This window comes from Clostridium sardiniense (assembly GCF_019753795.1).
GTDB classification, from domain to species: domain Bacteria; phylum Bacillota; class Clostridia; order Clostridiales; family Clostridiaceae; genus Clostridium; species Clostridium sardiniense.
In genome coordinates, this window is record NZ_JAIKTU010000010.1 from 1 (window position 1) to 57,671 (window position 57,671).

Annotated in this window: 64 protein-coding genes and 1 CRISPR repeat array; of the genes, 3 read left to right on the top strand and 61 right to left on the bottom strand. The window is 25.1% G+C overall.

Features of this window, described 5'->3' with window-relative positions; genetic code table 11:
- Nucleotides 1-513 precede the first annotated feature (513 nt).
- The 8 genes from K5V21_RS12580 to K5V21_RS12615 form a co-directional block, all read right to left on the bottom strand.
- The gene (locus tag K5V21_RS12580) at nucleotides 514-912 is read right to left on the bottom strand and encodes a hypothetical protein (RefSeq protein ID WP_221861546.1); all 399 of its coding nucleotides are present in this window, start codon (nucleotides 910-912) and stop codon (nucleotides 514-516) included.
- A gap of 103 nt (nucleotides 913-1,015) precedes the next feature.
- Complete coding sequence (locus tag K5V21_RS19650) at nucleotides 1,016-2,428, bottom strand: ImmA/IrrE family metallo-endopeptidase (protein WP_221861547.1); 1,413 nt, start codon at nucleotides 2,426-2,428, stop codon at nucleotides 1,016-1,018.
- Nucleotides 2,429-2,444: 16 nt separating this feature from the next.
- Nucleotides 2,445-2,678, bottom strand: coding sequence for a hypothetical protein (locus tag K5V21_RS12590; protein ID WP_221861548.1), 234 nt, complete (start codon nucleotides 2,676-2,678; stop codon nucleotides 2,445-2,447).
- 83 nt (nucleotides 2,679-2,761) lie between these two features.
- Complete coding sequence (locus K5V21_RS12595) at nucleotides 2,762-3,043, bottom strand: hypothetical protein (protein ID WP_221861549.1); 282 nt, start codon at nucleotides 3,041-3,043, stop codon at nucleotides 2,762-2,764.
- A gap of 39 nt (nucleotides 3,044-3,082) precedes the next feature.
- The gene (gene mobP2, locus K5V21_RS12600; protein ID WP_221861550.1) at nucleotides 3,083-4,741 is read right to left on the bottom strand and encodes a MobP2 family relaxase; all 1,659 of its coding nucleotides are present in this window, start codon (nucleotides 4,739-4,741) and stop codon (nucleotides 3,083-3,085) included.
- A gap of 2 nt (nucleotides 4,742-4,743) precedes the next feature.
- On the bottom strand, nucleotides 4,744-5,151 hold the full coding sequence (locus K5V21_RS12605; RefSeq protein WP_221861551.1) for a hypothetical protein: 408 nt from the start codon (nucleotides 5,149-5,151) through the stop codon (nucleotides 4,744-4,746).
- A gap of 12 nt (nucleotides 5,152-5,163) precedes the next feature.
- A complete protein-coding gene (locus K5V21_RS12610; RefSeq protein ID WP_221861552.1) occupies nucleotides 5,164-5,442 on the bottom strand; it encodes a hypothetical protein in 279 nt (92 codons plus the stop codon).
- Nucleotides 5,443-5,770: 328 nt separating this feature from the next.
- Nucleotides 5,771-6,619 carry a hypothetical protein gene (locus tag K5V21_RS12615; protein ID WP_221861553.1) on the bottom strand — a complete coding sequence of 283 codons (849 nt, stop codon included), beginning with the start codon at nucleotides 6,617-6,619 and terminating at the stop codon, nucleotides 5,771-5,773.
- Between the two features lie 361 nt (nucleotides 6,620-6,980).
- Between K5V21_RS12615 and K5V21_RS12620 the strand changes: the two genes are divergently transcribed.
- Complete coding sequence (locus tag K5V21_RS12620) at nucleotides 6,981-7,862, top strand: hypothetical protein (RefSeq protein ID WP_221861554.1); 882 nt, start codon at nucleotides 6,981-6,983, stop codon at nucleotides 7,860-7,862.
- Nucleotides 7,863-8,004: 142 nt separating this feature from the next.
- On the opposite strand, the gene K5V21_RS12625 is transcribed toward K5V21_RS12620, so the two are convergent.
- The 32 genes from K5V21_RS12625 to K5V21_RS12775 all read right to left on the bottom strand — a co-directional run bounded on the left by K5V21_RS12625 (nucleotide 8,005) and on the right by K5V21_RS12775 (nucleotide 36,337).
- Complete coding sequence (locus tag K5V21_RS12625) at nucleotides 8,005-9,144, bottom strand: C40 family peptidase (RefSeq protein WP_221861555.1); 1,140 nt, start codon at nucleotides 9,142-9,144, stop codon at nucleotides 8,005-8,007.
- Between the two features lie 72 nt (nucleotides 9,145-9,216).
- Nucleotides 9,217-9,867, bottom strand: coding sequence for a hypothetical protein (locus K5V21_RS12630; RefSeq protein ID WP_245000717.1), 651 nt, complete (start codon nucleotides 9,865-9,867; stop codon nucleotides 9,217-9,219).
- Nucleotides 9,868-9,870: 3 nt separating this feature from the next.
- Nucleotides 9,871-11,757 carry a VirB4 family type IV secretion system protein gene (locus K5V21_RS12635; RefSeq protein ID WP_221861556.1) on the bottom strand — a complete coding sequence of 629 codons (1,887 nt, stop codon included), beginning with the start codon at nucleotides 11,755-11,757 and terminating at the stop codon, nucleotides 9,871-9,873.
- A gap of 140 nt (nucleotides 11,758-11,897) precedes the next feature.
- A complete protein-coding gene (locus K5V21_RS12640) occupies nucleotides 11,898-12,542 on the bottom strand; it encodes a hypothetical protein (protein WP_221861557.1) in 645 nt (214 codons plus the stop codon).
- Between the two features lies 1 nt (nucleotide 12,543).
- The gene (locus K5V21_RS12645) at nucleotides 12,544-12,711 is read right to left on the bottom strand and encodes a hypothetical protein (protein WP_221861558.1); all 168 of its coding nucleotides are present in this window, start codon (nucleotides 12,709-12,711) and stop codon (nucleotides 12,544-12,546) included.
- Between the two features lie 42 nt (nucleotides 12,712-12,753).
- On the bottom strand, nucleotides 12,754-13,029 hold the full coding sequence (locus tag K5V21_RS12650) for a DUF5592 family protein (protein ID WP_221861559.1): 276 nt from the start codon (nucleotides 13,027-13,029) through the stop codon (nucleotides 12,754-12,756).
- Nucleotides 13,030-14,895 (bottom strand): pLS20_p028 family conjugation system transmembrane protein, encoded by a 1,866-nt coding sequence (locus K5V21_RS12655; protein WP_221861560.1) that lies wholly within the window; start codon nucleotides 14,893-14,895, stop codon nucleotides 13,030-13,032.
- The gene (locus K5V21_RS12660) at nucleotides 14,896-17,388 is read right to left on the bottom strand and encodes a VirD4-like conjugal transfer protein, CD1115 family (RefSeq protein WP_307495444.1); all 2,493 of its coding nucleotides are present in this window, start codon (nucleotides 17,386-17,388) and stop codon (nucleotides 14,896-14,898) included. It abuts the gene before it with no gap.
- 57 nt (nucleotides 17,389-17,445) lie between these two features.
- Nucleotides 17,446-17,715 (bottom strand): hypothetical protein, encoded by a 270-nt coding sequence (locus K5V21_RS12665; protein ID WP_221861561.1) that lies wholly within the window; start codon nucleotides 17,713-17,715, stop codon nucleotides 17,446-17,448.
- An 18-nt stretch (nucleotides 17,716-17,733) separates the two neighbouring features.
- Nucleotides 17,734-17,907 carry a hypothetical protein gene (locus tag K5V21_RS12670; protein ID WP_221861562.1) on the bottom strand — a complete coding sequence of 58 codons (174 nt, stop codon included), beginning with the start codon at nucleotides 17,905-17,907 and terminating at the stop codon, nucleotides 17,734-17,736.
- 111 nt (nucleotides 17,908-18,018) lie between these two features.
- The gene (locus K5V21_RS12675) at nucleotides 18,019-20,271 is read right to left on the bottom strand and encodes a pentapeptide repeat-containing protein (RefSeq protein ID WP_221861563.1); all 2,253 of its coding nucleotides are present in this window, start codon (nucleotides 20,269-20,271) and stop codon (nucleotides 18,019-18,021) included.
- Nucleotides 20,272-20,406: 135 nt separating this feature from the next.
- Nucleotides 20,407-20,601, bottom strand: a complete 195-nt coding sequence (locus K5V21_RS12680) for a hypothetical protein (RefSeq protein WP_221861564.1) — start codon at nucleotides 20,599-20,601, stop codon at nucleotides 20,407-20,409.
- 151 nt (nucleotides 20,602-20,752) lie between these two features.
- Nucleotides 20,753-21,109 (bottom strand): hypothetical protein, encoded by a 357-nt coding sequence (locus K5V21_RS12685; RefSeq protein WP_221861565.1) that lies wholly within the window; start codon nucleotides 21,107-21,109, stop codon nucleotides 20,753-20,755.
- Between the two features lie 122 nt (nucleotides 21,110-21,231).
- Nucleotides 21,232-21,687, bottom strand: a complete 456-nt coding sequence (locus tag K5V21_RS12690; RefSeq protein WP_221861566.1) for a hypothetical protein — start codon at nucleotides 21,685-21,687, stop codon at nucleotides 21,232-21,234.
- 14 nt (nucleotides 21,688-21,701) lie between these two features.
- Entirely contained in the window at nucleotides 21,702-22,334 is a 633-nt protein-coding gene (locus tag K5V21_RS12695; protein ID WP_221861567.1) for a hypothetical protein, read from the bottom strand.
- A 156-nt stretch (nucleotides 22,335-22,490) separates the two neighbouring features.
- Nucleotides 22,491-22,862 (bottom strand): hypothetical protein, encoded by a 372-nt coding sequence (locus K5V21_RS12700; RefSeq protein ID WP_221861568.1) that lies wholly within the window; start codon nucleotides 22,860-22,862, stop codon nucleotides 22,491-22,493.
- 25 nt (nucleotides 22,863-22,887) lie between these two features.
- Nucleotides 22,888-24,222, bottom strand: coding sequence for a PcfJ domain-containing protein (locus K5V21_RS12705; RefSeq protein ID WP_221861569.1), 1,335 nt, complete (start codon nucleotides 24,220-24,222; stop codon nucleotides 22,888-22,890).
- Nucleotides 24,223-24,309: 87 nt separating this feature from the next.
- Nucleotides 24,310-24,558: a hypothetical protein gene (locus K5V21_RS12710; RefSeq protein ID WP_221861570.1), complete on the bottom strand. Its 249-nt coding sequence runs from the start codon at nucleotides 24,556-24,558 to the stop codon at nucleotides 24,310-24,312.
- A gap of 47 nt (nucleotides 24,559-24,605) precedes the next feature.
- Nucleotides 24,606-24,827, bottom strand: a complete 222-nt coding sequence (locus K5V21_RS12715; protein WP_245000718.1) for a hypothetical protein — start codon at nucleotides 24,825-24,827, stop codon at nucleotides 24,606-24,608.
- The gene (locus K5V21_RS19385) at nucleotides 24,827-25,063 is read right to left on the bottom strand and encodes a helix-turn-helix domain-containing protein (protein WP_307495446.1); all 237 of its coding nucleotides are present in this window, start codon (nucleotides 25,061-25,063) and stop codon (nucleotides 24,827-24,829) included. Before K5V21_RS19385 ends, K5V21_RS12715 begins: the two co-directional genes overlap by 1 nt.
- A 153-nt stretch (nucleotides 25,064-25,216) precedes the next feature.
- Nucleotides 25,217-25,432 carry a helix-turn-helix transcriptional regulator gene (locus K5V21_RS12725; protein ID WP_221861571.1) on the bottom strand — a complete coding sequence of 72 codons (216 nt, stop codon included), beginning with the start codon at nucleotides 25,430-25,432 and terminating at the stop codon, nucleotides 25,217-25,219.
- Nucleotides 25,433-25,656: 224 nt separating this feature from the next.
- Nucleotides 25,657-25,797 (bottom strand): hypothetical protein, encoded by a 141-nt coding sequence (locus tag K5V21_RS12730; RefSeq protein WP_221861572.1) that lies wholly within the window; start codon nucleotides 25,795-25,797, stop codon nucleotides 25,657-25,659.
- Between the two features lie 267 nt (nucleotides 25,798-26,064).
- A complete protein-coding gene (locus K5V21_RS12735; protein WP_245000719.1) occupies nucleotides 26,065-26,871 on the bottom strand; it encodes a class C sortase in 807 nt (268 codons plus the stop codon).
- Nucleotides 26,872-26,881: 10 nt separating this feature from the next.
- Nucleotides 26,882-28,720 carry an isopeptide-forming domain-containing fimbrial protein gene (locus K5V21_RS12740; protein WP_245000720.1) on the bottom strand — a complete coding sequence of 613 codons (1,839 nt, stop codon included), beginning with the start codon at nucleotides 28,718-28,720 and terminating at the stop codon, nucleotides 26,882-26,884.
- 4 nt (nucleotides 28,721-28,724) lie between these two features.
- A complete protein-coding gene (locus K5V21_RS12745) occupies nucleotides 28,725-31,277 on the bottom strand; it encodes a SpaA isopeptide-forming pilin-related protein (RefSeq protein ID WP_221861573.1) in 2,553 nt (850 codons plus the stop codon).
- 188 nt (nucleotides 31,278-31,465) lie between these two features.
- Nucleotides 31,466-31,591: a hypothetical protein gene (locus K5V21_RS19540; RefSeq protein WP_280637800.1), complete on the bottom strand. Its 126-nt coding sequence runs from the start codon at nucleotides 31,589-31,591 to the stop codon at nucleotides 31,466-31,468.
- 173 nt (nucleotides 31,592-31,764) lie between these two features.
- Nucleotides 31,765-32,658: a hypothetical protein gene (locus K5V21_RS12750; protein ID WP_221861574.1), complete on the bottom strand. Its 894-nt coding sequence runs from the start codon at nucleotides 32,656-32,658 to the stop codon at nucleotides 31,765-31,767.
- Between the two features lie 103 nt (nucleotides 32,659-32,761).
- Entirely contained in the window at nucleotides 32,762-33,142 is a 381-nt protein-coding gene (locus K5V21_RS12755) for a type II toxin-antitoxin system PemK/MazF family toxin (protein ID WP_221861575.1), read from the bottom strand.
- Nucleotides 33,109-33,873: a hypothetical protein gene (locus tag K5V21_RS12760; protein WP_221861576.1), complete on the bottom strand. Its 765-nt coding sequence runs from the start codon at nucleotides 33,871-33,873 to the stop codon at nucleotides 33,109-33,111. The genes K5V21_RS12755 and K5V21_RS12760 overlap by 34 nt, the downstream gene beginning before the upstream one ends.
- An 11-nt stretch (nucleotides 33,874-33,884) precedes the next feature.
- A complete protein-coding gene (locus tag K5V21_RS12765; RefSeq protein ID WP_221861577.1) occupies nucleotides 33,885-34,253 on the bottom strand; it encodes a helix-turn-helix domain-containing protein in 369 nt (122 codons plus the stop codon).
- A 269-nt stretch (nucleotides 34,254-34,522) separates the two neighbouring features.
- The gene (locus tag K5V21_RS12770) at nucleotides 34,523-34,918 is read right to left on the bottom strand and encodes a hypothetical protein (protein WP_221861578.1); all 396 of its coding nucleotides are present in this window, start codon (nucleotides 34,916-34,918) and stop codon (nucleotides 34,523-34,525) included.
- 60 nt (nucleotides 34,919-34,978) lie between these two features.
- Entirely contained in the window at nucleotides 34,979-36,337 is a 1,359-nt protein-coding gene (locus tag K5V21_RS12775) for a DUF2268 domain-containing putative Zn-dependent protease (RefSeq protein ID WP_221861579.1), read from the bottom strand.
- A 398-nt stretch (nucleotides 36,338-36,735) separates the two neighbouring features.
- On the opposite strand from K5V21_RS12775, the gene K5V21_RS12780 reads away from it, so the two are divergent.
- On the top strand, nucleotides 36,736-36,963 hold the full coding sequence (locus K5V21_RS12780; RefSeq protein WP_204593536.1) for a hypothetical protein: 228 nt from the start codon (nucleotides 36,736-36,738) through the stop codon (nucleotides 36,961-36,963).
- 85 nt (nucleotides 36,964-37,048) lie between these two features.
- On the opposite strand, the gene K5V21_RS12785 is transcribed toward K5V21_RS12780, so the two are convergent.
- A complete protein-coding gene (locus K5V21_RS12785) occupies nucleotides 37,049-37,216 on the bottom strand; it encodes a hypothetical protein (protein ID WP_221861580.1) in 168 nt (55 codons plus the stop codon).
- A 291-nt stretch (nucleotides 37,217-37,507) separates the two neighbouring features.
- Here K5V21_RS12785 and K5V21_RS12790 point away from each other — a divergent pair, with 291 nt between their 5' ends.
- The gene (locus K5V21_RS12790; protein WP_221861581.1) at nucleotides 37,508-37,798 is read left to right on the top strand and encodes a hypothetical protein; all 291 of its coding nucleotides are present in this window, start codon (nucleotides 37,508-37,510) and stop codon (nucleotides 37,796-37,798) included.
- 107 nt (nucleotides 37,799-37,905) lie between these two features.
- Here the strand turns inward: K5V21_RS12790 and K5V21_RS12795 are convergent, their stop codons facing one another.
- From K5V21_RS12795 to K5V21_RS12890, 20 genes are all read right to left on the bottom strand, one after another.
- The gene (locus K5V21_RS12795) at nucleotides 37,906-38,649 is read right to left on the bottom strand and encodes a TIGR03943 family putative permease subunit (protein WP_221861582.1); all 744 of its coding nucleotides are present in this window, start codon (nucleotides 38,647-38,649) and stop codon (nucleotides 37,906-37,908) included.
- 3 nt (nucleotides 38,650-38,652) lie between these two features.
- Nucleotides 38,653-39,558: a permease gene (locus K5V21_RS12800; RefSeq protein WP_221861583.1), complete on the bottom strand. Its 906-nt coding sequence runs from the start codon at nucleotides 39,556-39,558 to the stop codon at nucleotides 38,653-38,655.
- Nucleotides 39,548-40,189, bottom strand: coding sequence for a GTP-binding protein (locus tag K5V21_RS12805; protein WP_221861584.1), 642 nt, complete (start codon nucleotides 40,187-40,189; stop codon nucleotides 39,548-39,550). The genes K5V21_RS12800 and K5V21_RS12805 overlap by 11 nt, the downstream gene beginning before the upstream one ends.
- Nucleotides 40,190-40,205: 16 nt before the next feature.
- Nucleotides 40,206-41,207: a CobW family GTP-binding protein gene (locus tag K5V21_RS12810; protein ID WP_221861585.1), complete on the bottom strand. Its 1,002-nt coding sequence runs from the start codon at nucleotides 41,205-41,207 to the stop codon at nucleotides 40,206-40,208.
- Between the two features lie 148 nt (nucleotides 41,208-41,355).
- Nucleotides 41,356-42,753: a CRISPR direct-repeat array (repeat unit 30 nt; unit sequence ATTTAAATACATCTAATGTTAAGGTTAATC).
- Between the two features lie 175 nt (nucleotides 42,754-42,928).
- Nucleotides 42,929-43,219 (bottom strand): CRISPR-associated endonuclease Cas2, encoded by a 291-nt coding sequence (gene cas2, locus K5V21_RS12815; RefSeq protein ID WP_221861586.1) that lies wholly within the window; start codon nucleotides 43,217-43,219, stop codon nucleotides 42,929-42,931.
- A 1-nt stretch (nucleotide 43,220) separates the two neighbouring features.
- The gene (gene cas1b / locus K5V21_RS12820; RefSeq protein ID WP_221861587.1) at nucleotides 43,221-44,219 is read right to left on the bottom strand and encodes a type I-B CRISPR-associated endonuclease Cas1b; all 999 of its coding nucleotides are present in this window, start codon (nucleotides 44,217-44,219) and stop codon (nucleotides 43,221-43,223) included.
- A gap of 12 nt (nucleotides 44,220-44,231) precedes the next feature.
- Nucleotides 44,232-44,726: a CRISPR-associated protein Cas4 gene (locus K5V21_RS12825; protein WP_221861588.1), complete on the bottom strand. Its 495-nt coding sequence runs from the start codon at nucleotides 44,724-44,726 to the stop codon at nucleotides 44,232-44,234.
- 8 nt (nucleotides 44,727-44,734) lie between these two features.
- Complete coding sequence (cas3, locus tag K5V21_RS12830) at nucleotides 44,735-47,257, bottom strand: CRISPR-associated helicase Cas3' (RefSeq protein ID WP_221861589.1); 2,523 nt, start codon at nucleotides 47,255-47,257, stop codon at nucleotides 44,735-44,737.
- Between the two features lie 57 nt (nucleotides 47,258-47,314).
- Nucleotides 47,315-48,070: a type I-B CRISPR-associated protein Cas5b gene (cas5b, locus tag K5V21_RS12835; protein ID WP_221861590.1), complete on the bottom strand. Its 756-nt coding sequence runs from the start codon at nucleotides 48,068-48,070 to the stop codon at nucleotides 47,315-47,317.
- Nucleotides 48,071-48,072: 2 nt separating this feature from the next.
- Entirely contained in the window at nucleotides 48,073-49,023 is a 951-nt protein-coding gene (locus K5V21_RS12840; RefSeq protein ID WP_221861591.1) for a type I CRISPR-associated protein Cas7, read from the bottom strand.
- Nucleotides 49,024-49,042: 19 nt separating this feature from the next.
- Nucleotides 49,043-50,776, bottom strand: coding sequence for a type I-B CRISPR-associated protein Cas8b/Csh1 (gene cas8b / locus K5V21_RS12845; RefSeq protein WP_307495449.1), 1,734 nt, complete (start codon nucleotides 50,774-50,776; stop codon nucleotides 49,043-49,045).
- A gap of 12 nt (nucleotides 50,777-50,788) precedes the next feature.
- Nucleotides 50,789-51,481 carry a CRISPR-associated endoribonuclease Cas6 gene (locus K5V21_RS12850; RefSeq protein WP_221861592.1) on the bottom strand — a complete coding sequence of 231 codons (693 nt, stop codon included), beginning with the start codon at nucleotides 51,479-51,481 and terminating at the stop codon, nucleotides 50,789-50,791.
- Nucleotides 51,482-51,751: 270 nt separating this feature from the next.
- Entirely contained in the window at nucleotides 51,752-51,937 is a 186-nt protein-coding gene (locus K5V21_RS12855) for a hypothetical protein (RefSeq protein ID WP_221861593.1), read from the bottom strand.
- A 37-nt stretch (nucleotides 51,938-51,974) separates the two neighbouring features.
- Entirely contained in the window at nucleotides 51,975-52,379 is a 405-nt protein-coding gene (locus K5V21_RS12860; protein WP_221861594.1) for a hypothetical protein, read from the bottom strand.
- Nucleotides 52,380-52,439: 60 nt separating this feature from the next.
- The gene (locus tag K5V21_RS12865; RefSeq protein WP_221861595.1) at nucleotides 52,440-52,910 is read right to left on the bottom strand and encodes a hypothetical protein; all 471 of its coding nucleotides are present in this window, start codon (nucleotides 52,908-52,910) and stop codon (nucleotides 52,440-52,442) included.
- Between the two features lie 22 nt (nucleotides 52,911-52,932).
- Entirely contained in the window at nucleotides 52,933-53,391 is a 459-nt protein-coding gene (locus tag K5V21_RS12870) for a hypothetical protein (protein WP_221861596.1), read from the bottom strand.
- Nucleotides 53,392-53,669: 278 nt separating this feature from the next.
- Nucleotides 53,670-54,722, bottom strand: coding sequence for a YdcF family protein (locus K5V21_RS12875; protein ID WP_221861597.1), 1,053 nt, complete (start codon nucleotides 54,720-54,722; stop codon nucleotides 53,670-53,672).
- Between the two features lie 338 nt (nucleotides 54,723-55,060).
- Nucleotides 55,061-55,603 carry a ferritin family protein gene (locus K5V21_RS12880; RefSeq protein WP_204593521.1) on the bottom strand — a complete coding sequence of 181 codons (543 nt, stop codon included), beginning with the start codon at nucleotides 55,601-55,603 and terminating at the stop codon, nucleotides 55,061-55,063.
- A 459-nt stretch (nucleotides 55,604-56,062) separates the two neighbouring features.
- The gene (locus K5V21_RS12885) at nucleotides 56,063-56,425 is read right to left on the bottom strand and encodes a YccF domain-containing protein (RefSeq protein WP_221861598.1); all 363 of its coding nucleotides are present in this window, start codon (nucleotides 56,423-56,425) and stop codon (nucleotides 56,063-56,065) included.
- Nucleotides 56,426-56,753: 328 nt separating this feature from the next.
- A complete protein-coding gene (locus tag K5V21_RS12890; protein WP_221861599.1) occupies nucleotides 56,754-57,296 on the bottom strand; it encodes an NADH peroxidase in 543 nt (180 codons plus the stop codon).
- Nucleotides 57,297-57,671: the final 375 nt, after the last annotated feature.

The following is a 57,671-nucleotide window of genomic DNA, read 5'->3' on the forward strand; positions in this document are numbered from 1 at the left end:
ATATAACAACACCTCATCTACTTTATTATTTACATATTAATTATACCATATTTTGTTATATTTTTTATTATAATTGTTCTTTAAAACTAATATATTTCCCCATATTCACTTAATTTTAATCAAATGTCAACCCTTTTTATTAACTATTTTTATAACGAAGTTATTCTTTAACTTTGTTCGTGAATACCCCCCTCTATGGAAAATTTAAAAATAAAATTTTGCATAAAGGAAGATAAATTATATTATCTCGCAATAAAATTGCTATGTATATCAATCTCGCTTAGGTCTGGTTTTATCAAGCATACTACCACATAACTCTATACATACCCCTAGAAGTAAATATAAAACTTCACCAGGACAGGCACTCCACTTCTAACTCTATTAAAAGCTTGTCTAAGTAATATTTATCTCCTTCTAACGGATATATTATCGATGGTAAGTCGATTAGTTTTTTATAAAGTGTTATTCCTTTAACCACCTGCCTAAATTATAGGACTTTTTATATTTTAATTTTTAATGTATACAACTATCTTTTTCATCTAATGCTTCTTTTAATTTATTTCTATACTCTTTTGTATTTTCATAAGTCTGTGCTTTTTCTTTATAAATATCTTTTTTCTCATCTATAACACTTTCAAAACACTTCTCTTTTACTACTCTTTCAAATTCTTTTTTTGCATATATCATTTCTTGATATGCTCTTTTAGTTTTCATTGAATATTCTTCGTATAAAGTTGGTTTAAAATTTAATACTAATTTTTCTAATTTATTTTTTTGTTTTTCTATATCGTAAATCTCATTTTTATAATTACTTTGTATTGTAGTTCCATTTAACATTTTTAAAAACTTTTCAACTTCTTCCGAAAATTTATATATTTCTTCTTTCGGAATTTTATTTACATTTATTCCCATAAAATTCACCACCTATTTTTTTACATTTGATTCTAGGCTAATTTTTTAGCCTAGTTAAAATAAAAAAGTGTCCCCGAGGAACACCTTTTTATCTATTTTCTACTTATATTTCTTGTTCATACGTATTATCTTTTGCTTTTTCTTTACTTTTATTTTTATTTGTTTTTAATATTTTATTTGCTTCTTTATTCAATATTTCTTCTTCTTTTATTTGTGTATTTATAATTTCTAATTCTTTAGCTCCCATTTTTACACCTTTTATATTAGAACCTAAAAATTCTGTATTATCTATTTTACTTCCTTCAAAATTTGCTCCTTTTAAATTTGCAAAAATAGCACTATCCTTTATTACTGTATTTTTGAAGTTTGCATTTTCTAGGTCAACATTTAATAATCTTATTCCTTTCAACTCTTTTCCTTCTAAATCTAATCTTCTCCCCCTTTCTCCTTTTGTGTTAATCCATTCCTCATGCTCTTTAACCATTTTTTCTATTTCTTTTTGTGTTGTTTCTTTACTCATTATATTTTCATCTCCCTTAGTATTAAAAAAAGAATTATCAGTCTTATTCATCTCAACTGATAATTCCTCTTTTAATGTTTCTTCTATTATCTCTATAAATTCTTTTGATGTTTCCTTAACATCTCTTAACAATCTTTTCTTATCATCTAAACTAATATTTTCACTCCAATTTTTAATATACCTTAAAGAGTTATCTTCTCTATCTATATTAAAATAACTTGTTACTGCATATGCCGTCATCTCGGCTTGATATTCTCTTTCGGCTCTTGTATGTTCATCTAAATTATCCATTCTATGTAATTTAGAATGAGCTAATTCGTGTATAAGCGTTTTTATATTTTCAACTTCACTATTTCTAGGGTTTAATGCAACTTCTTTAGTTACTTTATAACTAACGCCCTTGGCTACACCAAGTTCTAATTTGGGTTCTATTATCTTTGTTCCAATTTTATCTGCAATATTTTCTAATGCTTTATAAAAAATATTATAATCTTCAATCTTTCCATCTAAAAATTTATTGGGAAAAATTTTAGGTAAATCTTTTTCTGTAGCGTTAGTTTGAGATATTTCAAAAACATATCCTTTTTGATATGTTAATGCACCTTTAAACACTTCTATTTTAGCTTTCTTTATAAGTTCTTTTTCTTCTCTTGTTGCTTTATTAACAGAAACTATTTGTCCATTTTTATTTTTGAAATAATCACTTAATTTTACTGGAACTAAAATACCTATCCCCCTTTCTCCTTTATTTACTGTGAAACCTTTTTCTTTCCAAAAAGCATATGAGCCAACTGCTATTGCTCCCCTAAATTGTTGTTGAATTAGAATTGAATTTCTAAAAGAATAATTATAAAACTTTGCCATAAAAGAAAGATATTCCTTTATATCATTAGGTGTATTAAAAATATTTTCTATTTTTTTATTAGCTTTATCTATTAATACTTCTACTTCCTTTTGTTTTTCTTCTTCACTTTTTCTTTTATAGAATTTTGACACACTTCTTACCTCCTTTTTATTGTCTAAATTCTTCTATTTCATAATCCTCTAAAATTTCTTTTTTAGATATTATTTTGTTTTCTATATCATATTGAACTATTACACTTTCCTCTCTTTCAAACAAATCACTTAATCCTACGATATATCCTTTTGCACCATTTAAAATAGTTGTTTCTTTTGTATCTAGTGTATAAGCTTTAATTTCTGTATCCCTGACTATTTCTAATACTAAAGCTAGTCCATCAAACATATAAATTCTCTCCTTAATTTTTTATATTATAAAAAGGTGTCCCCGAGGAACACCTTTTACTCTAAATCTATTCAATCTTTTGCTTAATTTATAATATATTTATTATTTAAAATATATGGCTCACTTAATTTACAATCTAGCATTTTTAAAATCTTATTTATATAAAAGTAATTTTTACCACCATCTATACTCGCTACAATTTTAGAATTAATCGGAACTTTTCTTTTTTTAAATAATTCTTTTGAGAACATTTCATTGTCGCTTATATAATTTAATGCATCTTCACAATCACTCCATATTATATAAATAGTTTTTCTTTCATTATAGAATTTAAATACTGATAACTTTCTTTTTTTTCGTTTCAATAAATCACCACCTTTAAAGATGTCCCCCCAAGGACACTTTTACATTTCATATTCATATACATTATTTTTAGAATTTGAATTTTCTATTTCACCTTGTAATTTTTCAAATTCAATTTGATTCTTTATACTATTAAAATCTTTTTTTAAATTTTTCTTTAAAGTATTTAATGCTTTTTGTGTAATAATAGGTTGTCTTTTTTTAAATTTATTTTCTTCTTTATATTTTATATTACCATCAAATTTAATATTTTTTAATCCATCTTTTATTTTTTTTAAATCTTTTTCAGTTGCATTAGTTTGTGATATATCATAAACTTCACCAATAATAAACTTTACTTTACCTTCTGTAATTTGTATTTTCCCCGTCTCTATTAACTTCTTTTCTTTCTCTGTAGCTTCATTAATATTTGTTTTAAATCCATCTTTATTTATAAAATAAAATTGTTTTTCTGGAATGAAAATTTCAATTCCATTTTCACCTTCTTTAATTTTTAATCCTTGTTTTTTCCAAAAAGATTTACTTGCAACAACCGTTGCTTTCGGAAATTTATTTTTTATCAATTCTCTATTTTTTTCAGAATACTTATAAAGATTGCTAAATTCTTTATCATTAAAATTCTCTTTCATATTTTTATATTCAAAACTTTCATCATTTTTATTTGTATTTTTTTCTTTACTTGAATTACCTTTTGAAAAATTTTTCTCTCTATAATTTTTATTTGTATATAATTCTTTTATTTGTTTTAAAGTTGCATTTCCCATTCTTGTATAAAACTCTTTTATTTTTGTTTCTTTATAATTTTTATAATATTCATTCTTTCCTTCACCGTATAAATTTCTTAATCTTTCCTCATGCTCATCTAGCAACTTATTTAATTCTTTAAATTCTTCTTTTAAGTTTCCTTCAATAAATTTATCTGTTACTCTATCTATTAAAGGTCTTACTTCATGTAATGTATTATATTTATAATGCCATTGCTTTTTATCTTTTGGTAATAACATCATTATTTTTTTAATATCATTTTTCATTTCCTTATCATTTTTAAAGTCATAATTTCTTGCATTATAAACTAACTTTTCTCTTATAACTTCATTTATTTTTTGATATTCTTTATTAAAATCCACCAGTGAATTAGCAAAACTACTTTTCATTGCATTAATTGCACTTAGCTTCCTCTTTCCCCTTCTATCAATTTTATCTAATTGAACACTTCCTATATGAATGTGAATATTTCCTGTATTATAATGAATACTTGATGACCAAAAATATTTTTTACCACTCTTTTTTTCTAATGTACCCATAGCATTTCTTACTGCTATTTGTATTTTTTCTTCATCTAAAACTTTTGTTTTACTATCATATAGTCCTTGTTTCTCTAACCACTCATTATCAAAAGAAAAAACATCTTGCCATAAATTACTCTTTTTATCTTGAGCTTCTTTATATATTTTTTTTACCTTTTTAATTTCTTTTTTAGTTAATCCATTTTTTTCTTTAGTAAATAATGAACCATTTTTATTGGGATTTCCCATATAATCCGTATACCCATCATAATTTTCAAGTGGATTTTCTTTTCTTGCTTCTTCTCTATTCATATAATCTACATAATCATCAAATGATTCAACTTCACCTGACTTTTCATTAACTGAATCATATTGAACAAAGTGAGACATAAAATTTATTGCTGGTCTACTCATAATTAATACTCCTTATATAATTTTTTCTTCATCTGATTATTTATTTTATCTTCTACAAAATTTCTAGCAATATTTAATCCTTTTGATAATTCTTCTCTGCTAGTAAAAATATCTCCTATATCATCTTTTATAAATAATCCATTTAGCATTTCTAAAATTATTTGTGTATTTTTATCAGTTGAATTTGAAGCTAACCTTATCTTCTTTAATTCATTTTTAAATTCATTTGAAATTTCTTCTGCTAAAAACTTTGCTAATCCTTTATAAATAAAATCTGTATTTTCTCTATGCTCTCTTATAATTAAATCTAAAGCTTCACTAGGATACTTTAAATTTTTTTCTTCTTTTACTGTTTGAATATATTTTAAATTTTCTTCTGAAAACATATAATCCTTTCGTATTCTTTTCATAAATTCACCTTCTTACTCTTCTTTATTATTTAAAATCTCATTAATATTTTCTGATAAAATTTCTTTCGCTAATAATTCCATTAAAGCAGAATTATGTTCAATTATTTTTCCTAATCTATTAATCAAATAGCTATAATTATCTTCCATATTTTTTAATGGCTCTAATGAAATCATTAACTCTAATTGTTTGTTTAAATATTCATTTCTACTTTTATAATTTTGTTTTTTCCAATCTTCATCTATCTTTGAAATGATATGTTTAGGTACATTTCTTATTTTTATTTCACTCAACTTTAACTTTACCTCCTTAAAAGGGCTTTACCCTCACTACCGTTTCACCCACAAGCTTTGAAAAAGTTTGACAAAAATTAATTAATTTCTTTGATTGGAAATAAAATCGTAGAAATTAATTAAGAGCATAAGGAAAAACTGTCCCCAAAGTATTGGGAGAGCTAGGCAAAGCCTAGCGTTTTTCTGGGGGCAAAGTTACTTCCAAAAGCACATACTCTGCGTATATTCTCCGTATTAAATCCGTATAAAAACCACATACTCTGCGTATATTTTAAAAATAAAAAAAGTGTCCCTAGGAAACACCTTTTTATAATTTACACTTCATTTTCTAACTATATTTTTGCAAATCATTTTTCTTTTCTTCTAATTTTTTTATTCTATTTTTATTTTCTTCTAATGACTTAATTAATTCTTCTATTTCTATTTTTGTTGTATCTATAATAGTATTATTTTGATTTATTTTACTCTCTGTTTCTTTTATTTCTTCTTCAGTTTGATATTTTTCATTTTCTTTCTGTTTCTCATTATCTTCTAAAATGTTCATTATTAATTTCTTTTTATTATCTAATTCTGAATTTATCTTTTTAATATTTTCATTTAAATTATTTATTTGTAAATCTATAAATTTTATTTTATATCCACTTTCATTTTCTGCTTTTAAATTATTATTTTCTTTTGTATCTTTTCTATCAGCATATATTTTTAATATTTCTCTTTTATTATCCTCTAAATTATTTTCTTCTGTTAATCCAACTCTAACAGAAACTGCTGACCAATCTACTGGTAATCGTGCATAAACTACATATTCCTCATCAGATACTTTTATTAATTTACTTTCAATTTTTTCTTTTAAATGTTCCTTTTCAAGAATTGATATTTCAATAGGATTTTCATTTAAAAGATTTGAATTGTCTACATTCAATAACATTTCAAAAACCCCAGTAGATGTATTATACTCTCTATCTAAAACTTTTAATGATATATCTCCTATATAGTTTTCTTCATTTAAAGCTGTACTTTCAACTAAAAAATCTCTATTAAAAAATCTATTTGACGTTAAAAAAAATACCATTCCTAAAATTATTATTAATGTTGCTCCATAATAAAAGAATGATTGATTTTTTCTATTTCTAATATTACTAACTTTTTTTTGAAACTCCAATATCTTATCTTTCAATATTTTTCTCCTTTCATTTATTAAATAAATTTTTTTATTTTAATTATCTTTATAAATGTTTATTTAAATAATCTAAATCATTCTTACTTAAATCTTCTTTAGCAAGTATTTTATTATATAAATTGTTATTATCTTTTAAAATTTCATTGGAATTTATATACCCCAATGTTATATAATAATAAAAAAACTTTTTATATTTTTTATTATTAAGTGGCTGAATTTTTTTAATTAAAATACTATTTATTGTATCATCAATAAGAAAATATATATTTATTAATAAAATTATTATAAATATTATTGTAATAAAAATTTCTACCATTTTATCACCTACCTATATTTTATTTTGAAAGGATGTTTTTATATGGAATTTATAGAATCACATAAAGATGTATTTTTATTTTTTGTTTCTTTTATTACATTATTATTTTCCATTTATACTTTTTTTAAAAATTTCAACGAAAATAAGATTTCAAAGAAATTAGATATAATTCAATCTATTTTACATAATTTTTGTTTTCCAATATTAATTAATCATAATAATAAAAATGAAATTTTAATAACTGACGGCATAAAAGATTTTTTCTATAAAAATTCTATTTTATTTGATGAGAACATATCCCTACTTTGCCTTGAATTAATACACCTTGAGAATGACATATCCAATACTCTCTTAAATAAATGTACTAGAAAAAAATATGAAGAAATCTCAAACCACTTTATTGTTTGTATATCTAATTTTTATAATGATTACTCTAAATTATATAGAAATCAAATATTTAATATAAATTTAAAATACTTTTTCCCATATATTCTTAGAATAATATTTTCTGTTTTAGATTTTTTAACTATTATTCTTGTAGGCTTTTTTGTTTTAATACTATTTTATGCCAATAGATATTTTTTATATTCTTTTATTTTTATACTATTCTTCATATCAAGTATATGGATGATCCAAAGATATGGAATATTAAATGGAATAAAAAATTATAATTATAACAATTATTCATTAAGTAAGCCTCTTAATAAATATGGTTATTTCTTTTATAACCAAGTTTCTCAATTTGATGGAATTTATAAAACTTTTTTTTTAAATAAAAAATTCCTTATATATAAAGGAATTCCTATTATTCAAAAAGTTAAATCTAAAAATAATAAAATAAGAAAGTCTATTAACTTTCTTGCTATCTACAAATTACATAAAAAAATAGTCATAACCACCAGTGAAATGGATGACTTTCACTAAGACTATAAGCGTGAAAATAAATAGATTCGTTTTTCATTAAAACTATCTATTTATTTTCAACTTACTTTTAACTACCTTTAAAAATTAAATACTATTTTTCAAATATTCTTAATGCTATAACACTCTCATAACATGTTGTTTCTTAATTTATTATTCGCCTTACCTTTCCATTAAATGTAGAAGCATAATATGAATTACTTAACTCTGAAACTGTAACCCCTTTTGATGAACTGTCGTGCATAAACTTTCCATCACCTAAGTACAAACCAACGTGAGTATCGCTTCCTGTTGTATCAAAGAAGATGATGTCTCCTCGTTTCATATCTTTCCTATCCACTGACTTTCCTTTTTCTAATAAAGTCCAAGTTGTTACACCTGATACATCTCCTAGTTGTATTCCAGCATTTGCATAACAATAATGAACGAATGAACTACAATCAAATCTACCAGCTTTTATATCACTTTCATTACGACCACCACCCCAAACATAAGGTGATTTTCCTACCCACTTCATACCAGCATTTATTGCTTTTTCTATTGTTTCATTATCACCTTTTTGCATTCCATTATCTCTAAATTCAATTGCATATCCATATACTTTATTAGGATAATCATTCTGTGCTTTATCTAAATCTACAGTCATTCCATAACCTTGTCCACCATTATAACAAGCAAAAGTTCTTCTTAGAATTTCTCTAAACTCTTTATCATCAGGCTTAGAATTCCACTTTATAAGCTTCATATTTTCAACATTATTTAAATTCATACTATCTGTCATCCCCTTTTTAAATAAAACATAATTTGCATAATATAATGTTTCATATGCACCAGCTATTATTTGTGCACGAGGATCTTTTAGATACTTATTCCACATATCATCAGCACTTGAAAATTTATATCCAGCCTTTTTGTAAAACTCTCCTAGTCCATAATCCATATAATATTTCCAAATATCAGAACCATCAAAATCATTTTTTTGTATTTGCATAATCCCATATGCTCCACCATATTCGCAGTTAGGATTAAAATCACTTTCTTGTTTTGCTATACCACAAAACACCCAATTAGGTATGCCAGTTAATTCAGAAGCTTCATTAAAATATGGTATATATTCAGTAGGAACACCAACCAAAGTACTATCAAATGAAATATTATTATTCTTATTCTGTTCTTCAATTATCCCAAATAGTCCAGCTATAAAAATAATTATTAATAAAAATCCAAGAAAATTTGATATTCCAATAGTAAATATTATCTTTTTTATTATTTTCTTTTTATCCATATTTTTATCCTTTCTTACTATTTTGGAGTATAAAAAAAGAACTAACTTTCATTAGTTCTTAGAGTTTTATTTCTAATATGTTTTATAACTTACAATTTTATATTTACCATCTATTTTTAATAATCTTAATTCATATGATGTATTCTCTTTAATTTTCTGATTATAATTATCTATAACATTATAGCCTACCCCAACTACTATATACACATAAGCTTGATTTTCTCTATCCTTATGAATATCACAAGATTCCTGTGTATCTATATCTGTAACAACTATTTCTTTTATCCCTTTATCTTTACTTGCAGTCATAAAGTAACCTTCAACTTCTTTGTATATATCATTAGATACTAAAGATAATGCTTCTTTTTCATTTTTTTTCGGATTATTTGAATCATATTCTGTAATATCTTTTACAAATGTTTTAGCAACTTCTGAAGCTTCAACCTTATCTTGAACAGAAATATTTTTAATATCTTTATCTAAAAGATATTTTTTATTTAACTGTTCATCAGTTAGCCCCTTATTTTCATCTATTGTTTTTTGATTTATTTTTTCACTAGCTTCCTTTTCTGCTTTCTCTCTTTGTTCAATCATTTTTCTATTTGCTTCGGCTAATTGCTTTTCTTTATATTTCTTTGAAATATATATTGTAACTCCACCAACTACAACTGCTGTAATAATTGCTCCAACTATGAATTTTTTATTTTTTAGAATTTCTTTCACCTTTTATGCTCCTCCCTCAAATAGTTTTTCTTCTTCTTTAGATAATTTAACATTAAATAAAATGTTCTCCATTCCATTTATAAGTAAAATAACATCACCTTTTTGGAAATAAGGTATTATGTCTATTTCACTTGAATTCAACTGACCATTAAATATATCTTCAAGTGCTTCTTTTGTATTATTATCCTGTTGCATTATAAACTTATATTGTGTCAATTCAAATAGTGTTCTTATTTTTTCTAAAACATGATTCTCTTTATTTTTTGGAACCATATCATTAATACTTTGAGTTGCTAATATTAATCCAGCAAAGTACTTTCTATCTTCTCTTATAAAGTTTATAAAGAAATCAACTGCTAATTCATTATTTGAATTTACATACTTATGTGCTTCATCAACATATAATATATATTTTATAGCTTCCTCTATACTTATTTGCCCAGAATCATATAATTTCTTTTGCTTTATTCCTTGTTTAAGTGCTTCATTCCATAACATAGTTAATATACTAAATATTTGAGCGTTAAAAACATTACTAGCAAATTGTGATAAATTTCTAACTTCAAAACTTAATACCTGTATAGAAGATATATCTTCTATACTTGAATGTCCGTTAAACAAATTTCCGTAACTATTTATTACATTACTTATAGTAAGGATTATTTTTTCTAGTCTTGCTTTCCTATATTCAGTTATATTATCTCTAAGTTTTGTTCCTTCTACATCATTATACAGTAGACCTTTTAGGAATTTCAAGAAATCTTCCATTATTGGATATTCTTCTACTTTAAAGGTTGTGCAATTACTTTTATCTATTCCATTTTCTCTATAAAACTCATTTACACAGTTTTCAAATTCTAATAATTCATCACTATTGCAATCTTTAGATAAATAATTATATTGCATAGATAACTTGTTAAGGTGAAACATATAAGATTGTTCTTCTAATACATTATTATCATCATCAATCATAGTCGCAAAAATTTGGAATGGATTAATCATACCATTTGTTCCATCTAACCTTATAACCTTTCCACCAAGTCTAGAAACTATTCCCCCAAACTCACCTGTTAAATCTAAAATTCTTATTGTATCTCCTAAAATTGAATTATTACTCATTAATTTCTTCATTAGAGTTGATTTTCCAGCACCAGTTAGACCTACCATAATGCTATTGTAAGATTTTCTTATCTCATCTCTAGTGAAAGGATTAAAGATTATACTTCCTCCAGTTTTACTTTCACCTATAACAGTTCCAGCTTTATCCTTTAACTCTACAAAATGAAATGGATATCCAGCTGATAAACTTAATGTAGGTATTGGTTGTTTAACAACTTTATTTGCTAATTTTTCTTGGTCAGACAAAGATAAAAATAATGACTTCCATTCATACTCAGCTTCATTTAAAAATACTGCTCCTCTAAATCTAAGACTTTCTAATTTATCCATAACATCTTTTTCTTTCTTGTGAAGTCCTTCTAAAGTTCTTTCATACAAATATATTCTTATTACAATATACTTCATAATTTCATCATTTTTAGTTAAATCATAAACCAAATTAACTAAATCTTGAACTTCTGAACTAGATTTTATAGAAGAAACATGATCTGTACTTTCGTTAACTCTGCTATCATGCTCTGTAATAGCTCTATCAATCTTCTTTAATATTGTATTTTTATCTCCGGTTTCAATATCTACAGTTATTACAGTATCTTGAAATTCTTCTATTAAATCTTTAAGCCAAAACTCTGTTACATCTGTTGGATAGTCATAAATGTGTATACAGCTTTCATACCCATCACCTTTTCTTATATAATTATCTTTAAAACTAATTCCTCCTACAGGTTGTATTTTTTCTATCAAATTAGGGTTGTAATCTAATTTTTTCATATAAAACTTCCTTTCTACCATTAATTTTTCCAAAATAAAAAAAGTGTTCCTCGGGGACACTTTTTACTTTAATAGCTATGTTTCTATTTTATCTTCTTTCATAATCACCTCAACTTTAAGAATATTCTATATAAATATATTTACATCAATTTAGTATTTAAATTATTTAACTTATATAAAATTCTTAATTTCTTCTCTAAAGTCATTGGCATTAAATTGCAATCTCTATTTCTACTTCTCATTAAAGTTCTAAGTTTTTCGGAAGAATGTTCATTTTTATCTATAAAATTCATAATATAGTATTCTATATTAGTCTTTTCTTTTTCTAATTCAACTAATTCTTCTAGTTTCTCATATAATAATTTTTTATATAATTCATTTTCAGTATTTTTGATTTTATTTAATATATACTCTTGCTGTTCACTCGTATTAATTGGAAAGTTCATCATAATTAATTTTAAATCATAAACATATATTCTTAAAAATCTCATGAAATTTTTTATTATAGTTTCTTGCTCTAAATCAGAACCTCCATCAACATCTTTACCCTTTATTTGATATATATTTAAAAAACCATTTTTTGTTTTCATAAAATCATCATCTGTTACATCTCTAATTTCCATTTTATCTTGTACACTTTTTTCGATTTTAGGTAAATTCTTTTTTTCTTTTCTTAATTCTTTTCTTTCTTCTCTTTGTTTTCTCTTAATCTCTTTCTTTTCTTCCTTGGTTAATTTCTTTTCTTCTTCTTTAACCTTTATATCATCAAATTTCCTTAAAGCCATATTATTCTCCTTCCTGTTTATTTATCTTATTCTTATTTATTTCATAACTAATAGTTTCTTCTAATAATTTAATATATCTTAATGAATGTGTATATTTATCTAATAAACCTATTATTACAATAGTTTCGACTATTATAATTAGAAATAAAACACTACTTAACTCAACCATTATAATTCTCCCATATAAAAAGGTGTCCACGAGGAACACCTTTTATTTATAAAACCTTCTATAAGTATTTCTATCTCTTGTAAACGCTAAATATATACTTTTGAAATTTCTTTTTTTAGGATTATGAATACTTTTAGAAGTTAAAAATAATGCAGAACAGAAACAAAAAATATAATAAATTATTATAAATTTTTGATATACTAAAAATTTCAATATATTAGCAATACCCATGTATGCTAATATGAATAATATATCAAACCAATATAACTTCCATATTTTTGTTTCAGCTTCTATTTCTTTTGGAATATTAAAATTCATCTACTTTTTATCTCCTTTATTTTTATCCTTTACTTTTATATTATTAAAAGAATTATTATTATTAATTTTATAACTTCTTTTTTCTAACTTATCTTTTACAGAATTTTTATTATTTAAATTATTTTTAAAACCTGTACTACTACTTGTTTTTTCTTTACTATTATTTAGTTTCTCCCCATTAAACTCATTTAATTTTTCAGCATTAGGATACTTTGTATTATTATTTGTATCAGCTCTATTTCCATCTAAAGTATTTTTACCATTATCAAGAGAACTATTGCCTCTATCTCTATCCCTACTACTTTTATTGATTTCTCCTTTTTTATTTCCATCTGTTTTAAAATTATTTAAGTTATTGTCTTTAGTAATATTTCTAGTAGAATTCTTTATAAACTCTCCTTTTCTATCCATATCCCTATGATTTTTATCTCCATTATTTAAATCAGTTCCATTAGAATTAATCTTATCTCCATCTTTAAAATTATTACCCTTCTTATTGTTTATATTATTATCTACACCATTTTTATTATTTATATTGTTTTCCACACCACTTTTATTTGTTCCATTATTCGTTGTATTATTGAAGTTTGATTTTTTATCTTTATTATCCTCCCCTGAACTTTTATTATCTTTATATGAATCCATCATATCGTTATATAAAGATGATGGTTCTTTTTCTTTTTTCATATTTGAGAATGAATCTTTAAGCCTACTTGAAGTTTTTCCACCAAATCTCAATAAACTACTTGCACCTCGCCCAGCAGTTTTAGCCCCTTGAATTCCAGCTAAAACTAATCCCCAAGAAGATTTTAACCCAGCATCTATTCCAAATATTCTTTCAATTATATTCGGACCATCTATAACTGCCCAAGAAGCACCTGTTAATACTAATAATCTTACAACGCTATCATTTGCTCCGCTTGTTGTTGCAAGCCAACCAGTAAATAATGTATATATTTTCAATAAAACAGATGTTGTTATTAATATTGCAAACATAGACAATATATTTTCAACAACAGACTTTAATCTTTTACCACCTCCAACATCACCAAATGCTAGAACTGTTGCTAAAATCCTATTAAATCCAAGTTCAATGATTATTCTACCAATCTTTAAGGAACAACATATTAATGTAGTTGCTGTAACAAGTAACGATATTATTACAACCATAAAGTTCAAATTGTATCTATAATAATTTTCATCCAAAAAGGAGAAAAAACTATCTCCTAATTCCGTAGCTTTTAATGTTCCATTTGCATTTGATATTAACTTTTTTACCAAACAACGGCTTCCTTGTTTATCTTTTATATTTCCTATATCTAATTTTTCATTTATATCTATATTCATAACATCACTTTTAGGTATGTCATTTCTTTTATCATCTAACTTATATCCAACTTTATCTAAATAATATAAATCAGATAAATTATTTTTTACAATTTCATTTCCAGTTGATGTATATTTACCTACATTTTCTCCTACAATTAAATTCGTTGCATTATTTAATGTACTCATTATTGTTGGTAATAATATTATAACAGCTAGTGAAATAGCTATATTTACTGGAATTTGTCCTTTATCCTTTTTCCTTTGTGCAATAATTTGAAAACCTAAAAAAGCTATTGCTATTGCAAATATAACCCAAAGCAACCCCTTATAATTATCTAAAAAGTTAGATATATGTGTACTTTTAAAAAAAGTATTTAATTTATATATTTGACTTATTGCATTTTCTAGTCCATTTACTAAACTAACTAATACCTCTATTAACTTCCACCCTAAAAATCTTAATCCATAACTAAATACTCCAACTAATTCTAATACTCTATTATTAGTTAAATACAATAAAAATTCTAAATCATTCATCTATTCACCTTCTTTCTCTTTTATATATTTTTCTCCCCTTTTTACATAAAGGTTTAAATTTTCATTCTCTTTTCCAATAATCTTGAAATATTCAAAACTTGATTCTCCATCTATTTTTATATCTTTTAATCTTTTATTTACTATATCTATTATCTTTTTTATCTCACTTACAGTGAAAATTTCTTTTAATTTGTATTCCTTGACTTCCTCATTATTTTTATTGTCTTTGTTTTTTTCTATATTTTCATCTATTATTTTATTTTCTCCATTACCTAGTACCATTACTTTATACTCTTTAACACCATTTTCACTTTCTTTATCTCTTACTTTCACCTTATATTCTCCTGGTGTTGTTAAATCAACATCACTATTTAATATCTGATTATCAAGTCTAAATAATATTAAATCTTCTAATTTAACATCATTATGAATACAATTAATATCAACATCTTTTGCTCTTTTAGTATTATCGAACCATTCTCCTAAATACTCGTATCTATACTTCATTCTTGTTTCATCATGGTTGTGTATTGGATTTGGTACTATTTCATTTCCCTTTTTATCTCGTCTTTTTAATGTTCTTATAACTACCATTTCACCTTCTTTGAATAACATAAGTTCATTAGCATTTATAAGTTTTCTACTATCAACACTTTCTGTAAGGTGTTTAGTTGTATCTAAGAATTCACCACTACGAGATACATTAGTTATTGTTTTATCTCCAAGCAACTCACTAATTTCATTAGCAGTATCTCTTTCAGTTGTAATAATATATATTTTGTTTGCACAATTCCCTATTATAGTTTTAGAAGCATCTTTTCCATATTTCCCCTCTATTTGTGATAATGCTTGTACTACTAATGTGAAAAATATTCTTCTACCTAAACATACTGTAAGTATCGTATCTAAATCCTCAATAGGTGGAACATTACCAAATTCATCTATAAGATAAACGACATCTCTATCACACTTTCCATTACCTTCCTCAGCAGTTTTTGCTAATACATAATATAACTGTCTTATTAACATAGAAGATACTACATAATCAGATTTATCATAATCTGGAAGGATAATAAATAAAGCTACTGGTCTATCATCCTTTTCACTATTAAACCCAATATCCTTTAAATCAATTGAATTTTTTGCTGTCAATTTTGCTATCTTCTCCATAGTGAACTTTTGTAATTCTGACATAGCAACAGAAAATATACTTCCTCTAGCACTACCTTTAGCAAAGTTTGAAGTAGCATATTGCATTTTAGCAACATTATTAGAATCTAAATTATTAAAATATTTATCTAATTCATTATTATCATTTTCATCATTAGCTGAACCTAATTCAGACAACATTTGAGCTACTGTATATAATGTAATTTTTCCTTTAGTTTTTTCTATTTCTTTTTTTAATACTATTATTTTTTCTTTATTCTTTTTTAAAAGAGTTTCATCAGTGGTATCCTTTATAAATTGTTCTCTTTTTTTCAACTCATCTTTTAAAGTTTTTATTTCAGTAAAAACCCTATCTATTACAGCAAGTATTAAAGCATTAACTAAACTCATAGCACTTTCTTGCCAAAATGGGTCTTTAACATTTGGTTTATAATACATTGCATATGTTAATGTCTTACATAGTTTTTGTGCTTCTCCTAAATCACCTTTTTCATAAGCATTAATTATAAGTTGTAGTGGATTATAAGACATAGATTTTTCAGGATTTATTAAATTTAATACCTCTATTCTATATCCCCTTTTTTCTAAAGTTTCCTTACTTGCACCAAGTAATTCTCCCTTTGGATCATTTATAACTAAACTAGCTTTTTCTTTTGCTCTACTATAAGCATCTATAGTTGGAAATAAAAACAATTCTCCTTTTCCACTTCTTGTTGTACCTATAGATAGATTATTTGATTTACTATCATCTATATAAACTCTTTTTCCAAATCTACTTATAACAACTCCACCTTTTCCATCATATCCACCATTTTTTATTTCTTCTTCTGTTTCAACTTCTGGAATAGATTTATATTGTTCATCTACTTCTTTTAAAGTGCAAAATCTACTTGTACCTTTTTGCCCTTCATTTATAGTTTCAAAACTTGTTTTTAATCTAAAATTTAATTTTATAAGTATTAATATTGTCAAAATTAATATAACTGCATAAACAAAAAAATGTTTATTAATCATATTAAAATTAAAAAGACTTTTAATTAAATTAAATTCAATGATATTTCCTTTATTATTTATATTTTTGTAAGTATTATCTAATCCAGTTGCAATTATATTTGATAATATAATTGATATAAAAATAAATGCAATAGATATAAAAAAGCTAAATTTCCAACTTGCTAGAAATTTAGCTTTCTTTATTCCTCTATTCACTTCATTATCTTCATAAAACGTAATTTTTATTCTTCTTAAAATAGCTTCTATTTTTCTTGGAATACTTTTAATTTTTATTTTATCTTGATTGAAAATAATATTTATCTTCTTCACTACGTTACCTCCTAATATTAGCTGGAATAATATCCAGCTAATAAATAGATTCAATTATTAAAAAGTTATGCTTCCTTTGAAGTATGTTGCAAATGCATTTGCACCCATTATAAAAATAAATCCTACAATTCCACCTACTATAATAGGTTTGGCTTTTTGCATACCTTCTCTACCACCCCATATCCAAGAAAATCCAGCCACTGCTAAAGCAAGTGCTAAACATATCCAACCTAAACTTTGCATATTTTTTAAAAAGTCTTTCCCTATTGTTTCCATTTGTTGAAATACATCTGTTCCAGATGCTTTTACTAATAAATTATTTAACATAAATTAATTCCTCCTACTTTAGTTCATTTCTATATAGAAATTATAAATTTCCTTTAATTTCTTTTTATTTTCCTTGTCACTTAAAAATTCTTCATGCTTTTCATTTAACCATTCTTCATATGTTACTCCTTGCGTTCTTAAAATAGCTTCAACAGTATCTTTAATCCATCCTTCTTCTTTTTTCACTGCCATTTCATCACCTCCTTTCAATAAAAAAGAACTTCTCGGCACAGCCTGTCAGAAGCTCTCTTTCTTAAAAATATCTATATAAAAAGGTGTCCCAAGGGAACACCTTTTTGTTAATTACACCTCATATTCATTATCTTTACATTTTGCTTTAGTCCTATTTTTTTCTTTATTTGTTTTTAATATTTTATTCGCTTCTTCATGAAACTCTTTATCTGCACTTATTTGCTTATTTATAATTTTCAAATTTTCTTTATCTATTTTTGCACCCTTTATATTAGAACCTAAAAATTCTGTATTTTCTATTCTACTTCCTTCAAAATTTACTCCTTTTAAATTTGCGAAAATAGCACTATCTTTTATTATTGTATTTCTTAAATTTGCATTTTCTAAATCTACATTCAATAACCTTAATCCTTTTAGTTCCTTCCCTTCTAGGTCTAATTGTTTTCCACTTGTTCCTCCTGTTTCTACCCACTTCTCGTGATATTCAATCATTTTATCTATTTCTTGTTGTGTTATTTCTTTATTATCAACATTAAAAACTTTATTCAAATCTTTATATATAGATTTTTCACTTAGAAAAAGTCCTCTTTCTTGCTCTATTTCATTATTAATTTCTTTTTTTATACTATCCAATTCTCTTTTTGCATATATTCTTTCTTCTTCTGTATCGCTAAATATCACCTCAAACTCTACAATTGACTTTTCCATCAATAAATCATTAAACTTTTCATTATCTTTAAGTCTTAATAACAAATTACCCTTTTTATCTCCAAAAGAATTAGAAATTACTTCCTTATCAATAATTTCATTTATCTCTTTTTCTTTTAACTGTAAATTCTCTTGTTCAAATTTTAACTTTAATTCTAAGTTATTTAAATTTTTCTTATAATCATCACTCCCTATATTTTCAGTTACTATTCCTCTTTCATCATAATCTATATATTCACCAGGTAAAGATTCAATATCTAATCTTATATTTTCTATACTATTTTCCATTAACATTTTTTCTTCTAACATCTCTAAAAACTGTTCATTAGTTTTTAAATTTTCTTTAATTTCAATATTTATTATCCCTTTGCTTTCTAAATAATTATTAACTTCTTTTTCTTTATTTTCTTTTTCTAATCCAATTTGATTTAAATGTTTATCTAGTATAGTTTGTTTTTCTAAATCCTCCTTTTCAAATCTTTCTTTCACATTATCAATTACATTCTTAATTGTTTCTACATATCTATCTAAATAATCATTTAATTTTTCTACAAATGATCTATCTGATAAATCATTTCTGTAATCTTTTAATGATTCTGCTATATATTTTATATCATCTTTAAATATCTCTTTATTATGCTCCTTATCATCCATAATAGAATTTATTTTCTTTATAATTGCTTCTTGTTTTACTTTATCTATAGCGTCTATAACTATATCATCTTTTATATAATCTTTAGATAATACTACTGAATTATTGTATTCTCCTTCTACACCTGACCATAAAGCAAAAGTTTTTAAATCTTCTGCTACCTTTTCTATTCCTTCCTGTTCTATTCCTTGTTTTATTTTTTCAATATCAAAAGTATTCTCAAAATATGGTTTAATATCTGCTTTAGCTCCATCTAAGCTATCTGCAATTTCACTTACTTCTTTTATTAACTTAAGTTCATCTAATCCTTCATTAACAAATTTAATTGCATTTTCATCACTACTAAAATATTCTAAATAACTTATATCTTCTTTCTTATTTATTTCACCTTTATAATTTTCTATAAATTTAATTGCATTTTCATCATTTGATTTTTCTATTTCTTTCATAATATCTATATCTTTTTCAATTCCTAAATTTATATCTAAATTAAAACTTTCTTCTTTTAAAACATCTATTTCTAATTTTTCAGTTTCTTTAGAGTTAAACATAAAAAAATCATCATTTACCTTATTTAAGATATTATTTATTTCTGATAATTCATATAAATTATCAATACTATTTTCAGAATTTAAAACTGCTACTAAAATTTTATCCTTATTCTTTTCTTTAAATTCTAAAAAATCTTTATCATTAATTAATTTATTAACTAATTTTTCTCTATACTCTTTATAAATTCTCTTTTCTTTAAAGTCGCCATAAGTGTTTATTTCATATGTTCCTTTATATTCTGTATTTATTATATGTGCAAATTTATCTTGTTCATAATAATGTATTTGTCTTCTATATCCACCAGATTCAAATACTCCATTATAAGCTTCGTAGGGATATAAACTTTCTATATCCCTACTTTCATTCAACATACTTTTTACTGCTTCCAATTCTTTTTTTCCATTACTATCATAAATTCTAAATAACTCATAATCATTTTTAAAATTTGACATTAAAATCACTCCCTATATTTCGGATTAAAAAAAGTGTCCCCTAAGGACACCTTTAATTCTTATAACTACAACTCTTTCTTTTCACAATTATTTAATATAGTTACAGTAACATCTTTTCCATAAACATAATCCAGTTCATATGCATATATACGCTCTACCATTTCCTTCTTTTTCCAATACTTCTTTACTTAATTTAAACAATTCACCCTTTGGCTCATTAAAAATAAAAGAATCTTTTGCTCTAATACTCCCCTCAAAATTCACAGATTTTAACACCTCATCTTTACTGTCACCTACATGGGTTAATACCATATTTCTTTTAGAATTCATAAAATACCATCTCCTTATTTTTTTTGTATTATAAAAGGTGTCCCCGTGGAACACCTTATTATCATTTTCAAGTTTTTCTGATATAATATTTTAATAACTAATGCTTATATATTACACTTACAAATAATATTTATAAGCACCTAAAAAGCGACTAATTTAGTCGCTTTTTAGTTATTAATCTTTTTATTAATAGATTAATTTTAATATGGAATTTTTTTATCAAACATAGTCCTAGAATAACCCAAATTATTTTTTCAACATTAACTCCAGTATTATTGCTAATTTCAATCATTCCAACCAACAAAAATGGTACTAATAATGAACTACTTACCACACTAATTAATACATTAACAGCATCAAAAATATTTATTTCTATCTTTTTATGATTACTCCAAAATAATTTATTTAAAAATAAAAATATTTCTACAACCAAAAATATCATAAAAAACGATATAACAATACTCTTATAATTAAAGATATTCCAATCCATTGTTCCAAAATAAATCAAATTTTATTACCTTCTTTCTATTATTTTTTTGCATTATAAAAAGGTGTCCTTGGGGGACACCTTTATGTTTTTTACTTTTTATCTCCATATACTAATTCATCTATCGTTACATCTAATGTTTTTTAATATATTACCAATAAATGTATCAATAGAACTCTACCATCATTTATGATTCTAATTTTTTTATTATCGCTCATATTATTAAGCTCTTCATAAATTCTTTCTTTTTGAACACTATCATTATTTAAAATATTTAATGCAATACCTACAACATTACTAGTATTTGTTTTTCTATACTGTAATGCATGTAAAATTACTTCATTGCAGAAATCTTGTGTATATTTTCTACAAGTAAAATCTAAATTTGAATTTTCATATATTTTTTCATAAATATCATTACAATATTTTATAATCTCATCTTTTCTATTATCTCTATATAATTCAACTAATCTATCACTAATTTCATTTTTAAATTCAATTTTTCCAACTCTAGTCGTTCCAATTATAAGGTTACTAAAGTCATATTCTCTTTCTTTACGTTTTTCTTTTTTAATTTTTAAAATATTTTTTAAATTCACTATCTATTTCCTCCTTAAACTTCTTCCGTAATATAACTCGTACTTTGAGCTGGCTTGTTATCTGTTACATTAAATAATTCTAAATTATTTAATATAATATCATTAAATTCATTTTCATCTATTTGTATTGGTTCTAAAATGCCATTATCAATATCTTTTGTATAACTATTAATTTCAAAAGAAACTCTATAACCGCTTTTTATTTCACAAACTGCTTGAATAAAATCAAAACTATTGCTTTCTTTAAACTTATCCTTGTCAAAATAACATTTTAATAAATTACATAAAAAACATTTTTCACCACTCTTTAACATTAAAGTTTGTTCCTTTAATTCTTCTCCCTTTGTTTTAAATAAAATCTCATTTCCTTCTATATCAAATATTTTAAATAAAACTATTACACTCATAGAACCAATTAAATCCCCCTTATATTCAAAGCTATTTTTAGGTAAGAATACATAATCATATCCTATTCTATACTTTCTAATAGGCTTAATTATATATTCTACTAATATCCTTTGAGCTTCTTTTACTGTAGACGATATGCCTATTAAGTCATCTTCTAGTTCTTTTTTCTCTACTCCTGATACACATGCCATTCCATTTGATGTCTTATATACATAGTATTTTTTCTTATTTCCACTCATTTATATCTCTCCTTTACATTTTAAAATTTAAATACTCTAAATTCTTTTCCTCACTAAAAAAGAGCGTTAATTACGCTCTTTAAGTGTATTTATTCAATTTACACCATCAGAATATATATGATTAAATAATAACTTTGTATTAAACTTCTCATTAATTTACCTCATATGAAATTTTAACTTTTCATTTAAAATTTCAAATATTTTCAGCTCTGTTCTCGTTAAAAGTGGAAAACCTAAATTCGTTTTTAACCACATATTCTTTATATACTCTAATTCTTCATAATTTAAATTTATTCTCAAATTCAATTTGTCTATAATATCAAAATTTTTGTTATATTCTCCTTCTGAAACTAGCATTCCTCTATAATTGTCAATAATTCTTTCTAATTCATTTAATAATATTCTTTCTTCCCTATCGGAATACTTCTCTTTAATAGAACATATTGCTAAATATCTTCTAAATTCAAAAATACATACAACTTCCCGCAATATAAATGTTATACCAGCTAATATTAATACTCGTTCCATATCACTCCACCTATTCTTTACATTCTTATGCTGAAATATTTTTTAAAATATTTTTTAAAATATTTTTTAATTCAACTGGTGCATATGAATTGCAAATACCTACAAGTTGTTCTAATACAAATTTATTTTTTCTCTTTCTAATTTCTAACGTATATCTTTTTCCTTCAAACATAGTAGAAAATATTCTACATCTATCCTTATTTATAGATTCTGCATATCTCCAAACACAATTGTTTTGAATAATACTTTCATGAACTATTCTCTTTCTTGTTTTTATTTCTTCAAAATCAGAACCTAATTTTAATTTTGTGAACTTGCTATTTTTAGGTATTTTTATTGTTTTAGTTTCCTTTTGTCTTAATTCTATAGAAAGCTTATCATGTTCATTTTTTAATCTTTTTAATGATTTAATTTTAATATTTAAAAGCTTCTTCGCACTCATACTCATTACTACATAATCTCTTATTAAAGTTTCATACCCTAATTCATCATCAGTTAAATTAAGTACTATTTTATAATATTCAAAGAAAAACAAGCCTATGTTATGTTTTAATATTCTCCATGGTTTAAATTCTATATCTTTTAATATATATAATTTTTGAAACTCATTTTCTTTAACATACCTTTTGCATTTCATCAATATATATCCTTTTTGCAAAGAAAATTTATTAATCATTTTAGGCACTTTTTCTTTTTTTAAATATGCTTGAATCAAATCTCTTTTATTATAATAATTTGTTAAATCATTTATTTTTATAGGTAAAAAAATATGTTCATCAATATATTCTTTTTTTATCTCTTTGACTAGCATATTTTCTTGAGATACTATATCAAATAACTCATATATACTATTATTAAAAGCCTCCCTCTCAAGTGCTGAATCAAAACTTGATAAAATATTACTTAAACTACTCAACGTTGCAGGAAGTACCTTACCTTTAATTTCATTGGTAAATATACTTAAATCCTCATTAATTATTATTGAAAAAATCTTTTCAAGACTTGATACATATACATGGTCATTATTAAAATATAATTTATTATATTTACTAAAAGTAACAACTATATATTTACTTTCATCTTTATCTCTTTTATTTAAGAGCATTTTTATACTATAGCCTTTTGCAAATATATCTCCTGAAATCTCTTTATTATTAAATGTATTTCTCAATTCTTTTTCCACTTCACAAAATTTAATTTCATATGAAAAACTTTCATCATCTATATTTAAATAACATTCATCTCCCAATATATATTTTTTATCAATATTTATTTTTGAAATAAGGCTTACATATATATTTAAAAACTTATTTTCTTTATTTGCTCTAAGTATTTTTATAAAATCCTCTTTAGTTTGCATAAATCAATCACCACACTTTTAACCTTTAAATTTTCGCACTAAAAAAAGAGGTCTAAACCTCTTTCTATCTATGTTGTAGTTAACCCACTACCAAAATAACCTATTCCTAGTTTTTTCTTTACCTTTTGCATTATTGATTTTTTTTTTGACTTCCTTAGACTTATCTTTTCTATCAACATCATTATTAACTTTAATTATTCCATTTCTACCTGTTCCAATAAAATCAAAATCAGAACATCTTCCAGTCATAGTTCTCCCAATTACAAGTTTACTAAAGTCAACTTCTCTTTCTTTATGTTTTTCTTTTTTCCTTTTAAAAATATTTTTAAAATTCATGCCTTCCTCCTTTAAAATTTTTAAAAGGTGTCCCCCGCGAACACCTTTCATTTATAATTCTTTATTATTTCTTCAACTATTCTTGTTATTTCTTCCTTTTCTTCTTTAGTAAATATATTCTCTAATTTTTCTTTATCTTGTAATATTAACACTTTTATGTACTCTGAAAATCCATTATATTTATATGATCGTACCATTGCATATTTTAATAATTTCCTTTCAGATTTTTTAAAACTTATTGAATGTATTAATCTCATTTTATTTACCATTATAAATAAACATCTTTATATACTAATTCATCTATCGTTATCTCAAATGCTCTTGATAATTTATATAGCACAAATTGAGTTGGTTTAACCTTTCCCTTTTCTATTCCAACAAGTGTTGTTTCTGCTATCCCTGCTAGTTTTGCCAATTCTTTTTGCGTTAATTCTTTTTTTAATCTTCTTTTCTTTATTCTTAATCCTATACATGTTAATGCTTCATAAATTTTAATACTGTTCACTCTAATTTCTCCTAACTTATTTATTTTATTTTTTCTAAATATCTATCTGCCTTGCTACTTGCTTTTAATAACGATAAAGTAAAAATAACTATAAAAATTATTCCTAATAAAATCATTTAAACTACTCCTTCCAAAATACTTTATTAATTTAAATTAAAATTTCTCTACTATTAAATTTTCTAACGAAATGTTTAATCCTTCTGCTAACTTTAAAACGCCTTCAAAACTTAATCTATGTTCTATATTCCTTTCTGAATCTACTATTGTTCTATGTGATACTCCACTTCGTCTCGCTAACTCTACTTGACTAAACCTATTTTTAGCTCTATACATTCTTAAATTATCTGCTAAATTAACTCGTTCCTTCATACAATCTCCTACTTTACTAATAATTCTTTATATTATATAATTATGTTAAAATACTGATTTTTAAATTATTGATTCCATAAAAATTAGAAATATAAAAAAGAACTAGAGTTAATTGTTTAACCTAGTTCTTTTTTGTATTTGTAATCCTTGTTAATCCGAAGGGTATTTCCTTCCTTCAAATATTTTATTTTGTGTCCCCTAGGGACACCTTTATTATACTATATTTAATTGCTTTTCTTTTTTAAATTTTCTACTTCACCTTTTGGATCATTCACAATTATACTTCGTCCATTTTTAAAATTATATATTATTTCTTTAATTTTAACGTCCGCCATTCCCATGCTAATTCTATCATTATTTATCATAATAAAATCACTTCCTAATCACTATCTTTTTTTATCAAACATATTAAATATACTCAAAATTAATATAAGCACATTACAAATAAAATTACTCCATAAAAGAAATTCCATTCGATAATTCCTCCAAACAATTTAATTAATTTTACAATTATCCAATATGGTTTCTTCACAAAAAATAAAGACCTAATTATTTATTAGACATTGCCTTTTGTTCTTTTTCAAATAGAAACCACCTATACAAAGTGCATTTCCTTCATTCTAAAATTTTCTTTAATTAAATTTCATCTTTTTTATCTTTAAAACTCCAACTAAGAATATAAAAATTAAAGGTATACCTATAAATAACCTTTCTCTAAATGATAAAGAGTTTGGTTTAATATCATCATGTTCAGATTGTACAAATGGAACTCTTTCCCCAGTAACAACTAACCTATGAGTATTTATTCCATAAGGCGTACAAGTTATTAAAGATACTAAATCTCGTCCTTTTTCAGTTCTTATAGAATTTATATCTTCGGGAGTAATTACCTTTATATCAAAAACTTTATAAGCTAAAGTTTTATCTAAAACTCTTATAAAAAATAAATCCCCTTTATCTAATTCATCTAAACGGGTAAATAACTTAGCACTCGGTAATCCCCTATGACCAGTTAAAACACTTCTAGTATTCGCTTCGCCTATCGGTAGACTACTTCCGAATACATGACCAACCCCAACTGATAATACTTCATCAGAAGTACCATGATATATCGGAAGATTTACATTTATTTTAGGTATTTCTATACTTCCCATTACTCCATTACCCATATTTAATATATTGTTATAGCTATCTTCATTTAGAATACTATTTTTATTACTATTAGGAGTTTGAACAGAGTACAATGCTTCATTGTACTCTACTCCTTTTCTATACTCATTTTCTAAATCATTTGTTTCTTTATTACAAACACTTTCACTATAAGTTTCAATTATATTCTTCTGATAATATCCTTCTATTAAGTTACTTACTATAGGATAAGAACAAATTAACAATCCAATAATAAACAATCCCTTAACTAATAGCTTTTTTCTAGTCATAATTAGTCCCTTATTTTTTCTTACTTTTCTTTAATAATACTATTGAACCCGCCATTAAAACTGAACCTATACCTACTAAGTATAAAGTAGCAGTAGAACCAGTTGCAGGTAACTTACTTTCGACTTTATTTATTACTGTTACATTTAATGAACCGTCAGATACATTAGTATCTAAAGTTAAATTATCCTCATTAAAAATACCCCCCCAAAAGCCTTTAACTTTTGCTGTGGCATCTAATCTTTGAAGTGTTTTATCTGTTGCACCATAACCCTTAATATAAGAGTTTCTATCCTTTGTAAATGTAGGTACAATACTTATTTCGATTGGATCAAGTAAAGGTCTATAGCCATTTGGAGCTTGAGTTTCTTTTAGGTAATACGTACCTTGGTCTAAACCAATTATATTGAATTCACCTTTCTCATTAGAAACCATTTCAACTGCTTCTTTTGGTACTCCATTAGTAGCACTATCTCTATTTATTACGATATATCCATTAGCACCCTTTTTAACGTAAACTTCATTTTTACATTCTTTATCAGAGTATAATCTAAACTTAGCATTTTCTAGCTTTACATTATTGTCATTGACTTTTAAACCATTAATTTTATAAGTGAAACATACTACTGTGTCCCAAGGTGTTTCACCAGTAGAGCCATTCCCATCACCATCGGGATTATTTGAGAATTCTAATTTGACATCATTTTCAAAACCTGGTCTCCCAGTATCATTACTTGCCTTATCATTTAAAGTAGCATTATAAGATAAAGTAACTTTTTGACCATATACATTTTCACCTAACGAGTTCTTCTTGTTAAACTCTCTATCTACAATTGATTTAATATCTTTAATTTCAACTTTGAAAGTTTCACCATTACCTGGTTTTTCTATAACGTTAAACTCATTATTTTTCAATGTATAAGACTTTCCAATCTCATCAGAAATCTTAATAGAAACAGAATCTTTGTTAAATGTTAAAGCTTCGTCCATTTTATCATGCCATGCATAATAATAAGTATGATAGCCATTCATGTTCGGTACATTAGACTCAAACTTATACGGAACTGTTTGACCAACCTCAAAATCTCCTATATCATTCCACCCATTATCACCAACAGAACTTATATTATCATCTTCTTTTATTTTCTTAATTACAGTTGGAAAATCTGATTTAACTTGCATAGTAACATTAGGATTAGCCGTGTTTACCATACATAAAGAGCTTGCGGAATGAGTACCTGCAACTGCTGACACTTCATCAACTATATAATACCCAAACTCTAGTCCAGTAAGTTGTATACTATTATCTTTTCTAACTTCTGTCACATCAACAACATCTGATTTTATGCCTAACCTAACAATCTCATTTCTTAAATCTTCTACAAAGTATCTAAAGTCACTATATCGCCCCTCATTAGCTTGATTATGATTAGCACCTTCAACCTTGTTATTATTTAAAGACTGAATATAATCTATAATTTCATATTCAGTAACACTATTTGGCGTTTTATTTAAATACTTTCCTATAATGTTTTTTAAGGCTTGTGCATACTCTGGATTTACTGTGTAATTAATAGAATCCCCACCAGTTGAGTTTTGAGCGTTAAATAGCTTATAAACATTAAACTTCTTACCTATTAAAACTTGGTTTCCATTATTTCCGTTTATTGTTATACTAGCCTTTCCTTTACCAAAATCAGCTATACCATTTGGTGTAGCTTTTGTATTAAAAGCAAATGTTACTTCTTGCTTTACATTGTCAGCATGAGCTACTACTGGTAAAAAACTCGTTGTCATAACTCCTGTCACTAAAAAGCACGATGCTATACATTTTAAAATTTTTTGTTTCATCTTATTACCCCCTATTTCCCTTTCTATTTACTTTTTTAAGCAATAAAAAAGATACACCTATTAAACTAATTCCAACTACTATTAAAGGTATCATAGCCTTAGAACCAGTAGCTGGTAGTTTCATAGATGTATAATTTACTACTTGTATACTTATTACTCTATCTTTCATATTTCCTTCAACATGAATATCACCACTTGTTGAGTTTTGATTGTATTCTTTACCATCTATAGTGGTAATAAATTCTCCAGTAACCCAGTTGTTTTTAGTAACTACTACCTCATAAACATGAGGTTTACCATTAGAATCAACAGGTATTCTATATCCTACTGGAGCTTTTGTTTCTTTTAGATAATACTTAACACCGACCTTTAAATTTTCAAATGATAACTCTCCGTTGCTATTTGAAATAGCCTTACCTATTTCATTTTTACAATCTTTATCAGAGTATACAGTGAACTCTGCTCCTTCTAAAGCAGTATTTTTTTCATTTACCTTAATCACTTTAATTTTAAAAGGACGCGGTTTGACTTCATTCTCAATAGTAAAATTGTATTCTTTATTTTCAGTTATATTAACTTTAATAGGTGTATTATCTATTAAATATCCATCTAGTCCCCTTGTTTCAACGAATTTATATTCTCCGTATTTTAAGTCTTTACTCTTAGCATTACCATTTTCATCAGTAACTAAATGATCTACTACTTTTTCATTAATATCTAATACATCAAACTCTACACCTTGTAATGGTTCCTTAGTTTCTTTATCTATCTTATGAATTGAAATAGAGCCTTTAATAATTCTATTAGTTACAGTTAATTCAATAGTTTGTTGCTTGTCTGTTATAGTTGCAAAATATTCTTTTCCATCTAAAACATACTTATTAGGAGCTTTAATTTCTTTAAATATAAGCTCTGTTCCAAATGGATATAAATTAGTCATTGCTTCACCATTTTTATCAGTTGTTAGTGTTTCCACCACCTTACCAGTCTTTTTGTCTTTAACTTCAAATTTAGCCCCTTCTAGCTTTTCTCCAGTTTCTTCATCAACTTTAATAATTTTAACTTGTCCCTTAATAACTTCTTCTTTTACAATAGGAACATTATAGGTATTAACATTATCAGCAGTTCCATTAGAAGTTATTTTTCTAACAAATATTTCATGATTAATCTTATATCCTCTAGGAGCCTTTGTCTCTTGCATTGTTAATGTTCCAAGTGGCAAAACAGGGACTCCAAAAGTAGAATAATAAAATTTATCGCCAGATATCTTATAATTATCATTTAATTCTGCATAACCATATTTATCTGTTTTTAATACCCATATTCTGGTAGGCTTTTTCCCTAACTTTTCTGGATTTACATTTTCACCATAGCTTCCTTCGTAAAACTTAAATGTAAATTCTGCATTTTCTAAAGCTCCACTACCTTGTGGTCTATTAGTTCCATTTTCAGAATCTACTTTTTTAAGTACAATTCCTACAGGGTCAGTCTGAGGTCTATCTTTATATCTTCCAATAGACTTTTTATCTGAATTAACTTTAATAGAGTATATTTTAGTATCTAAAGCGTATCCTTTCGGTGATTTTATCTCTTTTATATAGTACGTTCCTTCATCTAAAGATACCGTATTAGATTTACCATTAGAATCTGTTTTTAGTTCAGCCACTTTGTTTGTTGCATTAGAATTCTTATAAACGCCATATACTGCTCCTTCTAATGAGTAACAGTTATTTCCGTTAGTTATTGAAGTATCAGTAGAACTTTTTTCAATTTGAAGTGTTCCTTTGGGACTATAGTTCCAATATGCTAAATCTTGAGTTCTTCCTCCGTTTGTATCTACAAAAAATACTTTAAATCCACTTGGTGGACTTGCCATTTTAGACACTCTATTTACAAAAGCTTTTGCTTTTGGTCCTCCACTACCAGTATTAGCATAAGATAACCCTAAGCTTGTCATAACCCAACCGTAGTTGCCTTTCATATCCCACAATTGTTTTGGTCCACCATAACCATAATAAAGAACTTTTCTTACAGTTTCCTTTGTAACCAATCTAACATTAGATGTTGATGAACCTTTAGCTGGACTGGTAGCACTATGTTGTGCACAAAAAGCCATCTTTCCATTAACTTCATATTTACCAACAGTACTTCCACCTGCACTAACCATTTCATATCTAGTAACTGTTCTAGGGTCTATACCTTGCATAAGATTACTTGACCAAGCTTCTAAATCATTTTCCGTCACAGTATCAACTAATATATTTGCTCCAATTTCATTTATATCAGCTTCACTTCGTCCATCATAATAATCATCTATAAGGAAATATCTATCATCAACATATTTTTCTAATCCAAGTTCTCTAGCTTTTTCTTTTCTAGCTTCAATTTGCTCGGGTAACATCTTAACCCCTTTAATATATTGATTTATAATATTTTCTTTATCTCCATCACGATTTAACGCTTGTACACTTTCAACTGGAAGTATGGACATTCCAATAGTTCCAAGTACCATACAAGACACAATCTTTTTCAAATTTTTCTTTATTTTCTTTATCATATTTCCCCTCCCTCATAAATTTTCACTTAATTTTTTGCATAATAAAAAGTGTCCTCGGGGGACACCTTATTTTTACTCTCATAATTTCTCCTTTCTAATTCCCTTATTTACTACCAAAGACTTTGGTTAACTATTAACTAAGGTCTTTATTACTTCCTACTTTTAATCAAATCATTTGCAAATCTATATTAACCTTCTAAATCCTTCATACAACTACCAAAGCTACTTAAAGGTCTATTCTTCCAAGGTTTTAGTATATTTGATTTCTGCTTTATTTCTTGACACTTTTTTACTCTAATTTCTGCCCTTCCCATTTAACTAACTCCTACAATATTAATTTTAAGCAAATAGAATGACTTAGAGTAAATTTACTCTAAGTCATTTTGTAAAAAATATATTTAAAAAGAATTTTTATCTATGTTTTTATTTATCTAAAAAGTACCTTTGGAAATAGAAACTATCATAAATAAAAATTCTTGAAAACAGTTTATTTACTTGCCCCACAACTGCATTTATAACCAGTAGTTACTGTTTCATCATAGGCTTTTTTATCTACTACCCATTTTTTATTATAAATAGCTTCATGTTTTACTATTTTAGTGCCTACTTGAACTTTCTTCCATTCAGTATGCCATCCGCCTTTTTCTCCATTTAGTGCATGGTTTCTATTATGTTCTGTTATATTACTTGTAATATCTTTTCCGCACCCATTACAAATAGCTCTTTCTTTTTCTTCATAAACTGGAACTTTTTCAGTCCAAGCTGGTTTAACAACTACATTTTCATAATGTCCTTGCTCTTTATGATGAACTACCTTAGTGATAGGTGTCCAACTATGACTATGAGATGTATTTCCACTACCATTTGGTTTGCTGGAAGTTGATGTATTTGGTTTTGATTGACTATTATTACTTGATGAACTTGAATTATTGCTTTGTTTACTATTTTGATTATTACTTCCATTTCCTATAGTGCTTGAACTTGATTGACTATTTCCTTTTGATTGACTGCCATTTCCTGCACTAGTCACTCCATTACTATTATTTGATTTTTCATCTTTATTTTCTTGTTTATTTTCAATTGTATTACTATCAGTCTTATTATTTGATGTATTTTCTTGATTATCAACTTGTCCATTTGTTTCATTATCTTTTTGACCATCTTTATTCTCATTAGAATTATCTGATGTATTTTCGGCAGTTGCTTCTTGTTTTTGGAGAGTGATATTTTCTTTATTTTTTACAACTTCCGAAGGATTACTTGTATATTTATATATGCCATAACCTCCACCAATTAATAATACCCCTACTAACACTCCACCAATAATTCCTACACTTTTCTTATTTGCTTTTACCCAATTTAAAATCTTCTCTTTATTCATATATGTACTCTCTCTTTCTCAATTAAATCTAAACTTTATAAATATTACCTATTTTTATTATTTTAATCTAATTTCTAAAAATATACAAATTCTATTATTATATTTATATAAGTCCCACACTTTTACCTAAAGCAAAGTTTAACTCTTTAATTGTGTTAAAATCTAAAGAACCTATTCTTTCTATCAATTTTCTTTTATCTAAGGTTCTTATTTGTTCTAATAGTATAGTAGAATCTTTCTCTAATTCCTCATTACGTAAATCAACATGAACTGGTAATGAATTTTTCCTTTGTGATGTTATAGATGCTACTATTACTGTAGGACTATATTTATTTCCTATATCATTTTGAATTATTATAACAGGTCTAATTCCAGCTTGTTCTGATCCATCTTTTTCTCCTAAATCTGCATAAAATATATCTCCCCTTTTATAATTATTGTTTATTAATCCTAGCCTAATAAACTCATTTCTAAGTTGTTCCATTCCTCATCACTCCTTTCTCTCTGTGGAAAATCATTAAACCTAATATATTTATGTATTTTATTATTTTTATGTACTTTATTTCTTATATTAATCAATTTTGATTTAAATAAACTTTGTTTGTTTACTTTATCTTCTATTACCTTTTCTATGTACTTTACCATTCCATTAATATGTATATCTTTTTTATCTAATATGTAACTTAAACTTTCAATAACTTGAAAGTATGTCCTAGAACCAGTTTTAATACCTACTTCATTAATAACTTCATAAGCCGTTTCTATTACTGTTTCTTTACTTGCAACCTTTAATTCATCAGTCTTTTTATTCTCCTTCACTTCATTTTCCTTTACATTCTCATATTTATCTTTTTTTATTTCTTTTAAAAATTCTTCTTTTTTATCAGAAATTTCATTTAAAATTTTCTTACCATAAAATTTTAATCTTCCTACTTTTTTTATATCTAAAAGCTTAAATTCAACTAATAATTTTGCTAACTCTTTAAAATAAGTTAAAGAAATTTCTTTATGATACCTTTTAAATTTCTTGTATAATCTATCAAGTGATATTTCTAAAAAACCACTAACTGTATTTACATATTTATTTATATATTGAAAAACTGACATAGCCTTTTTTCTTTTATTATCACTTGTTATTTTATTTAATTTCAATAGTTCTTCATCATTAAAATTAATCCTGTACCTTTTTCTCTTTTTTCCTACTTCTAGCTTCATTATGCTAATACCTACCTTCTTAAATCAATATTATTAGGCATATCCCAACAATAATCATTGCCTTTTTTTAATATTAACTTGCTATTTTTAACTTGATATGCAGATTTGCATACTCTTGCTAAACTTATATTGCTTATTATTTTTGAATTTTCTAAAGCAATTATTTTCAACTCATTTTTTCTATCTTTTCTAATAATTTCTGCTTCTTTTTCTATCTTATCTAAATTTTTTAATTCCTTTTTTAATTTTTGGATTTCCTTTTGTATTGCTTCTTTTGTTCTACCAATTCTATTACCAATTTCTTTTGCCGTATATCCAGATTTAAACATAGAAAATATTTTTTCTCTTTCTTCTGTTGTATAATTACCTTTTTTTATCATTTTAAAGTTCTCCTAAAAAAGTGTATAGTTCACCCCAACCCAAAGGTGTGGAAAATTCACATTTTATTTACATTTATTCAATTTATATTTTTTCTGTTTTAATAAACAAAAAACTCACTTATTGTTTAAATTAAATAAATAGCTTATTTATACTATTAATTTAATAACAATTAGTGAGTTTTTTCAAAATTCATTTAATACTATGAGAGTTGTTCTCCTCTCAAAAATATATAATTTATATAAACCAATTAAACTTATCTATTTATAAATTATATTATCTCTATCGAAGTAATATTTTCTAATTTTATTATTTTCAAAGCATTTTCATTATTTTTATTTATATATTCAATTCTTAACCATATCTCATCAACAGATCTAACTATTCCTTTTATAATATTCCCTGATCCATTATCATCTACATAAACTAAATCTAAAATTATTTTACACTCTTTACCTACGCACTCTTTTATGGTATCAGTTAGAATTTTTTTAGATTTATTTTTTCTATCTAAACTTTCTTTTTCTTCAATTCTATTTATTAATGCATCAGATAATCTATCTATAAATTTATCTGATGCTATAGAAGAACTAGCTTCTTCTACGCCATATTTTACTGCCAATTTTATAATATAATAAAATACTATCCCAAGAATAAACCAAAGCATAATATCTTTCCCCCATACCTAATTTAAATAACCATAACTTAACCAATTCTAATTTCAATATTACTTTTTATTAAGACTTTCTTCCTTCCTAAACCATTCATTTGCTAACTCTAATTGGTTTTTCTTTTCATACATAAGTCCTAATCCTCTATATAATCCCGATTCCTCTGGATTTTTTTCTATACCCTCTTTTAATAATTTTTCAGCTTTATCATACTCATTTCCGTTAATATATATGTTTGCTAATGAAGAATATGCTCTTGGATTGTTCTCTATTAAAATATATTTTTTTAATGCCTTTTCCTTCTCATTCATATATTTATCTGAATATATTTTTTCTTCCTTAGTCCTATCCTTATCAGCATTTCTAAATTCAAAAAATTGTTTAGTAAAGTTATCCTTTAAATTTTCATTCATAATCCTTTCAAGATCTTCTATAGAAATCCCTACAACTTCTTTAAAAGCAGTATTAAAATCTGATTCCTTACTTTTTAATATAATATCTTTTAATTTATTTTCACCTTTTAATATAACTATCCGTCTCACTGCATACTTACTTTGCATATATATTGTATTTTCTTTTTTTAAATTCTTTTCCCACTGCTCAGTAGTCACAAGCTTATTAAAAGGTACTATTTTATTAATTTCTGTAATATAGTTTGTATCGGCAATATGTTCTGCCACTCCTTCAATAAACCACAAAGGAATAGTTGAAATATCTATCTCATTCGCCTTGAAGAATTCAAACATTACATGATGAGTATATTCATGTATTAATGAATCCTGTAACTTCAAGGTTCCTAATGCATCATCATATGCATCCTTTCCATAAAAATAAATATTTTTAGTAAGTGGAATATACATACCATCTAAACCTTCTGAATTATATCGCCCTTCAAATACATCTTTTATATAATCAAACTTAATAGTTACAGGTGATTTATCAAAATCTCCAAAAACTCTATTATTAGATTTTATTGCCTTATCTAAAATTAAATTTATATTATTTAATGCTGGTTCTAATTTTTCTGTATAAAGAATTTTATAATCTTCTTTTTCTTCCTTTTTAAATACATCATTATATCCTTCTGGTTCCATCTCTGTTTTTTCTAAAACAGCATATAAAGCTACACTCCTATCTTCTTCTCTATAAATCTCCACCACTGTAATTGTCATAACAACAACTATTCCTATAAGTATTAGATTTAATGTACAAAACAATATATCCTTTACTTTACTACCCTTTTCTTTATTTACTATGTTTTTAACTATCTTAATTGTACTAAAAATTAAGATTAAACTTAGGATTAATGCTAAAATTATATTACCTTTAAAATTCAAAAATATTGGTAACAATATGTATACTAACATAGTTATAAGATATACTATTATCTTTAATCCTGCCTTTATAATTCCCATACGCTTCCCCCTAATGTTATTTTATAGACATTTCCTAAAACCCATGATGATTATAACATATTTTGTAATTTATGTATCAAAAATCATCTATTTAAAATACATTTCTTTACAATATCTCTTTCATAATTATTTGAATATTAATCCATAATTTAAAATAAAAATATTTTACCTTCTATAAACAAATGAAATAATTAGTTAAATATATAATTACATTATTTCTATAAAACTCTCCATATTTTGTCTTAATAGATATTAAGTAAAATAATTTTATAAAATACTTATTAATATAGTTCATACTCCGTTAAGACTTTACAATATATGAGGTTTTTCTAATTAGATAAATTTGTATAAAAAAGATATAATATAATCATTAAATTATGACTAGGAGGAATACTATTATGCCAAGAAAATCTCTTATTCTAACAATACTATCTTTTGGAGTATTTATTGTAACATTAGTTTTACTTGCTTGGTGCGTTGGATATAAAAAGCAATATAATCTTATGGAAAGTTTAAATGTACCACTTGTTATGTCTGCATTTGCTTTTATAATAAACTTTAGAAACTACAGAAAATTTGGTAAAGAACAAGATAAAGCTAGAGCTAAAATAAAAGTTAGAAATTAATAACTTAATTTCATCTAAAAAATCCTATAAAAACAATTAAAATAAATTTATTAATTGTTTCTATAGGATTTTTTATTATTTGTCCTTATATATTTTCTTGTTTATTTTCACTCTCTACGCCTAATTTTTCTGCAATTTTATTTAACGTCTTATTTATACGTTTAGATTCTACTATAAGCTGATTTAAAAATAACATTATACTTAGTAATAATACTACTAAGATTAATGCAAATATACTAAAATATATATCCACAATTATGCTCCTCCATTTCTTTAATAGGTAAATATTCCTATTTTTATAATATCAAACATAATCATATAATTTTAACTTTTAAACTAATATTAATAAAAAAATTAATTCTTTACTATATAATTAAGAATTAAATCTTCTTAATTTAGTAATTATTTGTTTACCCTTTTGCACCTAATATACATACATATTTAAAATCTAATATTAATTCTTATTTCATCAATGGTGGTATAATAAATATAAGGTAATTATTACTAAAACTAATGATTAAGATTTTTTAAGAGGTGAATTAAAATGGGTAAATTAAAAGAAGAATTTGAGAATGAAGTAACTAAGATAAAAGAAAAACATGAAGAGCACAAAGAAGAAAGAAAAGAACATAAACAAGAAAAGGCCGAATATAAAAAAACTGTAGCTGAAAAAACAAAGGAATTTAAAGCTGAAGAAGCTCAAAATAACGAAACAAAACTAAAGAAGGAAACTAAAAAAAGAATAAGAGAAATAAAAAAAGAAATTCCAAATAATATTAAAGAAGAAGCAACTCAAATAACTGAACATGAAATAGAAAATAGTCAAAAGATTTAATATATATTAAACTTTATTATAAATAAAACTACTAAATATTCAAGTTATTAGAGGGTGTAGAAAGGTTTATATAAAATAAATTTTTCTACATTCCCTATTTATATATTTTAATTTGGATATATATATTCACTCTTTGGCTTAATAACGCTAGTTAATTTCTCTACTTTTATTATAGGCATATTATCTTTAATATCTATTGTTCCTTCTATTCTAAACCAATCATTTTCTTTTAAATCTACTGTCTTATCATATTGACACATTGGTCCAGCTATTTGTATATCAGCAATACAACAAGTCATTACTTCCCTTGCTATAACAAACTTATCGTTTTTAAAATTTTTCTGTTTATATATAAATCCTTCAGTTTGTATTTTTTCACCTTTATAACTACTAGGATTTTGCATAAGTTGCTGAAATAATCTTGAGTAATTATCACTATTTAAAACCATTTTATTTTCATCATTTTTATTATTTAAATCGAATTTATTATTTTTAGTTATTCTATAAATTTTATCAAAGTTGTCTTTTTCGTACACCAACTCTTTATTTACTTTTTCATCAATTAATTTTTCCCTTAAATTATTCTTGTATATTGGATAAATGAATATAAAAATTAATACAAAAAATATTAAATTTCCTCTTCTTACAGTTCTAAAAGTATTTATTGTAAAAGCATTAAAAAACTGATTTATAGTTAATGCTAGAAATATTATAAAAGCAAAAATTATATATTTATTCATCCTTGGATTTAAAAACACATCTATTTTATCTGCAATTATTAAGTAATAAAATATAGATGTTATAAGGAACATAATCATAAAATCAATAAGCTCACGTTTATTTAACCTCATACCTTAAGCACCTCCTAATATATTAAACAGAACTGAAGATATGAAGGTAACTGAAATAATATATATTGAAAGCTTAATCACAAATTCCTTTTTAAAATTTCCAAGAAGCATTAATATATTTTTTATATCAAGCATTGGTCCTAAAACTAAGAATGCAATTACTGATCCCCCTGTAAAGTTCAACGCAAATGTACTTGCAATAAAAGCATCAGCTTCTGAACATACTGAAAGTATAAATGCTAGAATTATCATAATAACAACTGATAATATTAGGTTTTTACTAAAATAAGTAAATACTTCTCCTTTTACTGTTACTTTAAATAAACTTGATATAAACGCTCCAAAAATTAAATATTTGAGTACACTGAAAAACTCTGATTTTGTGTGATTTAATAGTACTCTTATTCTTGAGTAATTATTAAAATCTAAATCTTCACATCCACAATTACATATATAAGTATCTGTATCTATATCTTCCTTTATTGGTATCTCCTTGTTCTTGTAACTAATATGAATTAAATATCCTATAATAATAGAATTTACGATTCCAAACACTATCCTCATAAAAAATATAAGATGATTGCTTGAAAAGGCATAATATGTAGACATAATAACTATCGGATTTACAATTGGAACTGATAGCATAAACGTAACTGCAATAGGTAATGGAACTCCTTTTTTTATTAGTCTTCTTCCTATTGGTATTATTGCACATTCACATACTGGAAAGATTATCCCTGTAAAAGAAGTTATAATAAGAGCCAAAAATATATTTTTAGGAATTATTTTTTTTATAAATTCTTCCGATACAAACATCTGTATCAAAGAAGAAATTATAGATCCGATTAATATAAAGGGAATTGCTTCTAATAATAAACTTATAAATACCAAAAAAAATTTATCTATCATAGTCTCTTCCCCTATAATCTTCTAATGCTAATTTTAATTTGTAAAATATATCTATATAAAACAAGCTAGACTCTTTAACTGCTTTTTCTATACAGCTTGTACTATTTACTTCTAGAATATAGCAAGTTGGATTTATTTTAAGAAGCTTTGACTTTATTAAATTAATTTCTTTATCATCTACCCTGTCTTTATTGTTTAGCATAACTATATTGCTGTATTTTATTGGTGATATTAAGATGTTTCCCATATTACTTAAAAATACATTAAATGTGCTGCAATCTGTTAAGTGATATATTGTATTTACTCTATATATCTTTTTTATAAATCTATTACTCATTACATTAGATAGATCTTTTAAATCTTTAGTACCATTAAACTCTATTATTACTCTATCTGGCTTTTCATATTTATATATGTCAAATAATATTTCTTCTGTTATTTCCTTATATATCATTATGTATTTCACTTTTATATTTTCTTTATTTTTTATCCTGCTATCTATACTTCTATTACCTTGCTCACAAAGTAAGATTACTATTTTTTCATTTTTAATTAATGTCTTATTGATTAAAGAATTTATAAATGTTGTTTTACCTGAAGATAAAAATCCTGTTACAATCTCTACTTTCACCTTAAACATAATTATTTTAAGAGAACAAGCTCTCTAGCCCTTTCTTATTTAATCTTTGTCCTATAATACTAACTTTTCCTGTACCTTTATACTTTACTATATTTATTTCTAATTCATCTGGAACAAAGTTGAATTGGAAATATTCATTTTCATTAAGCTGTACAAATCCCTTTACTCTAAGTATGTCTCCAAAGTATTTTGTTTTATTTATAACATTTCTTAACTCATCTTCTGAAAATATCTTCTCTGTATTTATTCCTATACTTTGAAATGCGGCTTTTGTTCTATTTAAAGTTCCTTTATTTGCAATTTTAAAGCTTCCTTTTTCTATTGCAGTATTATTTTTATTATTTGCACTTAGTACTGTACTTGTAAGCTCGTTATGTAAAAATACATTATTAAAATCTAGGCTATTTTTATTTAAAGTCCTTTTTCTTATATCTTCATCTATCTTTTCTAGATTTAACTCTTCTAAGATATTTATTATCTTAACCTTCTTATTTAAACTTTTTATTTCATTTATAACTTTATCTAAGTCATCGCCTAAATTCTCCTTCCTACTTATAAATATAAAGTTTGCATTTTTTATTTGATTTATATAAAACTCACTAAAATTTTTTAGATATAAATTAAACTTTGTTCCATCTACTACTGTTATTATCGAATTTATTTCTAACAAATCTTTGAGATTATCTTTATTACATATTGAAACTATTTCTGAAAGTTTGGCAACTCCTGATGGCTCTATTATCATTCTTTTAGGCTTGTACTTCTCTATAATTGTAATTATTCCGCTATGGAAATTATCAGCTACGCTACAACATATACATCCTGCGTTAATTTCTTTAATATTAATATCTGGATTCCTTATGAGATCTCCATCAATTCCAATATCCCCAAACTCATTTTCTATAAGTGCAACATCATTTTTATATTCTTTATTTTCTAATAGCTTATTAATAAATGTAGTTTTTCCTGCACCTAAAAAGCCTGAAATTATATCTACTTTAATTTTCATTTTTTTCCTCCTAGAGATAAATACTAAATGCAAATAATTTGCATCTTCACATATATTTTTATCACATATGCAAACCATTTGCAATTATATTTTAAAAAATATATAAATCGTTAATCTTAACCGTTTTCTTTAAAAATCTCAAATAATAACTTAAATATACCTAATATTAAGGTTAATCATAGCAACTTCAACTCCGTTGTTGCTTTCATCAATATTTAAATACATCTAATGTTAAGGTTAATCAATTGGTGGCTATAATTATCAGCATTTTACTATAGAATTTAAATACATCTAATGTTAAGGTTAATCGTGTAAAATTATATTATAAGGAGGCTTTTGTAACTAATTTAAATACATCTAATGTTAAGGTTAATCATAGAACTAGGGGGAATGGTATGTTTAAGACTTTATTTAAATACATCTAATGTTAAGGTTAATCGGTAAGTCAGATGAATATCTAATATTTGATGTGTAATTTAAATACATCTAATGTTAAGGTTAATCACATATAATTAAAATATAATGAAGTGTTAAGGAGGATTTAAATACATCTAATGTTAATGTTAATCAAACTCATAAATCAAACCTCCAATAAATTAATTAAAATTTAAATACATCTAATGTTAAGGTTAATCTTATTGTTACCTTGTATTGTAGTTATGCTATTCCCATTTAAATACATCTAATGTTAAGGTTAATCTTTCTTTTAAGCTGCAACTCATACTCATTACTTGTATTTAAATACATCTAATGTTAAGGTTAATCTTTATTAAAATTAACCTCTCCAGTTTCGAGATTTATATTTAAATACATCTAATGTTAAGGTTAATCGTAAAACTAACTCTTTCATTATTTTAGAAAATCATATTTAAATACATCTAATGTTAAGGTTAATCGTAAAGGAGAATAGAAAATGATTAGTGAAAACTAATTTAAATACATCTAATGTTAAGGTTAATCAGCAGATGGAATAGTTAAAAACCTTCCAAAACTTATATTTAAATACATCTAATGTTAAGGTTAATCATTTACTTTAAGTTAAAAACTCCTATCACACATAATTTAAATACATCTAATGTTAAGGTTAATCGTAGTATTCTCTTTATCTTCAGTAGAATCTACCATGCATTTAAATACATCTAATGTTAAGGTTAATCAAATAATCACTTAACTTAATACTTTTAATCATTTTATTTAAATACATCTAATGTTAAGGTTAATCGTAGAAATACCACTTACAATTTGATCCTTTGAACCATTTAAATACATCTAATGTTAAGGTTAATCTAATCATTACTTTTTATTTCTTCCTGTTGGTGTTATTTAAATACATCTAATGTTAAGGTTAATCCAAATATATCAAAAAAACCCTCTTTACCTAAACAAATTTAAATACATCTAATGTTAAGGTTAATCTAATCTCATGCTTTAAAATCTCATTCTTATTAATATTTAAATACATCTAATGTTAAGGTTAATCAGAATCATTTCAAGAGGTTAATTAAATGGAATATGTATTTAAATACATCTAATGTTAAGGTTAATCCATAGTAAATAAGCCATTTATATTTTTTATATTATCATTTAAGTGGCTTAGTATCAATACTTTCATTACTTTTTACCAGCAAATAATCAATTTAAGCTTGCTCTTTCAAAAATCTTCCTAAACAGTTGATATCACTAGCTTCATAGTAATAATTCTAATTTTATGTGCTGGTAATTTATATTATTAAATCTTCTCCAGTATTATTATCCTTTTTACCTATAATCTCTTCACCATAAACACTATTATTCATTAACTTTATTATGCATATAAAATCTTCATCTTTACTTATTACCTTATTCAAATCATTTTTTAATCGAATTAGTTTAGATGGAGAAATCTCACCTCTAAAAACTGACTTTTGAAAATGAGATAAATATTTTTTACATACTTTAAATACTTTTCCCACACGTTTTTCATTTACATCATAAAATAAAAATGCGTAATTATAATTTAACTTTTTTACCATATCAAATTCCCTCGCTTAAGTTAAATGGCTTAAATTCTTTATCTTCCATAATAAATTTTATTAATTTATAACAATCTAGCTTTATGGCTGTCCTATAACTAATCCTTCTTTTCAAATTTTTATGCAAAAACACACTTTCTAATCTATCTTCATAAGCTTTTATAAATATATTTCTTCCATCTTCATTCAATAAGCAATAATTAACCTTTTTATCAAAATGCTTATTTACTGTTATTTTTTTATTGTTAACTAATTCAAATATAGTTTTATAAACTATAACAGGTTTAAATACTTCACTTAAATCTAGACTTAAAGAGAATCTTCCTTCTGATGGCTCATGTAAAAAACTTATCCTTTGATCTAAGTGTGTTCTATAAATAGTCGAAATAGTCTTTGTATACAATAATGAATTACCAAAAGATATCATAGCATTTATAGGATTGTCTGGAGGTCTTTTTACTCTTTTATTCATTATAAAGTCTTCTGGTAAAATATTTTTAAATTCTCCATAGAATCTTTGCCACGCTTCTCCTTCTGCTGCCATAAGTTCCTTTATATCTTCTGAATTATCTACTCTATAAATAAAGTCTTTTCTAATCCAATCTATAGTTTCCTTAACCTCTTTTTTATTATGTTTATAATAATGATAAAGAACCTCCCTTATATTTATACCTATAGTTTTAACTATACTCTTTGCTATTTCTAATCTCCTAGTATTAAATATTTCAACTTGTTTTACGATAAGTTTTCCGCTATTATATTTATCCTTTGGATAAAATGTTCCACTATACCCTTCATAATAATTAAAAAAATGTATTATTATATTGTTACTTGAAATAAAATCTAATAATTTCGTATTTATACTTACCTCTGAAAGACAGTATATCTCACTTGTATTTTCTACTGGAATATATACATTTTTACCATTTTTCCTAAATGATATTGAATTATCTTTTCTACTTAATTCTCCCATTGAAGCTATATATCTTGTTTTACCCAAACTTTATACCCCCTAAATATAACAATATTCATAATATGAGCATTTTTTGCATATCCCTTTATTTAATACATCTGGAATATTATCTTCACATATAAGTGATTTTATATTTTCTACGATTATATCTAACTCCTCTAAGAGCTCATTGTTTAATTCTAGATATATTATCTTATTTTTTGTTTTATTTTTTTCTATAAATTCTAATTTTCCCTTTCTCTCTATCCCTTTATCTTTTAGAACTTTTAAATACAATATTAATTGCCACTTTGCTGCTTCTATATCTGCATCTGATTTTTTTATCTCTACCAAGTATTCATCTGTTAATTTATCAATTTTAATATTATCTATCTCTATTTCTGTTCTCTTTCCCTTTTCTTTTTTCTCCTCATGTATTGCTTTTCCTATTTTGACTATTTCGCTATTATCCTCTAAATTCAATCTATTTCCATGAAGCCAGCATTGTCTTTTGCAGTGAAAATAATAATTAATAAGTGTTCCATTAACTCTCATAAAACCTCCTATAAAATCTCTGCCCCTGAAGAATTAAATAGACTTTTATTTAATTTTCCATCTTCAAAAAAATCTTCTCCATTATCTATATAATACATATCTCCTATTCTTTCCTCATAACTTAAGTTCATTTGTCCTCTTATTTTGTAAACAAAATAATTAAGCTTACTATTAATTTCTGATAATTTCACCTTTTTTTCAGCAAAAGAAATTTTGTTATCTTTTAATAAGTTTTTATAGCTATCCCAAATCTCTCTTCCTTCAATTTCATTTACAGTTCTATTTAAAAATACTGTGTATTCAAGCTTATCATCATCTATTAGCTTCATCTTTTTTTGTATCTCTAAATAATTTAATTTCCCAATTATATTGTTTATAAAATTCTCTATATTTTTATCATTTAATTTTGATGTTTCAGAATTTATATCTTCTAATACACCTTTATAAAATTTATTAAATTCTTTATTTTTAATAATTTTTTTCATTTCATCATTTAATAGTGTGTATTTTCTATTTTTTCTAATATCACCTTGATATATCAAATCTGCTTTATCTAAGTTGAAAAAATATACTTTAGAACACTCTTTCTTGCAAGATCTATTAATTCTACCTAAAAACTGTTCATCACTATCTAATATTGATATATCCTTATATCCAGAATCCATATCAATATCAACCCCAGCTTCTATTACTTGTGTTGCAACTAATATAATTCCCTTCTTTTCTTTAACCTTATCTAATACAGTTTGCCTATCTATTTGATTATCATCACCAGTAATCAATAAAATTTCACTTTCTATTTCATCTAAGGATTTTAATTCTCTATAAAAGTTATATGCACTTTCTTTTCTTATAAATTCAACAAGAATATTTTTATTTTCATTTTGTGAAATACTTGTGATATGGTTTAACAAATCTTCATGCACATTATCAGATTCTATTAATGAAAAGTCTAACTCTACCCTATCTTTAAATACTGGACTCTTAAAATAATTTTCCGGATTTTTTATTAATCTAACTACATTAGTTGCATTATCTGTAAGGCTACTTAAATTAGGAAGTGTTGCTGACATTATAATTATCTTTATATTTAATAGCTTTGAATAAGCTTCTAAAAACATTATTATTTCCTTCCAAATTATATTTTTATAACTTTGAATCTCATCTAGAACTATTACACTATTTGCTAAATGCACTAATGGAAATGATTCTTCTTTTCCTGTAGAAAACAAATAATTAAATAAGCTTACATGGGTTGTTAGTACCATAGGATAGTGTAAAAACTGTCTATTTAATAAGGCATCCTCACAATTTATTTCTTCACCTTTATCATTTAATTTCTTTATGGCTACAAGAGAATTTATAACTGATACTTTATTTATAAGCTCTTTATTATTTCCAAAAGTTTTATTTATGTTATTTATATTCTGCTCAATAAGTGTATTAAAAGGATATACATATACTATCTTATTTATATTTTTATCTTCTTCTATTATTTTAAAACTAAGATTCATAGCTATATTGCTTTTTCCTCCACCAGTTGGTGCTTCTAAGTAAAATATATTTTTATCTAAATTATTTTCTAATGATTCTTCTGACATTAAAAACATTTCATTTCTTAAAATATTTATATCTTTAATTGATGAAAAATCCTTAGGTTTTTTATATTCACTTTTTTCATACTCTCTTATAGATTTTGTTATATCTGTATCTTTATATACTTTATAAAATTCCTCTACATCTTTAAATTCACCTAAGTTTTCTATCTTAGAGTTAGTCATAAATTCTGTTGTTGAATAATAATCACATGCAAGTAAAAGTGAAAACATTAACTTTTCATATATGAAATTAGATATTTTCGTTTCTTCATCTATAGCTCCTATATATTTTTCATTAATTTTAAATAGTTTCTTTATTATATTAATATTTACCTCTATCTTCTCCTTATAGACATCTTTTATAATATTAAAGTTACTATCAAATAACCTTTTCCCCTCGCCATCAACAATTGTAAGTTTATTTTTAAATTCTTCAAAAGAATCTAAGTTTCCATGATGCTTAGATATTATATACACATTCATAAGAGTTACATTTACAAATATCATCATCTTTTCTTTATCGAATCCTTTAATTATCTTAAAATAATAATTTAGATAAATTATTGATGATATAATTGAATGATTTGAATTATTTGAAACTATTGCCTCATTAAGACCTAAATCATTATCCATTTTCTTTAATTGAAATACTGGATTAATCTTTCCTATATCATGTATATAAACTGTATCTAGAATCATTCTTCTAAATAGTTCTATATCTTCTCCATCTAAATTTTTTAGTATTAAATTTTCTATATTCTTAAAAGGTATATCTAATTTCTTTGTTTTAAATAACCTATATAAATTTTCTTCACTTAAATTTAAGTGCTCCTCTAAAGCTTCCATTTTATCTTTTGATTTGTGAGCATAAAACTTATATTTATTGCTTAAATGATTATTTATATTAAATTTATTTTCCTTATTAAAATACATAAGTCCTTCTCCTTGTTTTATTTAAAAAGGAGGATTACTCCCCCTTCTCCAATGTATTTATATAAAGAATAGATTTTTTCCACAAATATTATAAATATTAGACTTCTTTACGCCTTCAACTTTTCTATTGGTTGCAATAAAGCTTTCAAATTCATATTTATTAGTTATTTTATCTAATGTCATAGGCAATTTCTCTTCATACTTCCATATAGGTTCTACATCTTCGCCTTCCTCAAAAGAAAAATAATCCTCTTCTTCTAGCACAACACTATCTTTTATAAAAATACTATCTATTGACTTAATACAACTAGCTTCTTCTATATCTTTAATTAACACTACATCTTCAATACTTGCTGGATGATCATTTTTCCCTAAATATGGCATATACGTACATTCTGAGTTTAACATCTTCTCTTTAAGATTTTCACTCTCTTTACTATCAATTATAAAATATATATCCCATACAGGATTTTCAAGCCATTGTTCTTTTACTATAAGATTTCCACCTTGCTCTTTAGAAGCATATCCAACTGAATTATTGAATGTTTGAACCTTTTTTGTAATATATCCTTTTGGATTTTTAGGAAAAATTGATATTTTTAGATCTTTTAATTTTTCATAAAACTCTGGATACACATTTATATCCTTTTTATCTTTTATCTTGTTATATCCTGAATATCCTAATATTGCTCCAAAGATACCAAGGAGTGCTACTTTGTGTATACATCCATAAGTAAAATACATATTACTATTTACATCTGGCTTCTTAAAGAAAGCTGTATTTCCCCTTAATGTAAATTTGATTGCATCCATATTTATACCTCTTCTTGTGTAAATATATTTATACGTTTTACATTATCTATATTTGATTCTATTAAAGTAGTGTAAGGGTTATAATAAATCTCTACATTTAGAATCTTATCTGATAATCTATTTAATAAATCTCCACAACTTATTGAAATTATATTTTTATCTTCACCTTTTTTAAATTCTACATAATTTGAAAGGTCTGGTAGATATACCTCTTTCTCTGTTTCAATAAATAATCCAAATTCATTTTCACATCCAACCTTTGCATTTGTTGCATATGAAGTTGCAGCTACTATTGATGTTTCTTTAAACTTCTTATAATCATCTTCAGTGTACCCCTCAGTAACACCTAAATTTACAAATTCATTATATGCATTTGAATTTATAGTAAATGGATAAAAATAATGTGCTTCATTACTTACAATTTTTGTTCCTAGAGTTGAATTTTTAGCTTCTTCATCTGAAGCCTTTCCCTTTTTCTCTTTACCATCTCTAAAAGGTGATAGTATCTGCTGTTCTTCTGCACATGAATCTTCATACTTATTAAAACCTTGTCCTATTTGAACCGCTCCTGTTATTGATATATTATTTCCTTCTTCTGCGAATGTAGCTCCAAAGTTCTTTACATCAGTTGCATTAAATAAATTTTTTAAAACTACTGTAGTATCTTTATTCTTCTTTAAATCTTCTTCATTAAATATTAATTCATATCTTTCTTTTAACGATCTTGGTACAAGGTTAACTTCTCCACCTTTTCCTTCTGAAAGTTTCATTGATTTTATATAAAGCACTTTTTCTCCATTATCATTCCACATTTTCTTCATTGGATATTTAAATGCCTTATCACTTCCAAATATATCCCCTGATGATGTTGTCTTTGGATAACCTGTGAAATCTGCATTCCAATTACTCATCTTTGAAACTATTCCTAATACTCCATATACTCTTTTGTCCATTTAATACACCTTCCCTTTCCTATTTCTCACTCTTTTCAAATATTAGATTGCTGTGTAAATATCCTGCAATTATTAAATCATCATCTATTCTCTCTTCTGGCTTGTATGATGATACCATAGCAAACATATTATTAAATTTTCTACTATATTGATCTATATCATAATTGTACTTTTTGTATAGTCTTTTTAGTTCCTCCTTAAGTCTTTCATCACTTTTTGCATTTATTATTGGATTTATTAAAGATTGAACCTTCTTACTTCCTTTATTCTTTGACATGAAGTAATTTATAAGTTGTCCAACTGCAAAGAAATATTCTTTATCACTCTCTATACTCCCTGTATCTTTCATAATTATTTTCTCTCTTAATTTATTTTTATTGTCTATTAAAATATCTGCCATACTTTCTCCTCCTTTTAAATACCTAATTAGTGATGATCTTAAATTAAATTGTTCTACAGCTTTATAAAAATACGCATTATTAATTGAGTCTTTTATTAGACTTAAAGATATAATATTGATCACTTTATATAGTGATGATGTATTTCCTTTATAAAACCAAGTAAATAAAGCACTTCTAGCTAAAATAAGGTTTCGCTTTAAATTAGAATCATTTATTGATATATCTTTAGCTTCTGTAAAGTAATTATTTATTAAAAACTTGCTAAAAAACACTTCATTTATTAACCTTTGCATCTCGTGTATAGTATTTATTTCTCCATAACTTTGCTTTAAATTTTTTATATCACCTTGAAGGATATTCTCAAAATTCATTGGCTTAATGTTGTTATTATATGAATTTATAGTATCTGAATCAATAATTTCAACTTCCTTACCTTTTTGTATTCTTAAATAAATACCTGAAAAATCTTCTTCATCTATAAGTTCTCCGTTTTTTATTGCCTTTATCTCTTTATCATTTATATAGATATTTGTTATTCCTATAGATGCTAAATTCATAAGATAATCAAATATTTTTTTTTGAATCATGACATCATCTTGATTTATTAAATATGGAACCTTAGTTTTCCTACTTTTATTTTCTAAATATGGCTTTTTTGAGTTTAATCCCATATTATCATTGGGTAATCCATATATATATCCATTAATTTTTATGTTAAAATCATTGCTATTATATAAATTTGGTATTATATACTTTTCACTCTCTTTTTTGTATTCACTTAAGTCAAATTTATCGAAATTAAAAAATATTTTAAGATATCCTTTATCAATATCTTCTTTTTCTAGCAAATTAAATATATTATCTTTAATCCATTCCTTAACAATATTTAATCTTTGAGTGTTTACCTTTCCATTCCTTTCTTCAATTGATTCATATAACTCTTTTGATTTTTTTGATTTATCATATTTTTTTATTGGATTTTCTAGAATTTCATAATAACCATCTATTATTTCATTTGTTAATTTTCCATTTACTAAGCTTTCTTTTTTTATTACAAAGCTTAAATAGTTGTTACTTTGGATTATTTTCTTTTTATCAATTGGCTTATTCATATCCACTACTTTACTCATGTAATCAACTGAAGCTATAAAATCAAAATTGTCTATTGTCCTATCTATCTCTTTAGTTTTTTTATCAAGCTTTATAGTAATTCGTTCAGTTTCTTTCAAAATATTATTTTTTTCTGAAACAATTATATATAATCCATCAGCTGGAATGTATGAGTCTATTATTATAGAATCTCCATGGGTTCCATACATCACTTTAAATGTTTCTCGAATTTTATCTAACACATAATCACCTCCTTATAGATAACGAAAATTGATAAATCCTCCACCCCTACTATTAAATGTGCACATTCCTGTTCCTAGACTCATATAAGCTAATTTCTGTGCTATTTCATTTTCACATATTGCTAAGCTTATCTTATCTCCAAGTAATGTCTTTCCTTTGTATGAAATTGGACAAGGTTTATTATTTAAAAATTCAATAGATGTATATAGCTGAAAATCTTGATCTAATTTTTCACCTGTTACTGCATTATATTTCTTTATTAAATTGGTTTTTATTTGTTTTTCAAACTCACCAAAGGATAGTACCTTTTTCCAATAACCTTCATCTGTTTTTATGATTAGTGGTGTTATATTATAAAGTTTTTCAATATGTTTTTTAGGAATTATTCTAATCTCCCCTGTTAAAGCTTTAATAGAATCTGTGTACTCGTTTACTAAACTATCAATAAGATACTTTGCAAGCTCACTATCTACTGTCCTTATTTTTACTGTGTAGATATTACCCTCTTTATATTTCTTATCTTTTTCAAGAGGGTAAAAAGAATTAAAGCAATAATTTTTAAATTTATTCTCATTATGGAATTTTAAAAATTTTTCGTCTCTACAAAGACTTTTATCTATTAACCTTGCAATACTTTCTTGTGCTTCACTAAAACCTATTTCTTTAAGCAGAAAAAGTTTCAATGTTATCTCATATACCTTCAATTAAACTCCTCCTCTTCTTTAATATGCTATACAACACTAACTTTAACTTATATAGCTATACATCAAATGTTATGGTTAATCTCTTTAAAGTATAAAAACTTTAAATACATCCTTGCTAATTTAAATACATCCTTGCTATGATTTATATAAACATATTATAACCACAATATTACATATTTAAAACATAACTCCTCAAATTGTATAACATTAGTACAGCAATAAAAATACCAGAACGATAACCTAACTATGTATGTTATCATCCTGGTATTCTTAAATTTTATCAATATACCCTATCTCTTCTTTATTATTATCAAGCCACATTTCCATATAACCACAATCATTACATAAATAATATTTAGGCTTAATTAATTTAGATGTTGTTATTTTTATTGGTACAGCACTTATTATTTTAATATTATTAGAATTGCACTTTACACAAGCTCCTTTGTTTTTCATATCTTCATACAAACTCCTATATTTAAATATATTAAATTTAATTTATATCCCAATTTATTCTGTAGCTTCCACTATGTTTTCCTGCTACTTTTATGGTGTATTTACCACTTTCTTTTATATCTATGCTCTTAGAAATTTTTTCACTTGGGTTTTTAATACTGTATATTTCATTATTATCTTTATCTAGAACAAGTACATTTAGTTCTCCGCTTTTAGTAGTAACATCAATATTAACATCTAATTTTTGTCCTGATTTTATATTTAATGTTTTATACTGTTCTCCATTAAAACTTTTGTATATCATCTTCATACTACTTTTAGTATTAGAGCCTATAGACATAACCGTCGTAGCATTTCCCCCATGCGGCCCCACAGCAAATGCTACAATTACACAAGTTACAATTATAGCTATCACTGTTATAACCTTGTTTTTTATTTTCATAAATTCTCCCCTTCCTTACCTTTCCTAGCTCCTAAACTTTCTATAAATTTATATCTCTTATTAATATATATCCTCTATAACATATAAAGTATGGCTATCTTTAAAATTCACCATATATAATTTTGATGAGTCTTCATCTGTTTTTAAATAATAACTGTATGCTTTATTGAAATCCGGATAATTTTCTTTTGTAACACTTAATTTTTTAAGTATTTCTTCAATATTTTCTTCTAAAATTTCATCTTTATTATTTTTTAGACTTAATCTCTTATCTATATTTAAGCCTTCTGGGTCTTTAAATTTAAATACATGGTACCTTTGTCCATCTCCCAAAAAACTCTCACCACTATCTTTTGCATACAATTCATCATAATTTTTTGATAACTCAACACCCCAATTTGCCTCTATAATATTCGAATAAATATTATTTTCTTTAATGTAATTATAAATAATATTCCCTACAGTTATTATTGTTATAACTAAACTTACTATAATAATTGTTATAATATTTTTCTTAAATTTTCTTTTCATAAAATTTAATATTCCCCTCTTCCTAAGCTACTTCTATATAATTTAATATTAGATTTATTACAGCATATGTATATATTAGATATCCCAAAACTATAGTTAATGTTTCATACATATCTGACATGTCATCTTCATTTATATCTTTAACACTAAGTAAATGTGTAAATATAAAAATTAACTCTGGCTTAGTTATACAGATATATCCAGATAATATCATAATCATTGTAGTTACAATTAAAGTAAAACTCTCTTTATTAGAGATTATATTTAATACAAGTAACCCTAATATAACTATGAGATATATTACACTTAAAACTAATTTTGTAGTCTTTTTCTTTTTACTTTTATTAGCTCTATCTAATTTTATTTTTTCTATACTTCTGTTGTATTCATAAATATCACTTTTTGTTAATGTATTCCCACAATCTTTGCAGATTATACATGAATCTTCATTAGCTCTACCACATTTTTTACAGACTATCATAGCCCCCCCTTAATTTCCAGAGCACAATCTTTTTTTAATTTAAAGCTCATTATAATTGTAAATATATTGCATTCACTATTATACTATATTTTCCAATTACCAAAAAGTAATTTTATTAAAACAATATAACTTTTAGTATAGTTTTTTTATTGTATTAAAAATTTGAATCTTTATTTGAATACTTTTAGTTAAATATCCTCCTCTAATTTTCATTTAATCATTATAATAAAATTTAAAAGGAGCAGATTATTTTATAATCTACTCCTTTTAGTATATTTTTAAATTATATATCCTAATTCTGCAATAAAATGTAATGCTACAAATACTGCTACAATAAATAATGCTAGTATAACCATTAAGAATACATACCACCATCTTCTAAGTGAAAGTACTCCAATAAATTCTCTTATAAATGCACTAGGTACAAAGTAAAAAGCTGTCTTAGATCCTAAACCTACATTCTTAAGTCCTGCTTTTTTAGCTAATATACCGGCTCTAAATACATGATACTCATTTGTAACAAATACACTTTTATATTTCTTCTTCATTTTATCCATTATCTTTTTAGATAGCACCATATTTTCATATGTAGTCCTAGCTTTATCCTCTAAAATTATATCTTCCCTTGGACATCCTTTAGAGACTAAATAGTCTTTCATAGCCTCAGCTTCTGAAATTTTCTCATCTGAACCTTTTCCTCCTGAAACAATAATCTTTGAATCTTTTCCTTTTTTATTTTTTTGCTTTAAATAAAAATCATATGCCTTATCTAGCCTGCTTCCTAAAAGTTTAGATACCTCTCTACCTCTTATAAGTCCTGCACCAAGAACTATTATAAAGTCTTTATTCATTCTATAAAATCTTACCCTATAAACTAGTGCTGATACTAAAAAATCTAAAAGTAATAAGAAGAATGTTATCGTTGCTAAAAACAACCAAAATATGAATCCATATATGATTTCCCTTATACCAAAGTCAAATGGTAAAAATGGAGATACTATTACAAATACTATAATTATTAATGTTCCTACCCCTACTATAAAAGATAGCATATTACTTAAACTTCTACCTTCTCTTTTCATCATGGTAATTCCATTTACAATCAAAAATATTATTACTCCAAAGAAGATTAATATTCCTAAAATAAATATTGTTAAGAATACACCTATAGCTAAACTTTGATTAATGCTCTCTAAAGATAATATTAAATCAATTAGCATAAACATTATTGCATTAAGAAGTATAAATCCATTAATAAGCCTACTTGGATTTTGTAGAAAGCTCAGTAGAAATATAATGAAAATTATAATTCCTATCATAAATAAAGTCATAAGTTACCCCTTTCATCCTATGTTATTATTTTATATTTATAGATTAATTACTTGTATTAATCTATAAATTATCTTAATTATATGATATCTTAACTCTCTATGTGCTTAAAATAATAATGATTCCATAAAATTTAACATACATCCTCTACTTTAATTATGTGTAAAATACATATAATATATAAATTCATGTACTTTCTTATATTTCCTTATTAATAAATCTACTCTCTTAATATATAAATGCATTTAAATTACTATATTTAAAATTAATTTTATAATAATTTAAAAAGGCTTAGAGAAATTTCTCTAAGCCTTTTAATGTAAGTATATAACTTTTTATATTATGCAAAATATCTGTCTAATAATCCTTTGAATGCTCTACCATGTCTAGCTTCATCTTTACACATTTCATGTACTGTATCATGGATTGCATCTAAGTTTAATTGTTTAGCTAAAGTTGCTAAATCTTTCTTTCCTTGACAAGCTCCAAATTCTGCATCTACTCTCTTTTGTAAGTTTGTCTTTGTATCAGCATCAACAACTTCTCCTAAAAGTTCTGCAAATTTTGCAGCATGTTCTGCTTCTTCGAAAGCAATTCTTTTATATGCTTCAGCTACTTCTGGGAATCCTTCTCTATCAGCTTGTCTTGACATTGCAAGATACATTCCAACTTCTGTACATTCTCCCATAAAGTTTGCTTGTAATCCTTCTACAACTCTTGGATCTACGTCTTTTCCAGCTCCGATTCTATGCTCGTCAGCCCAAGCCATTTCTCCAACTTGTTCCATAAATTTATCAGCACCTACTCCACATACTGGGCACTTTTCTGGTGCAGTTTCACCTTCATAAACATATCCACATACTTGACACACAAATTTCTTCATAATTAATTCCTCCTATTTCATATATAAAACACACATTTTTTATTTATATAATTTTTATTGATATCTTAGTTTAAATTAAATACAGACATTATAACCATCTTTTGTTCCTTAATTTTTTATCATAGGTTCGAAGGGTTAAATTCTAGATTAATTAATTTATCTTATACATCTTTTGTTCTTTAAAAATCTTTTGTATCTTAAAGTTTATGTATAATTTATATCCTGTGTTATTTAATAATTTTTATCTATCGCCTGTTTACATTTATTATTATATAATAATAATTATTACTTGTAAAGGCTTGTTTTAAATTTTTCTATAATATTTATAGAGGAATTAAATAAAGTGGTTAAATTTCTTTTAACATAATGAAATATTTTCCACATTTTTATTATAACTTGAATTCTTTCAAATTACTACTAATACTATTCGACAAAAACACTTTCCATCTTTTAATTATATTAAACTACATCTTTACCAAATGGCATAAGTGAAAGCTTTGCAATCTTAATACTTTGAACTGCAAATGGTATTCCTATAATAGTAATACAAAGAAGTGCTGCACTAATTAAATTTGAAATACACATAGCAAGTCCACCAAATATAATCCATAATATATTAAGTATTAGACTTGTTCCACCATCATTTACTGTTACAATTTCTTTTCCAAATGGTGCGAATTGAAGTTTTGCCATCTTAAAGCATTGAAGTCCAACTGGTATTCCAATTATAGTTATGCACCATACTACCCCTAAGAATAACCATCCTAAAGCATTAAATAATCCTCCAAATATAATCCATATTATATTTCCAAGACAACTCATATTATTTCTTCCTTTCATATTTTAATTTTTGTTTAGACTTTATTATTATATACTCTCTCTTACATTAATGCCCTTAATTTCTTATTATTTTTATTTAATACATTGGATTTTATATATTTCAATCCTTATTAAATTATATATTTAATCTTCATCTCTATGTACTATTTAGATCTTATATATATTTAACTTCATTAATCATGATGGACCTTATTTAACATATCTAGAAAATATATTAACTATCCATAAATACAAATAAGGCTTAGGAAATATTCTTTTCCTAAGCCTTATTTGAATCTATATATTTTAAAGGGTAGTGTGAACGCTATTTCTATACAAAGTATCTTTCAAGTAATCCCTTGAAAGCTTTACCATGTCTTGCTTCATCTTTACACATTTCATGAACTGTATCATGAATTGCATCTAAGTTTAATTGTTTAGCAAGTGTTGCTAATTCTTTCTTACCTTGACAAGCGCCGTATTCTGCATCCACTCTCATTTGTAAATTTTTCTTAGTATCAGCTTCTAATACTTCTCCTAGAAGTTCTGCAAATCTTGAAGCATGGTCTGCTTCTTCAAAAGCAGCTCTCTTATACATTTCTGCAACTTCTGGGTATCCTTCTCTATCAGCTTGTCTAGCCATTGCAAGATACATACCAACTTCTGTACATTCTCCTGCAAAGTTTGCTCTTAATCCTTCTAAAATTCTTTCATCAACGCCTTTAGCTACTCCTACTCTATGCTCATCAGCCCAAGCCATTTCACCTTTTTGTTCTACAAACTTTTCTCTTGGAGCTCCACATACTGGGCATTTTTCTGGAGCTTCTTCTCCTTCAAATACGTATCCGCATACTGTACACATAAATCTTTTCATAACTAATTCCTCCTTGGGTTCTCATAAAATGTCTTCATCTTTTTTAAAACTTAAAAACAAGATTGTTTAGGGTTTTTAGTTATATTTCATAGCTATAAAATCTACTTAAACTCATCTTTTGCTTTATATATTAAATTAGTATTTTAATATACTTATCTTTTGTATCTTAAATATTTACCCTTTGTACTTTAAATACTTATCTTTTGTATTTATAATACTAATCATATATATCTAAAATTTTCTTTGAATCTTTTGTTACTCATAAACTCTCATCTTCTGTTATCATAGTTTTTACTCATAAACTCTCATCTTTTGTATACTTAATATTATCTTTTGTACTTTTTATAGAGGCCCTCTATAGATATTATGATACTA

What these genes read in the sequence shown, in the direction of transcription:
- K5V21_RS12580 (WP_221861546.1), bottom strand. Translation starts at nt 912, where the DNA reads ATGGGAATAAATGTAAATAAAATTCCGAAAGAAGAAATATATAAATTT.
- K5V21_RS12590 (WP_221861548.1), bottom strand. Translation starts at nt 2,678, where the DNA reads ATGTTTGATGGACTAGCTTTAGTATTAGAAATAGTCAGGGATACAGAA.
- mobP2 (WP_221861550.1), bottom strand. Translation starts at nt 4,741, where the DNA reads ATGAGTAGACCAGCAATAAATTTTATGTCTCACTTTGTTCAATATGAT.
- K5V21_RS12605 (WP_221861551.1), bottom strand. Translation starts at nt 5,151, where the DNA reads ATGAAAAGAATACGAAAGGATTATATGTTTTCAGAAGAAAATTTAAAA.
- K5V21_RS12620 (WP_221861554.1), top strand. Translation starts at nt 6,981, where the DNA reads ATGGAATTTATAGAATCACATAAAGATGTATTTTTATTTTTTGTTTCT.
- K5V21_RS12625 (WP_221861555.1), bottom strand. Translation starts at nt 9,144, where the DNA reads ATGGATAAAAAGAAAATAATAAAAAAGATAATATTTACTATTGGAATA.
- K5V21_RS12635 (WP_221861556.1), bottom strand. Translation starts at nt 11,757, where the DNA reads ATGAAAAAATTAGATTACAACCCTAATTTGATAGAAAAAATACAACCT.
- K5V21_RS12640 (WP_221861557.1), bottom strand. Translation starts at nt 12,542, where the DNA reads ATGGCTTTAAGGAAATTTGATGATATAAAGGTTAAAGAAGAAGAAAAG.
- K5V21_RS12645 (WP_221861558.1), bottom strand. Translation starts at nt 12,711, where the DNA reads ATGGTTGAGTTAAGTAGTGTTTTATTTCTAATTATAATAGTCGAAACT.
- K5V21_RS12650 (WP_221861559.1), bottom strand. Translation starts at nt 13,029, where the DNA reads ATGAATTTTAATATTCCAAAAGAAATAGAAGCTGAAACAAAAATATGG.
- K5V21_RS12655 (WP_221861560.1), bottom strand. Translation starts at nt 14,895, where the DNA reads ATGAATGATTTAGAATTTTTATTGTATTTAACTAATAATAGAGTATTA.
- K5V21_RS12665 (WP_221861561.1), bottom strand. Translation starts at nt 17,715, where the DNA reads ATGTTAAATAATTTATTAGTAAAAGCATCTGGAACAGATGTATTTCAA.
- K5V21_RS12670 (WP_221861562.1), bottom strand. Translation starts at nt 17,907, where the DNA reads ATGGCAGTGAAAAAAGAAGAAGGATGGATTAAAGATACTGTTGAAGCT.
- K5V21_RS12675 (WP_221861563.1), bottom strand. Translation starts at nt 20,271, where the DNA reads ATGTCAAATTTTAAAAATGATTATGAGTTATTTAGAATTTATGATAGT.
- K5V21_RS12680 (WP_221861564.1), bottom strand. Translation starts at nt 20,601, where the DNA reads ATGAATTCTAAAAGAAATATGGTATTAACCCATGTAGGTGACAGTAAA.
- K5V21_RS12695 (WP_221861567.1), bottom strand. Translation starts at nt 22,334, where the DNA reads ATGAGTGGAAATAAGAAAAAATACTATGTATATAAGACATCAAATGGA.
- K5V21_RS12700 (WP_221861568.1), bottom strand. Translation starts at nt 22,862, where the DNA reads ATGGAACGAGTATTAATATTAGCTGGTATAACATTTATATTGCGGGAA.
- K5V21_RS12705 (WP_221861569.1), bottom strand. Translation starts at nt 24,222, where the DNA reads ATGCAAACTAAAGAGGATTTTATAAAAATACTTAGAGCAAATAAAGAA.
- K5V21_RS12710 (WP_221861570.1), bottom strand. Translation starts at nt 24,558, where the DNA reads ATGAATTTTAAAAATATTTTTAAAAGGAAAAAAGAAAAACATAAAGAA.
- K5V21_RS12715 (WP_245000718.1), bottom strand. Translation starts at nt 24,827, where the DNA reads ATGGTAAATAAAATGAGATTAATACATTCAATAAGTTTTAAAAAATCT.
- K5V21_RS12725 (WP_221861571.1), bottom strand. Translation starts at nt 25,432, where the DNA reads ATGAAGGAACGAGTTAATTTAGCAGATAATTTAAGAATGTATAGAGCT.
- K5V21_RS12730 (WP_221861572.1), bottom strand. Translation starts at nt 25,797, where the DNA reads ATGATAAATAATGATAGAATTAGCATGGGAATGGCGGACGTTAAAATT.
- K5V21_RS12735 (WP_245000719.1), bottom strand. Translation starts at nt 26,871, where the DNA reads ATGACTAGAAAAAAGCTATTAGTTAAGGGATTGTTTATTATTGGATTG.
- K5V21_RS12740 (WP_245000720.1), bottom strand. Translation starts at nt 28,720, where the DNA reads ATGAAACAAAAAATTTTAAAATGTATAGCATCGTGCTTTTTAGTGACA.
- K5V21_RS12745 (WP_221861573.1), bottom strand. Translation starts at nt 31,277, where the DNA reads ATGATAAAGAAAATAAAGAAAAATTTGAAAAAGATTGTGTCTTGTATG.
- K5V21_RS19540 (WP_280637800.1), bottom strand. Translation starts at nt 31,591, where the DNA reads ATGGGAAGGGCAGAAATTAGAGTAAAAAAGTGTCAAGAAATAAAGCAG.
- K5V21_RS12750 (WP_221861574.1), bottom strand. Translation starts at nt 32,658, where the DNA reads ATGAATAAAGAGAAGATTTTAAATTGGGTAAAAGCAAATAAGAAAAGT.
- K5V21_RS12755 (WP_221861575.1), bottom strand. Translation starts at nt 33,142, where the DNA reads ATGGAACAACTTAGAAATGAGTTTATTAGGCTAGGATTAATAAACAAT.
- K5V21_RS12760 (WP_221861576.1), bottom strand. Translation starts at nt 33,873, where the DNA reads ATGAAGCTAGAAGTAGGAAAAAAGAGAAAAAGGTACAGGATTAATTTT.
- K5V21_RS12765 (WP_221861577.1), bottom strand. Translation starts at nt 34,253, where the DNA reads ATGATAAAAAAAGGTAATTATACAACAGAAGAAAGAGAAAAAATATTT.
- K5V21_RS12770 (WP_221861578.1), bottom strand. Translation starts at nt 34,918, where the DNA reads ATGCTTTGGTTTATTCTTGGGATAGTATTTTATTATATTATAAAATTG.
- K5V21_RS12775 (WP_221861579.1), bottom strand. Translation starts at nt 36,337, where the DNA reads ATGGGAATTATAAAGGCAGGATTAAAGATAATAGTATATCTTATAACT.
- K5V21_RS12780 (WP_204593536.1), top strand. Translation starts at nt 36,736, where the DNA reads ATGCCAAGAAAATCTCTTATTCTAACAATACTATCTTTTGGAGTATTT.
- K5V21_RS12790 (WP_221861581.1), top strand. Translation starts at nt 37,508, where the DNA reads ATGGGTAAATTAAAAGAAGAATTTGAGAATGAAGTAACTAAGATAAAA.
- K5V21_RS12795 (WP_221861582.1), bottom strand. Translation starts at nt 38,649, where the DNA reads ATGAGGTTAAATAAACGTGAGCTTATTGATTTTATGATTATGTTCCTT.
- K5V21_RS12800 (WP_221861583.1), bottom strand. Translation starts at nt 39,558, where the DNA reads ATGATAGATAAATTTTTTTTGGTATTTATAAGTTTATTATTAGAAGCA.
- K5V21_RS12810 (WP_221861585.1), bottom strand. Translation starts at nt 41,207, where the DNA reads ATGAAAATTAAAGTAGATATAATTTCAGGCTTTTTAGGTGCAGGAAAA.
- cas2 (WP_221861586.1), bottom strand. Translation starts at nt 43,219, where the DNA reads ATGGTAAAAAAGTTAAATTATAATTACGCATTTTTATTTTATGATGTA.
- K5V21_RS12825 (WP_221861588.1), bottom strand. Translation starts at nt 44,726, where the DNA reads ATGAGAGTTAATGGAACACTTATTAATTATTATTTTCACTGCAAAAGA.
- cas3 (WP_221861589.1), bottom strand. Translation starts at nt 47,257, where the DNA reads ATGTATTTTAATAAGGAAAATAAATTTAATATAAATAATCATTTAAGC.
- cas5b (WP_221861590.1), bottom strand. Translation starts at nt 48,070, where the DNA reads ATGGATGCAATCAAATTTACATTAAGGGGAAATACAGCTTTCTTTAAG.
- K5V21_RS12840 (WP_221861591.1), bottom strand. Translation starts at nt 49,023, where the DNA reads ATGGACAAAAGAGTATATGGAGTATTAGGAATAGTTTCAAAGATGAGT.
- K5V21_RS12855 (WP_221861593.1), bottom strand. Translation starts at nt 51,937, where the DNA reads ATGAAAAACAAAGGAGCTTGTGTAAAGTGCAATTCTAATAATATTAAA.
- K5V21_RS12860 (WP_221861594.1), bottom strand. Translation starts at nt 52,379, where the DNA reads ATGAAAATAAAAAACAAGGTTATAACAGTGATAGCTATAATTGTAACT.
- K5V21_RS12865 (WP_221861595.1), bottom strand. Translation starts at nt 52,910, where the DNA reads ATGAAAAGAAAATTTAAGAAAAATATTATAACAATTATTATAGTAAGT.
- K5V21_RS12870 (WP_221861596.1), bottom strand. Translation starts at nt 53,391, where the DNA reads ATGATAGTCTGTAAAAAATGTGGTAGAGCTAATGAAGATTCATGTATA.
- K5V21_RS12875 (WP_221861597.1), bottom strand. Translation starts at nt 54,722, where the DNA reads ATGACTTTATTTATGATAGGAATTATAATTTTCATTATATTTCTACTG.
- K5V21_RS12880 (WP_204593521.1), bottom strand. Translation starts at nt 55,603, where the DNA reads ATGAAGAAATTTGTGTGTCAAGTATGTGGATATGTTTATGAAGGTGAA.
- K5V21_RS12885 (WP_221861598.1), bottom strand. Translation starts at nt 56,425, where the DNA reads ATGAGTTGTCTTGGAAATATAATATGGATTATATTTGGAGGATTATTT.
- K5V21_RS12890 (WP_221861599.1), bottom strand. Translation starts at nt 57,296, where the DNA reads ATGAAAAGATTTATGTGTACAGTATGCGGATACGTATTTGAAGGAGAA.